At 65.1% G+C, this 55,288-nt stretch carries 53 protein-coding genes, 1 other RNA gene and 3 pseudogenes (2 of these 57 running past the window's edge); 38 read left to right on the forward strand and 19 right to left on the reverse strand.

Annotation, left to right across the window (positions count from 1 at the left end):
* Nucleotides 1-13: pseudogene (locus GGD65_RS09835) on the reverse strand (helix-turn-helix transcriptional regulator) (its annotated part extends 329 nt beyond the left edge of the window); the annotation flags it as partial.
* Between the two features lie 15 nt (nucleotides 14-28).
* Nucleotides 29-967 carry an AraC family transcriptional regulator gene (locus tag GGD65_RS09840; RefSeq protein ID WP_246783243.1) on the reverse strand — a complete coding sequence of 313 codons (939 nt, stop codon included), beginning with the start codon at nucleotides 965-967 and terminating at the stop codon, nucleotides 29-31.
* A gap of 410 nt (nucleotides 968-1,377) precedes the next feature.
* On the opposite strand from GGD65_RS09840, the gene GGD65_RS09845 reads away from it, so the two are divergent.
* Entirely contained in the window at nucleotides 1,378-2,310 is a 933-nt protein-coding gene (locus tag GGD65_RS09845) for an AraC family transcriptional regulator (RefSeq protein ID WP_183235152.1), read from the forward strand.
* Between the two features lie 23 nt (nucleotides 2,311-2,333).
* On the opposite strand, the gene GGD65_RS09850 is transcribed toward GGD65_RS09845, so the two are convergent.
* Nucleotides 2,334-3,260, reverse strand: coding sequence for a catalase (locus tag GGD65_RS09850; RefSeq protein ID WP_183235491.1), 927 nt, complete (start codon nucleotides 3,258-3,260; stop codon nucleotides 2,334-2,336).
* Between the two features lie 132 nt (nucleotides 3,261-3,392).
* The gene (locus GGD65_RS09855; protein WP_183235153.1) at nucleotides 3,393-4,019 is read right to left on the reverse strand and encodes a TetR/AcrR family transcriptional regulator; all 627 of its coding nucleotides are present in this window, start codon (nucleotides 4,017-4,019) and stop codon (nucleotides 3,393-3,395) included.
* Between the two features lie 129 nt (nucleotides 4,020-4,148).
* Between GGD65_RS09855 and GGD65_RS09860 the strand changes: the two genes are divergently transcribed.
* The 4 genes from GGD65_RS09860 to GGD65_RS09875 all read left to right on the forward strand — a co-directional run bounded on the left by GGD65_RS09860 (nucleotide 4,149) and on the right by GGD65_RS09875 (nucleotide 10,888).
* Nucleotides 4,149-5,378: a cytochrome P450 gene (locus GGD65_RS09860; RefSeq protein ID WP_183233189.1), complete on the forward strand. Its 1,230-nt coding sequence runs from the start codon at nucleotides 4,149-4,151 to the stop codon at nucleotides 5,376-5,378.
* Between the two features lie 143 nt (nucleotides 5,379-5,521).
* Nucleotides 5,522-9,133 (forward strand): AsmA-like C-terminal region-containing protein, encoded by a 3,612-nt coding sequence (locus tag GGD65_RS09865; RefSeq protein WP_183235154.1) that lies wholly within the window; start codon nucleotides 5,522-5,524, stop codon nucleotides 9,131-9,133.
* A gap of 359 nt (nucleotides 9,134-9,492) precedes the next feature.
* On the forward strand, nucleotides 9,493-10,611 hold the full coding sequence (locus tag GGD65_RS09870; RefSeq protein ID WP_018319694.1) for a DUF2336 domain-containing protein: 1,119 nt from the start codon (nucleotides 9,493-9,495) through the stop codon (nucleotides 10,609-10,611).
* A gap of 34 nt (nucleotides 10,612-10,645) precedes the next feature.
* Complete coding sequence (locus GGD65_RS09875) at nucleotides 10,646-10,888, forward strand: hypothetical protein (protein ID WP_183235155.1); 243 nt, start codon at nucleotides 10,646-10,648, stop codon at nucleotides 10,886-10,888.
* 154 nt (nucleotides 10,889-11,042) lie between these two features.
* Here the strand turns inward: GGD65_RS09875 and GGD65_RS09880 are convergent, their stop codons facing one another.
* Both GGD65_RS09880 and cax read right to left on the reverse strand, forming a co-directional pair.
* Nucleotides 11,043-11,540 (reverse strand): GNAT family N-acetyltransferase, encoded by a 498-nt coding sequence (locus GGD65_RS09880; protein ID WP_183235156.1) that lies wholly within the window; start codon nucleotides 11,538-11,540, stop codon nucleotides 11,043-11,045.
* 167 nt (nucleotides 11,541-11,707) lie between these two features.
* Nucleotides 11,708-12,811, reverse strand: a complete 1,104-nt coding sequence (gene cax / locus GGD65_RS09885) for a calcium/proton exchanger (RefSeq protein ID WP_018319697.1) — start codon at nucleotides 12,809-12,811, stop codon at nucleotides 11,708-11,710.
* Nucleotides 12,812-13,107: 296 nt separating this feature from the next.
* Here cax and GGD65_RS09890 point away from each other — a divergent pair, with 296 nt between their 5' ends.
* Both GGD65_RS09890 and GGD65_RS09895 read left to right on the forward strand, forming a co-directional pair.
* The gene (locus tag GGD65_RS09890; RefSeq protein WP_092253962.1) at nucleotides 13,108-13,371 is read left to right on the forward strand and encodes a hypothetical protein; all 264 of its coding nucleotides are present in this window, start codon (nucleotides 13,108-13,110) and stop codon (nucleotides 13,369-13,371) included.
* A 159-nt stretch (nucleotides 13,372-13,530) separates the two neighbouring features.
* Nucleotides 13,531-14,292 (forward strand): outer membrane protein, encoded by a 762-nt coding sequence (locus tag GGD65_RS09895; RefSeq protein WP_091961499.1) that lies wholly within the window; start codon nucleotides 13,531-13,533, stop codon nucleotides 14,290-14,292.
* A 107-nt stretch (nucleotides 14,293-14,399) separates the two neighbouring features.
* Here GGD65_RS09895 and GGD65_RS09900 read toward each other — a convergent pair whose 3' ends face one another.
* From GGD65_RS09900 to ssrA, 8 genes are all read right to left on the reverse strand, one after another.
* Nucleotides 14,400-14,849, reverse strand: a complete 450-nt coding sequence (locus GGD65_RS09900) for a hypothetical protein (protein ID WP_183235157.1) — start codon at nucleotides 14,847-14,849, stop codon at nucleotides 14,400-14,402.
* 419 nt (nucleotides 14,850-15,268) lie between these two features.
* Nucleotides 15,269-17,140, reverse strand: coding sequence for a ferrous iron transporter B (locus GGD65_RS09905; protein ID WP_183235158.1), 1,872 nt, complete (start codon nucleotides 17,138-17,140; stop codon nucleotides 15,269-15,271).
* 37 nt (nucleotides 17,141-17,177) lie between these two features.
* Entirely contained in the window at nucleotides 17,178-17,453 is a 276-nt protein-coding gene (locus GGD65_RS09910) for a FeoA family protein (RefSeq protein WP_018319701.1), read from the reverse strand.
* 114 nt (nucleotides 17,454-17,567) lie between these two features.
* Nucleotides 17,568-17,819 carry a ribbon-helix-helix domain-containing protein gene (locus GGD65_RS09915; RefSeq protein WP_018319702.1) on the reverse strand — a complete coding sequence of 84 codons (252 nt, stop codon included), beginning with the start codon at nucleotides 17,817-17,819 and terminating at the stop codon, nucleotides 17,568-17,570.
* Nucleotides 17,816-18,019, reverse strand: coding sequence for a DUF4169 family protein (locus GGD65_RS09920; RefSeq protein WP_018319703.1), 204 nt, complete (start codon nucleotides 18,017-18,019; stop codon nucleotides 17,816-17,818). The genes GGD65_RS09915 and GGD65_RS09920 overlap by 4 nt, the downstream gene beginning before the upstream one ends.
* Before the next feature lie 281 nt (nucleotides 18,020-18,300).
* Nucleotides 18,301-19,749 (reverse strand): class II fumarate hydratase, encoded by a 1,449-nt coding sequence (gene fumC / locus GGD65_RS09925; protein ID WP_183235492.1) that lies wholly within the window; start codon nucleotides 19,747-19,749, stop codon nucleotides 18,301-18,303.
* Between the two features lie 89 nt (nucleotides 19,750-19,838).
* On the reverse strand, nucleotides 19,839-20,357 hold the full coding sequence (locus GGD65_RS09930; protein ID WP_018319705.1) for an SspB family protein: 519 nt from the start codon (nucleotides 20,355-20,357) through the stop codon (nucleotides 19,839-19,841).
* 115 nt (nucleotides 20,358-20,472) lie between these two features.
* Nucleotides 20,473-20,838: a transfer-messenger RNA gene (gene ssrA, locus GGD65_RS09935) on the reverse strand.
* A 133-nt stretch (nucleotides 20,839-20,971) separates the two neighbouring features.
* Here ssrA and GGD65_RS09940 point away from each other — a divergent pair.
* From GGD65_RS09940 to GGD65_RS09995, 12 genes and pseudogenes are all read left to right on the forward strand, one after another.
* Nucleotides 20,972-21,281, forward strand: a pseudogene (locus GGD65_RS09940) (chromate transporter); the annotation flags it as partial.
* A pseudogene (locus tag GGD65_RS09945) lies at nucleotides 21,278-21,809 on the forward strand (chromate transporter). The pseudogenes GGD65_RS09940 and GGD65_RS09945, both read left to right, overlap by 4 nt.
* A gap of 95 nt (nucleotides 21,810-21,904) precedes the next feature.
* Nucleotides 21,905-22,666, forward strand: coding sequence for a tripartite tricarboxylate transporter TctB family protein (locus GGD65_RS09950; protein ID WP_092253349.1), 762 nt, complete (start codon nucleotides 21,905-21,907; stop codon nucleotides 22,664-22,666).
* Between the two features lie 7 nt (nucleotides 22,667-22,673).
* Nucleotides 22,674-24,188, forward strand: coding sequence for a tripartite tricarboxylate transporter permease (locus GGD65_RS09955; protein WP_026202241.1), 1,515 nt, complete (start codon nucleotides 22,674-22,676; stop codon nucleotides 24,186-24,188).
* Between the two features lie 179 nt (nucleotides 24,189-24,367).
* On the forward strand, nucleotides 24,368-25,348 hold the full coding sequence (locus GGD65_RS09960; protein ID WP_183235159.1) for a tripartite tricarboxylate transporter substrate binding protein BugD: 981 nt from the start codon (nucleotides 24,368-24,370) through the stop codon (nucleotides 25,346-25,348).
* A 171-nt stretch (nucleotides 25,349-25,519) separates the two neighbouring features.
* Nucleotides 25,520-26,314, forward strand: coding sequence for a thymidylate synthase (locus tag GGD65_RS09965; RefSeq protein WP_018319711.1), 795 nt, complete (start codon nucleotides 25,520-25,522; stop codon nucleotides 26,312-26,314).
* A gap of 5 nt (nucleotides 26,315-26,319) precedes the next feature.
* Complete coding sequence (locus GGD65_RS09970) at nucleotides 26,320-26,805, forward strand: GNAT family N-acetyltransferase (protein WP_183235160.1); 486 nt, start codon at nucleotides 26,320-26,322, stop codon at nucleotides 26,803-26,805.
* Nucleotides 26,805-27,317 (forward strand): dihydrofolate reductase, encoded by a 513-nt coding sequence (locus GGD65_RS09975; RefSeq protein WP_183235493.1) that lies wholly within the window; start codon nucleotides 26,805-26,807, stop codon nucleotides 27,315-27,317. The genes GGD65_RS09970 and GGD65_RS09975 overlap by 1 nt, the downstream gene beginning before the upstream one ends.
* A 153-nt stretch (nucleotides 27,318-27,470) precedes the next feature.
* Entirely contained in the window at nucleotides 27,471-28,607 is a 1,137-nt protein-coding gene (gene hflK / locus GGD65_RS09980; RefSeq protein WP_018319714.1) for an FtsH protease activity modulator HflK, read from the forward strand.
* Nucleotides 28,604-29,500, forward strand: a complete 897-nt coding sequence (gene hflC / locus GGD65_RS09985; RefSeq protein WP_018319715.1) for a protease modulator HflC — start codon at nucleotides 28,604-28,606, stop codon at nucleotides 29,498-29,500. The genes hflK and hflC overlap by 4 nt, the downstream gene beginning before the upstream one ends.
* Before the next feature lie 72 nt (nucleotides 29,501-29,572).
* Nucleotides 29,573-29,779, forward strand: coding sequence for a DUF2065 domain-containing protein (locus GGD65_RS09990; protein WP_018319716.1), 207 nt, complete (start codon nucleotides 29,573-29,575; stop codon nucleotides 29,777-29,779).
* Nucleotides 29,780-29,920: 141 nt separating this feature from the next.
* On the forward strand, nucleotides 29,921-31,438 hold the full coding sequence (locus tag GGD65_RS09995; RefSeq protein ID WP_179736097.1) for a Do family serine endopeptidase: 1,518 nt from the start codon (nucleotides 29,921-29,923) through the stop codon (nucleotides 31,436-31,438).
* Between the two features lie 161 nt (nucleotides 31,439-31,599).
* Here GGD65_RS09995 and serB read toward each other — a convergent pair whose 3' ends face one another.
* On the reverse strand, nucleotides 31,600-32,505 hold the full coding sequence (gene serB, locus GGD65_RS10000; RefSeq protein WP_183235161.1) for a phosphoserine phosphatase SerB: 906 nt from the start codon (nucleotides 32,503-32,505) through the stop codon (nucleotides 31,600-31,602).
* A gap of 11 nt (nucleotides 32,506-32,516) precedes the next feature.
* On the opposite strand from serB, the gene miaA reads away from it, so the two are divergent.
* The 9 genes from miaA to GGD65_RS10045 all read left to right on the forward strand — a co-directional run bounded on the left by miaA (nucleotide 32,517) and on the right by GGD65_RS10045 (nucleotide 41,542).
* The gene (miaA, locus tag GGD65_RS10005) at nucleotides 32,517-33,473 is read left to right on the forward strand and encodes a tRNA (adenosine(37)-N6)-dimethylallyltransferase MiaA (protein WP_183235162.1); all 957 of its coding nucleotides are present in this window, start codon (nucleotides 32,517-32,519) and stop codon (nucleotides 33,471-33,473) included.
* A gap of 329 nt (nucleotides 33,474-33,802) precedes the next feature.
* Nucleotides 33,803-35,578, forward strand: a complete 1,776-nt coding sequence (locus GGD65_RS10010) for an acetolactate synthase 3 large subunit (RefSeq protein ID WP_183235163.1) — start codon at nucleotides 33,803-33,805, stop codon at nucleotides 35,576-35,578.
* Nucleotides 35,579-35,582: 4 nt separating this feature from the next.
* Nucleotides 35,583-36,554 carry a threonine dehydratase gene (locus GGD65_RS10015; RefSeq protein ID WP_183235164.1) on the forward strand — a complete coding sequence of 324 codons (972 nt, stop codon included), beginning with the start codon at nucleotides 35,583-35,585 and terminating at the stop codon, nucleotides 36,552-36,554.
* 23 nt (nucleotides 36,555-36,577) lie between these two features.
* Entirely contained in the window at nucleotides 36,578-37,120 is a 543-nt protein-coding gene (gene ilvN / locus GGD65_RS10020; protein WP_011089241.1) for an acetolactate synthase small subunit, read from the forward strand.
* Between the two features lie 3 nt (nucleotides 37,121-37,123).
* Nucleotides 37,124-37,819, forward strand: a complete 696-nt coding sequence (locus tag GGD65_RS10025; protein ID WP_091961418.1) for a class I SAM-dependent methyltransferase — start codon at nucleotides 37,124-37,126, stop codon at nucleotides 37,817-37,819.
* 45 nt (nucleotides 37,820-37,864) lie between these two features.
* Complete coding sequence (locus tag GGD65_RS10030) at nucleotides 37,865-38,755, forward strand: EamA family transporter (RefSeq protein WP_183235165.1); 891 nt, start codon at nucleotides 37,865-37,867, stop codon at nucleotides 38,753-38,755.
* Nucleotides 38,756-38,762: 7 nt separating this feature from the next.
* Nucleotides 38,763-39,365: a LysE family translocator gene (locus tag GGD65_RS10035; RefSeq protein ID WP_183235166.1), complete on the forward strand. Its 603-nt coding sequence runs from the start codon at nucleotides 38,763-38,765 to the stop codon at nucleotides 39,363-39,365.
* 147 nt (nucleotides 39,366-39,512) lie between these two features.
* Nucleotides 39,513-40,532: a ketol-acid reductoisomerase gene (gene ilvC, locus GGD65_RS10040; protein WP_018319725.1), complete on the forward strand. Its 1,020-nt coding sequence runs from the start codon at nucleotides 39,513-39,515 to the stop codon at nucleotides 40,530-40,532.
* Between the two features lie 161 nt (nucleotides 40,533-40,693).
* The gene (locus GGD65_RS10045; RefSeq protein ID WP_183235167.1) at nucleotides 40,694-41,542 is read left to right on the forward strand and encodes an SDR family oxidoreductase; all 849 of its coding nucleotides are present in this window, start codon (nucleotides 40,694-40,696) and stop codon (nucleotides 41,540-41,542) included.
* A gap of 11 nt (nucleotides 41,543-41,553) precedes the next feature.
* Here the strand turns inward: GGD65_RS10045 and GGD65_RS10050 are convergent, their stop codons facing one another.
* Complete coding sequence (locus tag GGD65_RS10050) at nucleotides 41,554-42,174, reverse strand: hypothetical protein (protein ID WP_183235168.1); 621 nt, start codon at nucleotides 42,172-42,174, stop codon at nucleotides 41,554-41,556.
* Nucleotides 42,175-42,281: 107 nt separating this feature from the next.
* On the opposite strand from GGD65_RS10050, the gene GGD65_RS10055 reads away from it, so the two are divergent.
* Nucleotides 42,282-42,935 carry a TetR/AcrR family transcriptional regulator gene (locus tag GGD65_RS10055; protein ID WP_246783244.1) on the forward strand — a complete coding sequence of 218 codons (654 nt, stop codon included), beginning with the start codon at nucleotides 42,282-42,284 and terminating at the stop codon, nucleotides 42,933-42,935.
* A 215-nt stretch (nucleotides 42,936-43,150) separates the two neighbouring features.
* Complete coding sequence (locus GGD65_RS10060) at nucleotides 43,151-44,863, forward strand: sulfatase-like hydrolase/transferase (RefSeq protein ID WP_018319730.1); 1,713 nt, start codon at nucleotides 43,151-43,153, stop codon at nucleotides 44,861-44,863.
* A 147-nt stretch (nucleotides 44,864-45,010) separates the two neighbouring features.
* Here GGD65_RS10060 and GGD65_RS10065 read toward each other — a convergent pair whose 3' ends face one another.
* Together GGD65_RS10065 and GGD65_RS10070 are read right to left on the reverse strand one after the other, a co-directional pair.
* The gene (locus tag GGD65_RS10065; protein WP_183235170.1) at nucleotides 45,011-46,570 is read right to left on the reverse strand and encodes a glycine betaine ABC transporter substrate-binding protein; all 1,560 of its coding nucleotides are present in this window, start codon (nucleotides 46,568-46,570) and stop codon (nucleotides 45,011-45,013) included.
* Entirely contained in the window at nucleotides 46,567-47,349 is a 783-nt protein-coding gene (locus GGD65_RS10070; RefSeq protein ID WP_183235171.1) for an ABC transporter ATP-binding protein, read from the reverse strand. Before GGD65_RS10070 ends, GGD65_RS10065 begins: the two co-directional genes overlap by 4 nt.
* A 277-nt stretch (nucleotides 47,350-47,626) precedes the next feature.
* On the opposite strand from GGD65_RS10070, the gene GGD65_RS10075 reads away from it, so the two are divergent.
* Nucleotides 47,627-48,445, forward strand: coding sequence for an ABC transporter ATP-binding protein (locus tag GGD65_RS10075; RefSeq protein WP_018319733.1), 819 nt, complete (start codon nucleotides 47,627-47,629; stop codon nucleotides 48,443-48,445).
* A complete protein-coding gene (locus GGD65_RS10080) occupies nucleotides 48,445-49,233 on the forward strand; it encodes an ABC transporter permease (RefSeq protein WP_018319734.1) in 789 nt (262 codons plus the stop codon). Before GGD65_RS10075 ends, GGD65_RS10080 begins: the two co-directional genes overlap by 1 nt.
* A gap of 47 nt (nucleotides 49,234-49,280) precedes the next feature.
* Here GGD65_RS10080 and GGD65_RS10085 read toward each other — a convergent pair whose 3' ends face one another.
* Nucleotides 49,281-49,730 carry a cupin domain-containing protein gene (locus GGD65_RS10085; protein WP_028145436.1) on the reverse strand — a complete coding sequence of 150 codons (450 nt, stop codon included), beginning with the start codon at nucleotides 49,728-49,730 and terminating at the stop codon, nucleotides 49,281-49,283.
* 138 nt (nucleotides 49,731-49,868) lie between these two features.
* Here GGD65_RS10085 and GGD65_RS10090 point away from each other — a divergent pair, with 138 nt between their 5' ends.
* The 6 genes from GGD65_RS10090 to GGD65_RS10115 all read left to right on the forward strand — a co-directional run.
* Nucleotides 49,869-50,894 carry an ABC transporter substrate-binding protein gene (locus GGD65_RS10090; RefSeq protein ID WP_183235172.1) on the forward strand — a complete coding sequence of 342 codons (1,026 nt, stop codon included), beginning with the start codon at nucleotides 49,869-49,871 and terminating at the stop codon, nucleotides 50,892-50,894.
* A 30-nt stretch (nucleotides 50,895-50,924) separates the two neighbouring features.
* Nucleotides 50,925-51,629 carry an NUDIX hydrolase gene (locus GGD65_RS10095; protein WP_183235173.1) on the forward strand — a complete coding sequence of 235 codons (705 nt, stop codon included), beginning with the start codon at nucleotides 50,925-50,927 and terminating at the stop codon, nucleotides 51,627-51,629.
* A 93-nt stretch (nucleotides 51,630-51,722) separates the two neighbouring features.
* Nucleotides 51,723-53,033: an ABC transporter substrate-binding protein gene (locus GGD65_RS10100; protein ID WP_183235174.1), complete on the forward strand. Its 1,311-nt coding sequence runs from the start codon at nucleotides 51,723-51,725 to the stop codon at nucleotides 53,031-53,033.
* Between the two features lie 14 nt (nucleotides 53,034-53,047).
* Nucleotides 53,048-53,815: an ABC transporter ATP-binding protein gene (locus GGD65_RS10105; protein ID WP_018319739.1), complete on the forward strand. Its 768-nt coding sequence runs from the start codon at nucleotides 53,048-53,050 to the stop codon at nucleotides 53,813-53,815.
* A gap of 2 nt (nucleotides 53,816-53,817) precedes the next feature.
* Nucleotides 53,818-54,522: an ABC transporter ATP-binding protein gene (locus GGD65_RS10110; RefSeq protein WP_183235175.1), complete on the forward strand. Its 705-nt coding sequence runs from the start codon at nucleotides 53,818-53,820 to the stop codon at nucleotides 54,520-54,522.
* Nucleotides 54,523-54,527: 5 nt separating this feature from the next.
* Nucleotides 54,528-55,288 carry the 5' portion of a branched-chain amino acid ABC transporter permease gene (locus GGD65_RS10115; RefSeq protein WP_092253303.1) on the forward strand. It continues 121 nt past the right edge of the window, so only the first 761 of its 882 coding nucleotides appear in the window; the start codon lies at nucleotides 54,528-54,530; its stop codon lies beyond the right edge, outside the window.

A 55,288-nucleotide genomic window follows, 5' to 3' on the forward strand; every position in this document is an offset into this window, starting at 1 on the left:
CGAAGACGGACCGGATCGGCGGGGCTCGTTAGCGCGCGTGCCGCCTGCGCCAGTCGCTCGGCGTCTCGCCGGTCAGCTTCCTGAAGGCTGCTGCGAACGCCGTCTGCGACGAATAACCCAGCGCCGCGGCGATCGAGACGACCGCTTCGTCGCTGTCGCGCAGCATCTTCATGGCCTGCTCGAGCCGGTGTTGGCGCAGCCAGGAGTGCGGGGAAAGGCCGGTGCTCTCCTTGAAGGCACGGCAGAAGTGAAAGCGCGATAATCCGGCATCGGAAGCCAGAGCATCAAGCGAGACGTCCGCATCGCTGTCCGAGCGCAATCGTTCGATCGCACGGAGCAGGATCTTCGGCGACAGCCCGCCCATGGTCGGCTGCAGCGTGGCTGGCGAACCTGTGTGCGCAACCAGCAGGCGCGTGGCCAGAAGATCCGTCAGCTGATGCCGAAACAGCGTATCCAGGGCTTCGTTGCCTCCCAGCGTATCAGCCGCGCTCAGGAGCAGCCGAGACGTAATGGGATCAGGATGCGCCGTCCGCTCCAGCAGGTCGTCCGTTCCGGTGATCTCGGCTTCGCGGGCAACGCGCTTCAACGTTGCATCAGGAAGATACAGTTGAACCACATCGACGGGCTTCGGAATGTCCCATCGGGAGCTTGATCCTTCCGGAATGATGATCACGACCCCGCGACGAAACGTACCGATCGCAACCGATTTTCCCGTCCGCCGCTCCATGCGTTGCATCACGCCGTTGTAGGCCATGATCACGTGGTGGCTCATGGGCTCGACGACGTCGTGCAACGGATCATGTTGCCAATGGGCGATCCCGGCACCGGAGGACTCCAATGCCATGCGAAGTGGCTCGGTCCCGAGCACGCGCGCCATTTCCGCATCGGCGCGTCGCTCGGAGCTCGAGCGATCGTGCGGCTGTGAGCCCGGCGGGGGTGGCAAGCCCTGGTGCGAGGGATTGCGCATGGGTGCAGTGCTCCCGGTCATTGGGTGGCTCCTCCTGATCAGCTCAAGCTTTCGATCAGTGTCCGTACTTGTACGGGTCGGCGCGTGTTCTATGCGCTGCGAAGGTTCCGCGTATTTCCTGAAGCGGTGATGCTTTGTCCGATCCTGCTCCAAGCCGGCGCGCGCTTTCACAAACGCACGATGGGCCGGCGACGCGCTTGCCGAGGCATTGAGCCGGGATTGCGCGAGAGGTAACAAAACCCGTTGAAATTGCTCGTGAAAGGCGATCTGAGGCAATAATGCGGCGGGCCGTCATACGGCTGTCGCTCCGACGCGCTGGTCTGGACCGTCGCCTGGCGATGTCGGATAATTAGGGGTGATTTGGCGATGGCGCCGCGCTCCCAAGTCCCCTCTCATACGAGATCACGGCCATGACACAGGCAGCTGCCTTCGCGCAGAAGGTCGAACGGTTTCTGCATCTGAAAGATGCGCCGCCAACGCTGGCCACGCGTTCGCTGCGCAGCGCGGAGCTCGCCGTCACCGAAACCCGGGATGACCATCCCATGCCGCGTCTTTCCGATTCGATGCCCTCGGAGGACGCCTATCTCGTTGGCCTGAAATTTCGCGATTTCGCCGATTGCGAGTGCTGGGAGCGCGGCCGCTGCGTAATCAAGAGCGATATCCGCGCCGGCGGCACCTATCTGTACGACCTGAAACGCGATCCGCGCTACGTGATCGACAAGCCTTTCCATTCCCTGTTGTTCTATCTGCCCCGTTCAGTGCTGGACGACATGGCGAGGCAAGGCGGCGCGCCAAGGATTGGCGAACTCGCCTATCAGCCCGGCGTCGGCCATGACGATATGACGATCCGCCATCTCGGCGCATCGTTCCTGGCGGCATTGCGCCAGCCTGATGAGGCCAACCAGCTCTTCATCGACCACATGATGCTCGCGCTCGCCGCACATGTTGCGACGACCTACGGCGGATTGCGGTGCGCCGCCGAGCCGGCGCGCGGCGGCCTTGCTCCTTGGCAGGTCAAGCGGGCCTGCGAAAGGTTGGAATCCGATCTCCGCGGAAAGCTTTCACTGGACAAGATCGCAGCCGAGTTCGATCTGTCCGTCAGTCATTTTTCGCGTGCATTTCGCGTCTCCACCGGCCTGCCGCCGCACCAATGGCTGCTGCGTCAGCGCGTGGACACGGCCAAGCAATTGATGACGGTGCGCGACCTGTCGCTGGCGGAGATTGCGATATCGGCCGGGTTCGCCAATCAAAGCCACTTCACCCGGGTATTTTCCTCGGTGGTCGGGATGAGCCCGGGAATATGGCGCCGCGAGGCGCAGGGCGTGCCGGAAAGCGAAACGTGATCCGGGCTCAAGACGCCTTCCGCTCAACGGCGCCGTGCCTGAGAGATGGTATAGGCGGCGCTGCGCGCTGCAAACATCTCGTCCGGCGGGTGGCCGATGCCGTCGGCAAGATTGGCCGGATTGAACGCGGACCCGTCGCACGCCTCGTCTGATTCTGTGCCCGTGATCACGATTGTTCCGAGGCGTACCGCTTCGCGCGCATCCTCATCGGGCCAACGCTCGGTCACGTCCATGACGGGGTCGCCGGGCCGGTCCAGCAGCGCCATCACGCTGAACCTGACATCGCGTGCCCCGATCCGGGCTTCGAGCTCGCCGCGCAGAAAGCCGGGGGACTCGGCCGCGGCGGCGTCCTCGGGCGGCCTGCCTTCCTCGCCGACCGGCGCGACCTTGAATTTGATGAACCGTGTCTCGCCCTTTGCATTCGTCGCGGGAAAGGCGTGCACGCCCCAATAGGTCGTGCACGCAAGGCTTGCGGGTGGCGGGTGCACGGCAAGGTAGCTTGCCTGATGCAGCGTTTCGGGATTGGCGGCGGAGAATGCCTCGACCTGCGCCATGTCCTGCTTGCCGTCCGGTCCCGGCATGCGCGCCTGGAGGAACGCCAGCATTTGGTCGAGCGTTCTGGCGAAATGAACCGGGGCGTTCTGGGTGAAGATCTCGGAGCGCTGATCCCCGCTGCCGAGCCGGAAGCTGAAGCCGCGCAGCGAGCACCTGTCAGTGACCACCGCATCCGGGGTGCAGCCGTCCGCCGAGAACCGCGCCAGCACCCGGGACGGCTTGGTGAAGCTGCGGGATCTGGTGATCTCCTCGGCCTGATGCGACGGGGTGTAGGTGCCGCGAACGCATTGGCTCCAGGCAAAGCTCACCCGTGCCTTTGGCGGAAGCCCGGCAACCGCCTTCAGGGCATCGACAACAGACGTCGGCGTGGCAGCGCCGCTGGGGAACTGAGGCAGGACGAAACCCTGGGTTCGAACGATGGCGCTCGTTTGTGACGCAGGGCGGATCGAGCTTCTTTCCCAAAGCGGGCGCGCCTTGTCCGATCCTGCGACAAATCTCGCGGCTCGCTTGCTCGGGGCCACCGCGCGCTATGAAGACGCCCCCGTGTCCGACGCCAGCCCCGTCCTCCGCCGCAAATCCGTGATCGCACGCAAGAAGCTATCCGCAGGCGTCGTCTCGGGATCGATCAGCCGGTGCAGGCGAAAGCCGTCTTCGAGCGCCAGCACGACGGAGGCCATCCAGGGCGGATTCAGATTGTCGTTGCGTCCGTTGCTCTTCAACGTCGCCTCGACGATGTCGGCCACCAGCTTGCGCCGCGCGCGCAGGCGTTTGGCAAGCTCGGGACGGCGCTTCTCGGCGCGGGCGACGAACAGGATCATCTCCATGTGCAGCAGCGGCGAGCGGGCGAGGGGATCCTGCCGCGAGCGGTCCATCGCCTTCAGCGCCGCGATGAAATCGTCGAGATTGTCGTGCTGGGCGAGGATGTCGAGGTTGCGCCGGATCGACTGCTCGACATGGTCTTCGAGCATGGCGATGATCAGCTCGTCCTTGCTCTTGAAGTTGGAATAGAACGCGCCGCGGGTGAAGCCTGCCGCCGCCGCGATCGCCTCGATGCTGGCGCCGCCGATGCCGTCCTGCTCGAACACGCGCGCGGCCGCCTCGAACAATTTGTCGCGCGTATCGTCCCTGGTCGGTCTGGTTCTCACCCTTGACATCGGACGAGGTTAGGGCAGAATGCAACTCGATACAACAATGTATCGAGTTGATAATTCAGGGATGGGTTACGCCGGGCAGTGGGGCTGCGATCGGCGTATTCGTGTCATCGGCAACCGATTGAGGTCACCATGAACGAGCACGTGCAAGGCGCAGGCGGACCGCTGTTCAATCCGCTGTCGCCGGACTTCATCCGCGATCCCTATCCGCACTATGAACGGCTGCGCACGAACGATCCGATCCACGTGACGCCGTTCGGCCAGTTCGTCACCAGTCGCCACGCCGACGTCAGCCTCGTGATGCGCGACAAGCGCTTCGGCAAGGATTTCGTCGAGCGCTCCAAGCGCCGATATAGCGCCGCCATCATGGACGAGCCGGTGTTCCGCAGCATGAGCCACTGGATGCTGCAGGCCGATCCGCCCGACCACACCCGTCTGCGCGGCCTCGTCGTGAAGGCTTTCACCGCCCGCCGCGTCGAGGACATGCGGCCGCGCATCCAGGAGATCGTCGACCAGGCCATCGATGCCGTGATCGAGCGCGGCCACATGGACCTGATCGAGGATTTCGCCTTCCGCCTGCCCGTGACCATCATCTGCGAGATGCTCGGCATCCCCGAGGACCACCGCGAGGTCTTCTACAAGAGCTCGCGTGACGGCGGGCGGCTGCTCGACCCCGTGCCGCTCACTGCCGAGGAGATCAGGAAGGGCAACGAGGGCAACCTGATGGCGCAGATGTATTTCCAGCAGCTGTTCGAGCTGCGCCGCAAGAATCCCGGGGACGATCTCACCACCCAGCTGGTGCAGGCCGAGGAGGACGGCAACAAGCTCACCAACGAGGAGCTGACCGCCAACATCATCCTCTTGTTCGGCGCCGGCCACGAGACCACCGTCAATCTCATCGGCAACGGCCTGCTCGCGCTCCACCGCAATCCGGACCAGCTTGCGCTGCTCAAGGCGCGCCCCGAGCTGATGGCAGGCGCGATCGAGGAATTCTTGCGCTACGATTCCTCGGTGCAGATGACCGGACGCGTCGCGCTGGAGGAGATCGAGGATCTCGGCGGCAAGAGGATCCCCAAGGGCGAGACCGTGCTGTGCCTGCTCGGCTCGGCCAACCGCGATCCCGCGGTCTATCCCGATCGGCCCGACCAACTCGATGTCACCCGCCAGAATGTGAAACCGCTGTCGTTCGGTGGCGGTATCCATTTCTGCCTGGGTGCCCAGCTGGCGCGCATCGAGGCCGAGATCGCCATTGCCACGCTGCTGCGGCGGCTGCCCGATTTGCGCATCGACAACGTCGAAAACCCGGAATGGCGGCCGACCTTCGTGCTGCGCGGCCTGAAGCGGCTGCCGGCGAGCTGGTGAGGGCGGTCTGGCATTAACCTCCGCGCGCAACAGTCGCTGTGACTTCGCCACACTTCCCCCTATATAAGGGGCTGTTCCGGCGCGCCTGAAGTCCACTAAGGCCAGGGTTTGGTCCGGATGCCGGTTTGGCCGAGGGGAGACCCGTGCAGACGACGCTGCTCGGATTGGCGATTGCCTTCATTATTGCGCTGCTGGCAGCGCTGATCGGGCCTTACTACGTCGACTGGAACCAGTTCAGGCCCCAGTTCGAGGCGGAGGCTGGCAAGATCATCGGCGTGCCGGTGCGGGTCGCGGGCGAGCTCGAGGCGCGTCTGTTGCCGGCGCCGACGCTGCGGCTGCGCCAGGTCACCTTCGGCGGCAACAACGATCTCGGCCGCCTGCGCGCCGACAAGCTCGATGTCGAGTTCAGCCTGGGCTCATTGATGCGCGGCGAATGGCGCGCCACCGAGCTTTCGGTGGGCGGCATGGCGGTCGATCTTGGTCTCGATGCCCGGGGGCGGGTCGATTTGCCCTCCACCGCGAGCGGCACCTTCAATCTGGCCTCGCTTGCCATCGAGCGGGTCAATCTCACCGGCCGCATTGCGCTCCACGATGCCGCCAGCCGCTCGACGCTGGAGCTGAACGACATCGCCTTCTCCGGCGACGTCCGCTCACTCGCGGGCTCGGTGCGCGGCGACGGCAGGTTCACCGCCGCCGGGGTGCGCTATCCGTTCCGCGTCTCCTCCGGCCCGAGTGCCGACGGCAGCGCCACCCGTCTCCATCTCAACATCGATCCCGGCGAGCGCGCCATCCTCGCCGATCTCGAGGGCGTGCTCGTCTTCGACAACCGCCTGCCGAAATTCGACGGTGCGCTGACGCTGGCCGTGCCGGCGGTCAAGAAGGGGGGGGAGGCGGGTCCAACGCCGTGGAAGCTCACGACCAAGCTTAGGGCGGATCCAGCCGGCGCGAAGTTCGAGCAGATCGACGCGAGCTTCGGCGCTGAAGACAATGCGCTGAAGCTCGGCGGCGTCGGCGACCTCAAATTCGGCGCCTCGCCGCTGCTGCGCGCGGTGCTGTCGGCGCGCCAGGTCGATGCCGACAGGCTCGCGGGCAAGGATGATGCCGAGCCGCTCCGCATCCTGCCGGCGCTGCGCGCGGGGCTGGCTGCCATTCCGCAGGCTCCGATCCCGGCGCAGATCGAGTTCAATTCCGACCAGATCATGCTCGGCGGCCGCCCGCTGCAGAACATCGCGGCCGAGCTTCAGACCGATGGACGATCCTGGACCTTCCAGCGGCTCGAGCTGCGCGCGCCCGGCATGACGCAGCTCTCGCTCAACGGCGCAGCTCCCGGCGCCGACAGTTTCAGCGGTCGTCTCAGTGTCGAATCCTCCGATCCTGACGCGCTGGTGGCCTGGTTGCAGGGCCGCAGCGAGGTCAACCGCCGCAGCACGCGGCCGCTGCGCCTTGCCGGCGACGTGACCATCGCCGCCAACCATCTCGCCATCGACAGGCTGAAGGCCGATATCGAAGGCGGCGCCGTCACGGGCCGCATCGCCTTCGTGCAAACAGGCGCGAGCAAGGGCTCGCGGATCGACGCCGAGCTCAAGGCCGACCGGCTCGATCTCGACGCCGCCGCGAGCTTTGTGCGCGCGCTTGCGGGGCCGCAGGGCGAATGGCCGGAAGAGGCAAAGCTCTCGCTCGATATCGGCCGCGCCATCTCCGCCGGCCAGGAGCTGCGGCCGTTCGCGGCAAAGCTCGGTTACGGCCCGGCATCGCTGTCGCTGGAGCAGCTGCGCTTCGGCCAGGCCAGCGGCGTGACCACCGAGGCGAGCGGCAGCTTCGACCGCACCAAGGCCACCGGCAAGCTCGCGCTGAAGTCCTCGGCCAATGCGCTGCGCGAGCTCACCGCGTTGATCGAGCCGTTTGCGCCTGCGGTCCGCGCCCGTTTCGATGCCATCCCCTCATTACCAGGCGCGACCCGCCTCAAGCTCGATCTCAGCCTCGACAGGAATGCCGAGCATGCCGATCGCAGCAATGCCCGCGCCGTGCTCGACCTCGACGCGCCGCAGCTCAAGGCCAGTGCGACGCTGACTGCGCAGACGCCGGTGGCGGCGGTCAACGGCATCGATATCGACAAATTGCGCAACAGCGACTTCACGCTGGACTCGAAGATATCGACGCCGCAGGCCGGCGCGCTGCTGGCGCTGCTCGGGCTCGATCGCGTGGTGGCCGCAGGCGAGGGCGCGTCGCAATTCGAAGGCAAGCTGACCGGTGCATGGCGGCGGCCGTTGCAATTGAACGCCAAGCTCAGCGGCGGCGGGCTCGACGCCGATGCGCAGGGCAGCGTCGAATTGTCGGAGCCGAAAGCCAGCGTGAACCTGCGCGTGCGCAACGCCAATCTGGCGCCAATGTTCGGGACCAGCCCGGCCGGCAAATCGATGCAGGCCGTCAGCCTGTCCTCCCGCCTCACGCTCTCCGGCAACCGCCTGACCTTCGACGATCTCGATGGCAATGCAGCGGGCTCGCATTTGCGCGGTCATCTGGCGGTGACGCTCGATCAGGAAAGGAGCGTCGACGGCGAAGTCGGCCTCGATACGCTCGATCTGGCGCCCGCGCTGGCGATGGCCATCGGCGCCGCCGGGCATGAGTCCGGCGAGCCGCTGAGCGCGGGGTTGTTGGGCGGCTGGCGCGGCCGCATCGCTTTCCAGGCGTTGCGCGGGATGTTGCCCGGCGGCATCGAGCTGCGCCCGTTCGGCGGCACGCTGCGAAGCGACGGCCAGTCGCTCGCACTCGATGCATTGAAGGGCGGTCTCAGTGGCGGCGAGATGTCGGCGAGCTTCGACGCACGCAACGGCGCGAATGGTCTTGCGCTGAACGCGCGCATCGATCTCAGCAATGTCGATGCGGCGACGCTGCGCTACCGCGATCTCGCGCTGCCGAAGGGGCGCGCCTCGGTGCAGATGGCGCTGACCAGTCAGGGCCGCAGCGTCGCGGCGCTCACCGGTGCGCTCGCCGGCAACGGCACGGTGACGCTGGACTCCGCGGAAATCGGCGGCCTCAATCCGCGCGCCTTCGAGATCGCGATCCGCGCCAGCGACGGCGGCCAGGTCGCCGACGACAACCGCCTGCGGCAGCTGGTCGAGCCCGCGCTTGCCGCCGCACCGATCGCGGTGGCCTCGGCGCAGATCCCGTTCACGATCCGCGACGGACGCTTGCGCGTCGGCGCCACCCCGCTGGAAGCGAAGAACGCCCGCGCCATCGTCTCCGGTGGCTACGACATTCCCGCCGACCAGGCCGACATCCGCGCCAGCCTGACGCCGATCATGACCGGCCTCTCCGGCGCCCCGCCGGAGATCCAGCTGTTTGCGGCGGGCCCTCCCGACAAGCTCAATCGCACGATCGACCTTGCGCCGCTGTCGTCCTGGCTTGCGGTGCGCACGATCGATCGCGAGACGCGCCGGTTAGACGCCATCGAGCGCGGCGAGCCGCCGCCGGCGACCGCGGCGCTGCCGACGCTGGTGTCTCCGGATCCAGCGCCCGAGCAGGCGCCGGTTAACGTGCCGCTGCCGGGCCAGGATCCGCGCCGCGCGCCGTCAAAGCCGAAAGCCGCGCCGCTGCCGAAGGCTCCGCAGGCCGCTCCCGCAGCGCCAAGCCCGCCGCTTGCCCAACAGCTTGCGCCGCTGCCGCCGGCCATCGACGTGAAGCCCGCTCCGGGTCCGCCGCCCGCCAAGCCCAAGCCGAAGCCGCCGCTGGTGCTGACGCCGCAGAATCCGTAAGGGTGCCCTTGTTTAGGGAGATGAATCCGCGGGCTCGGTGCGACCTCTCCCGCTTGCGGGGGAGGTCGGCACTAAGCCCCGGGTGGGGGCTCTCTCCACATTGGGAGTCTCTCCGTTGAGACAACCTCTCCCCAACCCTCTCCCGCAAGCGGGAGAGGGAGCGCACCTTCCGAGCCGCCTTGTCCGCCGGTAAACCCATTCCCTCGCATTTGAATGAATTTTGCCCGGCAAAACTGATTTGCCGATTTTACCGAATTCTCGCGTTTGATCTCTAGCGTCAGTTCCCAGGGAATCCGGTGTCCCGCCACGAGCGGCGGGGCGGCGCGCCAAAAGAACTGCCAAGAATTGGGGTTATCGAGATGAACGGGGCGAAAACGCTTCTACAGGATCTGGACGACGCGATCGCGCGCGGCACTGACGAGAGCCGGGCCAAGGCGTTGTGGCATGCGACCGACATTCTGATCACCGGCCGCTACAGCGACGACGAGATCAGCATGTTCGGCGAGGTCATCGGGCGGCTCGCCGACGAGATCGAGGTCGCCGCGCGGGCGCAGCTCTCGGAGCTGATGTCGGCGTGCGATCACGCGCCGCTCAACGTCATCGAAAAGCTGGCGCTCGACGACGAGATCGAGGTCGCAGGTCCCGTGCTGCGCGACTCCACTCGTCTCGACGAGAAGATGCTGGTCGAGAGTGCCATGACCAAGGGCCAGTCGCATCTGCTCGCAATCGCCCAGCGCAAATCGATCGGCGAGGCCGTCACCGACGTGCTGGTCAAGCGCGGCGATCAGGAGGTCGTGACGTCGGTGGCCAGGAACGAGGGCGCGCGCTTCTCCGGTTCGGGCCTGTTGCACATGGTCCGGCGCGCCGAAGGCGATTCGATCCTCGCCGAGCAGCTTGGCCTGCGCAAGGACGTGCCGCGCCACATCTTCCAGCAGCTGATCTCGAAGGCGTCGGAAGACGTTCGCCGCCGCCTCGAGACCGAGCGGCCGGAAATGATGGCGCAGATCCAGAGCTCGGTGACCGAGGTCACCGGCGATCTCCAGTCCAAGTTCGGCCCGTCCTCGCGCAGCTATTTCGTCGCCAAGCGCGTGGTGACGACGCAGCATCGCCAGGGCAACCTCAACCAGGATTCGATCTCGAACTATGCGCGCCAGCACCGCTTCGACGAGGTGCAGATCGGCCTGTCGCTGCTGTCGGCGCTGCCGGTCGACGTGATCGAGCGCGCGATGATGGACCGTAACCGTGAGATGATTCTGGTGCTGTGCAAGGCGCTCGACTTCTCCTGGGACACGACCATGTCGCTGCTGTTCCTCGGCGCCAAGGATCATCTGATCACGGCGCGCGAGCTGCACGAAAACGAGCGCGATTTCGGCCGGCTCAAGATCGAGACCTCGCGTAGCGTCTTGAAGTTCTACCAGTCGCGCAAGACCGCGGATTCCACCGCGGGCGGCCGTCAGCCCGAGCTTCAGGTCCACTGAGCATCGTCCCGGAATTCGAAGGGGAGTATTTGCAATGTTGCCTCAATTCGGCACCGCGGTTCGCAAGAAGAGCCTCAACAGCGCCGTCACCGCCGATCTCGGCGGCGGAGCACCCGACAAGGCGTCGGTGGACGCGGCTTGGCTCGTGCTGGAAGCCGCCAATGACCTCGGCGATCACGCCGCGATCGACGCCTGCCGCCGCGTCATCGACGCCGAGCTGAACGGCACGGTGGCCGGAAGCTCCGACATCGATCTCGTGCTGGGGTATTTCAGGTAGGATCCGCGAGGCCTCGCGGCGACGTCATCATGCATAAACAACAAGCTAAAGCGCGATGACGCTCCATCCGGATCGCATCGCGCCTTAAGGGGCTGGGCGGCTCAACCTCTTGCGTGGTGGTTACGTCGTCACCGCGCAGGAGGACCCGCGGCTCTCATCGACGGATGCGGTAGATCACCACGTCCTCACCGTGACGGTTCGTACTCCGCTCGAGCAGGTAATTCGATTTCTCCAGCACACGGCGCGATGCGCCGTTTGCGACATAGACGATGCCGATGAGAGACGGCAGCTCGAGCTGTGACAGCCCGATCCGAGTGAGCACAGCCGCGATCTCGCTGGCAAATCCCCGGCCCCAGACGCCGCGCACGAACGCATAGGCGATCTCGATCTCGTCGACGTCATCCACCAGGATGTGCCGGATGCCCGCCCGTCCGGCAAAGGCGCCGTCTTTCGTGCGCAGGGTCCACAGGCCGAAGCCGTATTGATCCCAATGCGCCACGTTGGCGACGAGATATTTCTCCGTTGCCTCCGCCGAGCGCACGCCGCCGAGATAGCGCGACGCTTCAGGATCCAGATGGAGCGCGACGAGGTCGGCGAGGTGACTTTCGTTCAGCCGCTCGGCGTTCAGGTTGTCGGTACTGAAGCGATTCATGGAAGCAGAGTGTCGCCCGGAGCTGGTCGCGATCTGGATGTTATCGAGGCCGATGATGCCATCGTGCCGCTGTTTTGCCCGACAGGTCAACCGGCGCGCGGCGCTTTAGGTCGTTGTTCAAGCATGATCTTTTCGGAAAACCGCTGCGCACTTTTCCGGATCATGCTTTAGACCGGGCCGTGCGAGCCGGGCGGGACCATGTAGAGCGTCATCGCGAAGATCGCGTAGATGCAGAGCAGGAGCGCGCCGACGAACCAGGCGGAGCGTCCGCCATTGGTGACGAAGCTCGTCACCACGGCGGCGATCATGACCATGGTTACCGCGCCCGGCCAGAATTGAAGATCCATGGGCTGCGGCCCGACAACGTAGCTCAGCAGCACGAGAACGGGTGCGACGAACAAGGCGATCTGGCTGGCGCTTCCGAGCGCGATGCTCACGCTCATGTCGAGCCGGTTGCGGCGTGCCGCGGAAAACGCCACGGCCATCTCGGCCGCGGCCCCGACCAGGGCAACGACGATGAACCCGACGAATGCCGGGGTCATGCCGAGCGTTTCGGCGGCCTTCTGCACCGACGCGACGAAGATTTCGCTCACGAGCGCAACCAGCACGGTGACGATCCCCAGTGTCGGAACGGCGATTGCAATCGGCAGTATCGGGCCGCCAGCCTCGCCATGGTCGCTGCTTGCAAACAGCTCCTTGTGCGTTTTCAGCGAGAACAGCAGGCCGAGACCATAGGCCGCGATCAGCAGGACCGCCAGGGCGGTGCTCAAGCGCTGCACCGTCGCCTCGTGTCCGGGAAAGTCGAGATCGGCCACGGCCGAGGGTGACAACAGGGCAATCGTGGCCATCAGCAGCAGCGCGGAATGGAGCCTGCCACCCGCCCGGTTGTATTCCTGCACGCGATGCCTCAATCCGCCCAGAAACAGCGATGCGCCCAGCATGAACAGCGAGTTGGTCACGATCGCACCCGCGATCGAGGCTTTGACCAGCATGTATTGACCGGCCTGCAACGCTGTGACCGCGATGATGAGCTCCGTGAGATTGCCAAGCGTGGCGTTCAACAGCCCGCCGACCGCATCGCCTGTCTTCTCGGCCACGGCCTCCGTCGCGTGGCTGAGCAGGCTCGCGAGCGGCACGATGGCGATCACGGCCAGCACGAACAGCAGCGTATGCGCGTCCGGCATGAGATGCTCGAGCACGATCACGACAGGCACGACAATCAGCAGCCACAGCAGCGGGCTGTGCCGGATTTCCCTGAGGAGCGCATTCATGGTCCGTCCTTCGCGGTCAGACCTCGACGCTGCCGCCGGAGAGGGGCCCGGTGTTGATCTAGCTCAACGGCTTGCGCGCCCTCGAACCGGCGCCTCAATAGCAGGGCGGCTGATATCCGCACGCCCGGCGATAGCCATAGGCGCCAAAGGCGGCGGCTCCCGCCGCTGCTGCGCTGCATCTGGCCTTCCTCGCTGGCGAATTCGACAAGCCATTCGAGTTGATCTGCATCAAGCGCTGCGATCACGGCCAAACCACAACAACAACCGGGCTGGTTGGCGAGGTGTTGGTGTGAGCGATGATTCCGACTTGGTACGTCACCTTTGAAGTTCGAAAACGGGGGCTACTTTTGAGACAGCGGAGTCCGCGTGAGACGAAGACTTTCGCGACCGAGCATGAAGCCAAGCTGTTCGCGCGTGCCAGGCTCGACGAGGGGCTTGCAGTCTTTGCAGGCACGATCAACCCCCACCTTCCCAGGCGACTTATCCCATCCTCCGGCATCCACGCCTGGCTTGCCGACGAACAAGACAGCACCTCCCGCTCCGAGATGGATGGCGAGTAAGCACGTTGTCGTGCACAGACGTGGCGCTTGGGTGTTGCCATTTTGGTACGGGCCAAAGCCTCCCTCGCGCGTAACCTTCGAGACGTTCGCAATATGCACGCCAGCCTGCATAAGGCTCAATTTTTGAACGGCAGAGGTCTAGGAAAAGGGGATTCGACGATGAAGAAGCTCTCGATAGCTGCGATCGGCTTCGCGGCGCTGAGCATGGTGGCTCCGGCCATGGCTGCCGATATGGCTGTCAAGGCAGCGCCGCCGCCGGTACCTGTGATGGCAGTCTATAACTGGACGGGATTCTACATCGGCGCCAACGGCGGCTGGGGGCAGAGCCGTGGCTGCGTGGACTTCGTGACGGCCGCAGGGACGCTCGCAAGTGGTTGCGCCGATCGCTCCGGCGGCTTGATCGGCGGACAGCTCGGGTATCGCTGGCAGACCAATCAGTTTGTGCTCGGCCTGGAAGCGCAGGGCGATTGGGCCGAGATCAAGAACACGCGTGTCAGCCTGATTGATCCGCTGGTCTCGACCACGGGCAAGACAGATGGCATCGGGCTCTTCACGGCCCAGGTAGGTTGGGCATGGAACGCCTCGCTGTTCTACCTGAAGGGCGGTGCGGCGGTGACCCGTAATCGCTTCGACATTTTCAACAACGTCACGGGCGTTGGCCTCGCCTCCGCAGGTCACACGCGCTGGGGCGGTGCTCTCGGTGTCGGCTGGGAATACGGCTTCACGCCGAACTGGTCGGTCGGTGTCGAGTACGACCATCTCTGGATGGGGCGCGACAACACCGCCTTCGCAGCCGGCGTGGTCACGCCCGGCGGGCTCGCGCTCACGGGCAGCGGCGTCACCCAGGATATCGACATGGTCACACTTCGGCTGAACTATCGCTTCGGCGGTTACGGCGCGCCGGTCACGGCTCGCTACTGATCTCAGGTCTTCCCGGTGAACTCAGGCCCCGGCATCGACCGGGGCCTTTTTCGTGGGAGATGAACAGACACGCGGCGCGTTCGAGTGCCGCACGAGCGCCATTGCGATCACCAGTCCCGGTAGCCAAACCACCCGAACTGTGGTTGCCGCGCCGCCAGAACCATCTGCGGCGTCGGGTGTCGTTTCGATCGCGTCGCAATGTGTTGCGGCCTTCGCGGCAGCTTGTGCTCGACGGATTCGCGCTGCGGCGAGTCCGCGCGCGCCATCGCGAGTGCATTGGCAACCGCGGATGTCTCCGCCCGAATGACCGGCGGCTCTGTGCGGGCGAGGGAAGGAGGCTCCGTAGTCGAAGGTGCAGATGCGACCGCCACGATCACTGGCGCGGTCATATCGAGGACCACACGCTCGGGCCATTTGCGGTCCGAGTGAATGCGTATGGTTGCCCGATCCGCGGTCGTCCTCTCGGCGACTTGCGCGCCGGGCAGACAAAAGTCGGCAACGAACAGGAGCGCGAGCAACGCCGCTCCGACCTTCCAGAAATAGGCCAATAACGGCATCCCGGTCGCTCCGTGCCCCCCACAATGGCCCAGCTTGCGACGACGTTCCGCCAGTTTCCGACTCGTTGCGCGAGGCAGCTTGATCCAGATCAAGCGCGCGAAATATCTCAACCTGGTCCTGGCGACTCTTTGAGGATGTCACTGGATCAATGCTTTGCCCGACGATGCCGCGCCTCGGTAGCAGCATGCAGCTCGACCGCTGCCGCAGCTTCGCAGCAGTCTGGTCGCGCGTCGGCAAAGCTCGTGACTTGCGAGCCAGACCTGTGCGGCATCGATGATCTTCGGGAGAATGGCATCGTGCCAGTTTTTCGCCCGACCAGGCAGCCGAGACGACTCTCGCCCGCGCGTAAGCCATTGATTTCACAACCCCTGTCTACTGTGCATGGGGTTGTTTTCGCGAATTTTGTTTGGAGGGGCTGCTAGCCCGCTCCCAGCGCCACCGCGACGTTGTAGGTCAGGAGGCTCGCGGCATAGGCCAACACCAGCATGTAGGTGAAGGTCACGGCCATCCAGGTCCAGCTTCCGGTCTCGCGCCGGATCACGGCCAGCGTCGAGGCGCATTGCGGGGCGAAGATGTACCAGGCCAGCATCGACAGCGCGGTGGCGAGCGACCATTTCGTCGCCAGCACCTGGCCGATCTGCTCGGCCGCTTCCTTGCCGCCCTCGATCGCATAGACGGTGCCGAGCGCCGCGACCGCGACCTCGCGGGCCGCCATGCCCGGGATCAGCGCCACCGCGATCTGCCAGTTGAAGCCGACCGGCGCGAGCAGCGGTTCGAGCGCCTTGCCGATCATCGCGGCCAGGCTGAAGTCGATGGCGGGCTCGGTGGCGCCCGCCGGAGGCTGCGGGAACGAGGCCAGGAACCAGATCAGCACCATCATCGAGAAGATCGTGGTGCCGGCGCGGTACAGGAACATCTTGGCGCGGGTGAAGATGCCGATCACGATCGATTTCAGCCGGGGCATCTTGTAGTCCGGCAGCTCGAGCATGAACGGCGCCGGCGCATAGTCGCGCAGCATGAAGAACTTGATCAGGAACGAGACGAGAAGCGCGCTGATGATGCCGCAGGCATAGAGGCCGAACATCACGAGGCCCTGCAGGTTGATGAAGCCCCAGACGTCCTTCGCAGGGATGAAAGCCGAGATGATCAGCGTGTAGACCGGAATACGCGCCGAGCAGGTCATCAGCGGCGCGATCAGGATCGTGGTCAGCCGGTCGCGCTTGTTGTCGATCACGCGCGTCGCCATGATGCCGGGAATGGCGCAGGCAAAGCTCGACAGCAGCGGAATGAAGGCGCGGCCGTGCAGGCCAGCGCCGCCCATGATGCGGTCCATCAGGAACGCGGCGCGCGCCATGTAGCCGAAATCTTCCAGCAGCAGGATGAACAGGAAGATGAGGATGATCTGCGGCAGGAACACGATGACGCTGCCGACGCCGGAGATCACGCCATTCTGCAGGAAGCTCTGCAACAGGCCGTCGGGCAGGGTGGCCTGCACGAGCTCCCCGAGCGCGTCGAAGCCGGACTTGAGCACGTCCATTGCCGGTTGCGCCCAGGCGAACACGGCCTGGAACATCACGAACAGGATCAGCGCGAGCACGATGAGGCCGCCGACCGGATGCAGCACGATCGCGTCGATCCGCGCGGTCCATGTGTCGGGCCTGGCAGGCAGGCTGACGCAGTCGGCGATGATGCGGTCGGCCTCGCGCTGGGTCGCGCGCAATTCGGAGACGCTGAGCGCGCGCCAGCTGTTCGCCTCGGCCTCGGCGGCGAGCTTTGCCGAGATCTCGTCGGTCAGCTTCAAGAGGTCGGCGGTGCCGCCCTTGCGCACCGCGATCGAGGTGACCACGGGCAGGCCGAGCTCCTTGGCGAGCCGCTCCGTGTCGACGGTGATGCCGCGGCGGGCCGCGATGTCGAACATGTTGAGCACGAGCAGCATCGGCCGTCCGGTGCGCTTGAGCTCGAGCAGCAGGCGGATGGTCAGCCGCAAATTGGTCGAATCGGCCACGCACAGCACGAGGTCGGGCACGGTCTCGCCGGAGGCCTTGCCGAGCACGAAGTCGCGGGTGATCTCCTCGTCCGGGCTGCGGCCGCGCAGCGAATAGGTGCCGGGCAGGTCGACCACCGAGACCTGGCGTCCCAGCGGAGTGACGAAGAAGCCTTCCTTGCGCTCGACGGTGACGCCCGGATAGTTCGCGACCTTCTGCCGGCTGCCGGTCAGGGCATTGAACAGCGAGGTCTTGCCGCTGTTCGGCGTGCCCACCAGGGCGAGATGCAGCAGGGGTAATTCCATGGAATCACTGGTCCGGGATCAGAGGTCCGGTCGCTGTCTAGGCGACGATGATGGCCATGGCCTCGCGGCGTCGGACCGCAATCGTGATGCTGTCGACCCGCACGGCGATCGGGTCGCGCCCGACCAGCCCCTCGTGCAGGACCTCGACCCGGGCGCCCTCGACGAAGCCGAGCTCGATCAGGCGGCTCTCGAGCTCGATGTCGGAGAGCGCCGAGCCCGCCTCGCGAGCGGAAAGATGCTGGATGACGCCGGTATAGCCGCGCTGGGCCAGACCCAGCGGCATGTGCGGGCGCGTGTCATTGGTGTCGGTCATGCCCTGTATTTTCAACGCAAGGCATTGAGGTCAAGCGCGCGCGCTCGCTGAAACCGCACCTTAGAGTGATTTTAAAGTGCAGATCGCGGAGCGCCGTCCAAGGCGCCCCGGCGGTTACTGGGCCGCGACCTTGTCCGGCTGGGGGGCCATGGCCCGGCTCTTGAAGTAGTCCAGGACGAACAGGCGGATCGCCGACGACAAATTGCCCTGCTGGCGGTTGTTGTCGATCTCACCGACCAGCTCGGACAACGTCATGTTGCGCAAGCCGGAGATCTCCTTCATGCCGTTCCAGAACGCCTCTTCCAGGCTGACGCTGGTCTTGTGCCCGGCGACGACGATCGACCGTTTCACGACGGGCGACTTCATGGCTGCTCCTCGCGATCGATCTGATGCTGGTCCAACTGATGCTGGTCCAGATGCGCCTTCGCCTTGTCCGCGCGCGTCTCCTGCGCCGACCGTTCCGCCTTCGTGCGGCCGAACTTCGTCCGGTTGGCGTCCGCCTGCTTCGCCGAGGCTTCCCGTTCGGCGCGCTTCCTGAAACGATTCAGGTTGATGACGTTCCCCATGCCGCGTCTCCATCATCCGATCCTTTCCAGGCAGGATGAAACACTCAGAAACAGGGTGCCGCACTGCGCCCCACAAGACTTGATCGCCATTCGCTTGTCCTCGTCAATCGGCCTCTCGGGCCATCAAACGATGAATTTCGCCCCCGTCGAGGGGCGGAAGGGCTGCGTAGCACGCCGTCCTGCCGGAACATTGACGGTAATCAAATCCCGCCCCCAAAGCCGCACATTTCTAGGGCGCCGAGCGTCCGTATCATTACGGATGGCTATCGGAATTCGGAGTTCTATCCCGGGCTGGTCATCTTCTCGGGGCGTACCAGGCGATCGAACTCGTCGGCCGAGACGAAGCCGAGCCGCAGCGCTTCCTCCTTCAGCGTGGTGCCGTTGGCATGGGCCGTCTTGGCCACCTTGGCGGCGTTGTCGTAGCCGATCTTCGGGGCGAGCGCCGTCACCAGCATCAGCGAACGCTGCATCAGCTCACTTATGCGCTTTTCGTCGGCACGGATGCCGCTCACGCAATGCTCGGTAAAGGATCGCGCGGCATCCGCCATCAGGCGGATCGAGTGCAGCATGTTGTAGGCGAGCACGGGCTTGTAGACGTTGAGCTCGAAATGGCCCTGGCTGCCGGCCACCGTGATCGCGGTGTGATTGCCGAACACCTGGCAGCACACCATGGTCATCGCCTCGCACTGGGTCGGATTGACCTTGCCCGGCATGATCGAGGAGCCCGGCTCGTTCTCCGGCAGGATCAGCTCGCCGAGCCCCGAGCGCGGGCCTGATCCCAGGAGGCGGATGTCGTTGGCGATCTTGAACAGCCCTGTCGCGACCGAGTTGATGGCGCCGTGCGCCAGCACGTAGGCGTCGTTGGAGGCCAGTGCCTCGAATTTGTTGGCGGCGCTGGTGAAGGGCAGCTTCGTGATCCCGACCACGTGCTTGGCGAAAAGCTTCGCGAAGCGCGGCTTCGAGTTGAGGCCGGTGCCGACGGCGGTGCCGCCCTGCGCCAGCGGATAGAGGTCCTTCACCGCGCTTCTGAGCCGGGCGATGCCGCTTTCGACCTGCGCGGCATAGCCGGAAAACTCCTGGCCGAGCGTCAGGGGCGTGGCATCCTGCGTATGAGTCCGGCCGATCTTGACGATTTTTGCGAACGCTTTCTCCTTCTTGCGCAGCGCGCGGAGCAGCTCATCGAGCGCAGGAATGAGGTCGGCATTGATGCGGCTTGCGGCCGCGATATGCATCGCGGTCGGGAACGAATCGTTCGACGACTGGCTCATGTTGACGTGATCGTTGGGATGCACCGGCTTCTTGGCGCCGAGCTCGCCGCCGAGCAGCTCATTGGCGCGGTTTGCGATCACCTCGTTGAGGTTCATGTTGCTCTGCGTGCCCGAGCCGGTCTGCCACACGACAAGCGGGAAATGGTCATCGAGCTTGCCCTCGATCACTTCGCGCGCGGCGCGGATGATGGCGCCCGCGCGGCGCCGGTCGAGCAGGCCGAGCTCGAGGTTGGACTGCGCGGCCGCGAGCTTGACGATGCCGAGCGCGTGCACGAGCGCGATCGGCATGCGGTCGGTGCCGATGCGGAAGTTCTGGCGCGAGCGCTCGGTCTGCGCCCCCCAATAACGATCGGAGGGGACCTCGATGGGGCCGAAACTGTCGGTCTCGATGCGGGTGGCGGGGCGGGCAGTCTTCGAGCGGTCAGTCTTCGAGCGGGCAGTTTTGGCCATGAGCACATCCATCCTGCCGCCCGAAATGCCGCGCGGCCGTTTCATGTGCTCTTCTATACAGACAGTTTGGCCGGGCGCGATGGCTCCGGCCCCAACCTAGATCATTTCTTGCGGAAACGATCGAGCCGCACGACTTCGGCGCCGCCCTGGTTCGGAGCCGCCGGCTCCTCCGTGCCTTCCGCCGTTTCAGGGGCAGGCGTCTGCACGGCGACGGCCGACGGCGCGGGAGCTGTCGGCAGCGTTTCGGGCGCGACCTCGGCGACGTCGGACGTGTCGAACTGCAGGCCGAATTTCACGGACGGATCGAGGAAGCTCTTGATGGCGCTGAACGGCACGATCAGCCGCTCCGGAATGCCGCCGAAGGACAGGCCGACCTCGAAGCGGTCCTCGAGCACGGTCAGGTCCCAGAACTGATGCTGCAGGATGATCGTCATCTCTTCCGGATATTGCGCCAGCAGCCGCGGCGACAGCTTCACGCCCTCGGCCTTCGACACGAAGGTGATGAAGAAATGGTGCTCGCCCGGCAGGCCCTGGGCCGCGGCATCGGTCAGCACCTTCCGCAGCACGCCGCGCAGCGCGTCGCGGGCCAGCACATCGTATCGGATATGATCGGTCGCCATGGTGGTCCTGTTGCATCCCCGAAGCCGGACCGTGCCGACCCGACTCGCCAAGCCGCAATAGTACCGCGCCTGACGGGTCAGCAGGAGTCCCCGCCGGGGAAGAAATCAAGAGTAAAGTGGAGGCTTCTGTTGCCAGGTGCCTCCGAACCCCGCCTAACGGAGCTTAACCCGTTAGGACTTTAAGATGGTCTTTCAAACTGCGTTACGCAGCCTGAGCAACCGGAGCAAAGTTGTCGTTGGCAACTATTGCAGTAGCCCGATAACGGCGGAACAATACCGGGAAAAAGTACGCCCTTTACGCCCTCGTCGATCCTATTTCGCCCCCGCCAAAGCCCGCTTCGGAATGACCCGTTGGTGGGCTTTGGTGGAGGCGCCGGGTACCGCCCCCGGGTCCGAATGGTTTATTGCGACGACCGTTTATTTCCATAGCCGGCGAACCGGCAGCCCCAATATAGGGCGCAAAGGGTTTGAAAAACAGGGGGTTTTGAACGTTCCCGCGCAGTTCCCTTGGGATAGGTTCCGGACGGAGGCGCGCCTGGCCTTTAGCGACGCCGCGGCCGGCGTTCTAAGCTTCTGAGATGTCCGAGGATTCCGCACCGGCCGGCCGAGCGCCAGGCCTGTTGCTGCCGCCGACGCTGATCATGACGGTGCTTGCGATCATCTACGCCCGTTATGGCGACCGCGACGTGCTGCGCCGCAGCCTCGCCGGCATCTCCTGCGCGGCGGTAGGCCTCGTGATCGCAGTAGTGGTCCGCATGATGACGCCGCTGCTGAAGCCGGACGGATCCCCTCGCATTGATCCTGATGGCCGGCGTGTTTCTCGCCATCGGCGTGCTTCGCCTGCCGCTTCCGGCGGTGCTGCTGGTCGCGATCCCCGTCAGTGTCGGCGCCACTTTTTTCCTGCGGCGGAAAGTAGCAGCATGAAGCCCGAGAATCCGATCTGGGCGCTGATCTCCACCTTTGGACTGATATCGCTGTTCGCGGTCGGCGGCGCCGCGGCGGCGGTGGCCGAGATGCACCGCATCGCGGTCGAGGTGCATCACTGGATGACCGACAAGCAGTTCACCGACGCCTATGCGATCGCGCAGCTCTCGCCAGGTCCGAACGTGCTTATCGTGACCTTAATCGGCTATGCCGTCGCCGGCATCCCCGGCGCACTGGCGGCGACGGCTGGCGATGTGCCTGCCGACGGCGCTGCTTGCCTATTATGTCAGCCGCCTCCTGAATCGGCCCAGCAAATCGCGCTGGCCCGGCTTGATCCAGGCTGCACTGGTTCCGCGTTCGATCGGATTGATGGCGGCAAGTGCCTTGATCCTGGCCCAGTCGACCGATCGCACAATTGCTGCAGTGCTTCTGACCGCAATGGTTGCGGTGATCGCCGCGGTCTCGCGCATCAATCCACTCTGGCTTCTGCTCGCCGGGGGACTGTTGGGTTTTGCTGGCATTGTGTAATGAAAATCGCTAGGCAGTGATCCGGGCGGGGGACCCAGTTCCAGCCGATTTAGAACAACAGTGCTCGTGACTTACCGGTCGCGGAGGAGACATGCATGGCCGATACGATGGGCCACACGGCGACAGCCACCCGAAATACCCAGGTGGCGCTCGGCTTCTGTCTGCTGGCGATTGCGCCGCAGATTTTCGAATTCATCTGGTCGATAGGGACGATTTTCGGTTGGGGCGCGGGACGCGGCCCGGCCACGGTCGTGATCAGCCACGCCACCGCGTTGCTCGCCGGCGCGCCCAGTACGTTGATGGGAGCGGCCACCGGTGACACCAAGAAGGCGTCGTCCGAGGTGCTGCTGGCGCTGATCTATTCCTATCCGATCTTCGTGGTCGCGATCGTCACGCTGTTCATGACCATCAGGTCGGCGCAGGACTATGTCGGCGGGGTCATCCTGATGGCGCTGGCCCTGTTTGCGCTGTGGGCCTCGAGCGATCTGCAGGGGATGCGCGGCTTCTCCTTCGGCGCCGGCACCGCGCCGCGGATGTTCGGCGGACTGCTGGTCGCCTTGTCCGCCGGCATCGCCCTGACCGGACTTCTGACCGATGGGCCGACGATGGCCCATTACTCGTGGCGCGGGCCGCTGTTCGTGATGGCCGCGATCCTGTTCTTCGCGCTGGCGATCCGGCCGCTCGGCCTCGTGGTCACGGCCTTTGCGAGCTTCATGATCGCCGCGACGGGGTCGCATGAGACGCGCTGGCTGGAGGCCGCCATCGTCGGCGCCTGCCTGACGATCGGCTGCGCGATTCTTTTTCCCTACGTGCTCGGGCTGCCGATGCCGATGTACCCGCGTTTCATGATCCAGTGAGGGTGTGATGGATATCTTTGCCAACCTCGCTCACGGTTTTGCCGTCGCGCTGACCCCGATCAACCTGCTCATGTGCCTGATTGGCGCGCTGGTCGGCACCCTGGTCGGCGTGCTCCCGGGCATCGGCACCATCGCCACCGTCGCGATGCTGCTACCGATCACCTTCGGATTGCCGCCGGTCGGCGCGCTGATCATGCTCGCCGGCATCTATTACGGCGCCCAGTATGGTGGCTCGACCACGTCGATCCTGGTCAATATTCCAGGTGAGGCGACATCGGTCGTCACCGCTATCGACGGTCACCAGATGGCCAAGCAGGGCCGTGCCGGCCCGGCGCTGGCGATCGCGGCGATCGGCTCGTTCTTCGCCGGCTGCGTTGCGACCGTGCTGATTGCCCTGCTCGGCGCGCCGCTGACCAAGCTCGCGCTGGCGTTCGGCCCGGCCGAGTATTTCTCGCTGATGGTGCTCGGCCTGATCTTCGCGGTCGTGCTGGCCAAGGGTTCAGTGCTGAAGGCGATCGCGATGATCGTGTTCGGCCTGCTGTTGTCGATGGTCGGCTCGGACATCGAGACCGGCGCCTCGCGCATGGCCTTCAACATTCCAGAGCTCGCCGACGGCCTCGGCTTTGCGACGGTGGCGATGGGCGTGTTCGGCTTCGCCGAGATCATCCGCAATCTCGACCATGGCGCCGAGATGAACCGCGATCTCGTGCAGCAGAAGATCACCGGCCTGATGCCGACCAAGAAGGATTTGCTCGACTCGACGCCGCCGATCCTGCGCGGCACCGTGCTCGGCTCGATCCTCGGCATCCTCCCCGGCGGCGGCGCGGTCATCGCCTCCTTCGCGGCCTATACGCTCGAGAAGAAGCTCGCCAAGAACCCGTCGCGGTTCGGCCGCGGCGCGATCGAGGGCGTGGCGGCGCCGGAAAGCGCCAACAACGCTGCGGCGCAGACCTCCTTCATCCCGCTGCTCACGCTCGGCATCCCGCCGAACGCGGTGATGGCGCTGATGGTGGGCGCGATGACCATCCACGGCATCGTGCCGGGTCCGCAGGTGATGCAGAAGCAGCCCGACCTCGTCTGGGGCATGATCGCCTCGATGTGGATCGGCAATCTGATGCTGATCATCATCAACCTGCCGCTGGTCGGAATCTGGGTCCGGTTGCTTCGCGTGCCGTACCGGCTGATGTTCCCCTCGATCGTGATCTTCTGCGCGATCGGCATCTACTCGGTGAACAACGCGCCGGTCGACGTCATCCTTGCCGGCGTGTTCGGTCTCGTCGGCTACTGGCTGATCAAGCACGATTTCGAGCCGGCACCGCTGCTGCTCGGAATGGTGCTCGGACCGCTGATGGAAGAGAACCTGCGCCGTGCGCTGCTGATCTCGCGCGGCGACTGGAGCGTGTTCCTGACGCGTCCGCTGTCGGCGGTGCTGCTCGCGATCGCGGCGAGCCTGCTGCTGCTCACGGTGCTGCCTGTGTTGCGGTCGAAGCGGGACCAGGTGTTCACCGAGTCTGAGAACTAGGGCATGATCCGGAAAAGTGTCAGGCGGTTTTCCGGAAAGACCATGCTCACGTGAAAAGCCGCCTGCGTCGGCGCGCCGCATTCGGAAGTCGAATCGACTTGTGTTACGGCTTCGTGAAATGAAAATGCCGGCCTTTGGGCCGGCATTTTGCTGTGTCCAAGGGAACGACGGGGATCGACATGACCTTCATTCGCGCGCTCACGAGCGCATGCGCCGCAGCGCTCGCCTCGCTGTGCGCTTTTGTTGCGCCGGCTGAGGCGCAGACTTATCCTACGCGCAGCATCACCATGATCGTGCCGTTTGCGGCCGGCGGCCCGACCGACGTCGTCGCGCGCATCGTCACCGCGCATATCGCGCAGACACTGGGACAGAGCATCATCATCGAGAACGTGGTCGGCGCCGGCGGCACCACCGCAACCACCCGCGCCGCGCGCGCGGCCAATGACGGCTATACGCTCATCACCGGGCATATGGGCACGCATGCCGCCTCGGTGCCGCTCTATCCGAAGCTCGCCTATCATCCCGAGAAGGACTTCGAGCCGATCGCGCTGCTCGCGGGCACCCCGATCCTGATCCTCGCGCGCAAGGACTTTCCGCCGAAGGATTTGAAGGAGTTCGTGGCCTATGTGAAGGCCAACGCCGAGAAGGTGAATGCTGCCCATGCCGGCGTCGGCTCGGTCTCGCACGTTTCCTGCGAGCTCCTGCACTCGATCCTCGACATCAAGCCGGTCGGCGTGCCCTTCAACGGCACGGGACCTGCGATGAACGCGCTGGTGGCGGGGCAGGTCGACTACATGTGCGACCAGATCGTCAACGCCGTGCCGCAGATCAATGCCGGGGCCATCAAGGCCTATGCGATCGCAACGCCGGAGCGCAATCCGTCGCTGCCGAACGTGCCGACCACGGCAGAAGCGGGCCTGCCGAAATTCCAGGCCCAGGCCTGGAATGCGATGTTCGCGCCCAAGGGAACTTCGCCGGCGATTCTGGCCAGCCTGAACGCTGCGGCCAGCAAGGCGCTCGACGACGAGACCGTGAAGAAGCGCCTGCTCGAGCTCGGCAGCGTCATCCCGGGCCCTGCGGAGCGGACGCCGGAGGCGCTGGCCACCCTCGTCAAGAACGAGATCGCGAAATGGACCCCGGTGCTCAAGCCGGCAACTTAGGCAGTGCGATCAAGCCGATAGGGCAAGGGGCGGGACCTGGGTTCCGCCCCTTGTCGTTTGCGCCGGGACCACTCACTTTTCCGGGTATAATCGGAGCGGACAGCGAATCGCCGCTGTTGCAGCGCGGGGGCGGCCGCTAAGTTCGCCGCCTCCCCAAAGGCTCAGTCGCACATGCACCAGTATCAGGACCTGCTTGAGCGGATTCTTTCAGACGGCGCCGAGAAGACCGACCGGACCGGTACCGGCACGCTCTCGGTGTTCGGTCATCAGATGCGCTTCAATCTGTCGGCCGGCTTCCCGATGCTGACCACCAAGCGGCTGCCGCTGAAGGCGATCATCCACGAGCTGCTGTGGTTCCTGAAGGGCGACACCAACATCAAATATCTGCGCGACAACGGTGTCACCATCTGGGACGAATGGGCGGATGCCAATGGCGATCTCGGCCCGGTCTATGGCCATCAATGGCGCTCCTGGCCGGCGCCTGACGGCCGCAGCATCGACCAGATTGCGAACGTGGTCGACATGATCAAGCGCAATCCGGACTCGCGCCGCCTGATCGTCTCGGCGTGGAATCCAGCCGAAGTCGACAAGATGGCGCTGCCGCCGTGCCATTGCCTGTTCCAGTTCTACGTCGCAGGCGGCAAGCTGTCCTGCCAGCTCTATCAGCGCTCGGCCGACGTCTTCCTCGGCGTGCCCTTCAACATCGCCTCCTATGCGTTGCTGACCATGATGGTGGCGCAGGTCACCGGCCTGAAGCCCGGCGACTTCGTACATTCGTTCGGCGATACCCATCTCTATTCCAACCATCTGGAGCAGGCCCGGCTTCAGCTCACGCGCGCGCCGCGCGCGCTGCCGGTGATGCGGATCAATCCCGATGTGAAGGACATCTTCTCCTTCCGCTTTGAGGATTTCGAGCTCGTCGGCTACGACCCGCATCCGCACATCAAGGCGGAAGTCGCGGTTTAGCGCCGATGTCGCTCAACATTCGCCGTGTGCGCCCGGGCGAAGCCGGGCTCGTTCTCGCTTTAATCCGAGAGCTCGCCGAATACGAAAAACTCTCGCACGAGGTCGAAGCGACCGAGGCCGACATCGCCGATGCGCTGTTCGGCGAGCGACCGCAACTCTATTGCGCGATCGCCGAGTGGGACGGCGAGCCGGTCGGCTTCGCGGTCTGGTTTACAAATTTCTCCACCTTCAGTGGCCGTCATGGCATCTATCTCGAGGATCTCTACGTGCGGCCGTCGCATCGCGGCAGGGGGCTCGGCAAGGCGCTGCTGGTTTATCTGGCCAAGGAATGCGCCGATAACGGCTGGTCCCGCCTGCAATGGGCGGTGCTCGACTGGAACGCGCCGTCGATCGCGTTCTACAAATCGCTCGGCGCGGTGATGATGGACGATTGGACGCTGTGCCGCGTCACCGGGCCGGCGCTGACGCGGCTTGCCGGGAGTGCGCCGTGATGGAGATCGTCTTCGTCGTTGCGATCGCGGAGAACGGCGTCATCGGCGCGGGCAACGCGATCCCGTGGCGATTGAAATCCGACATGGCGCGCTTCAAGGCACTCACGATCGGCAAGCCCGTGATCATGGGCCGCAAGACCTTTGAATCATTGCCCCGCCGTCCGCTGCCGGGCCGCACGAACATCCTTATCACGCGCGATGCGGATTATCGCGCCAATGGTGCCATCGTCACGACGTCGGCCGCGGACGCCGACGCGGTCGCGCGCGGCGATGCCCTGCGGCGTTCGGTCACTGAGATCGCGGTGATCGGCGGCGCCGAGATCTTTCGGCAATGGCTCGATCGCGCCGATCGCCTCGAAATCACCGAAGTGCATGCGAGACCCGAAGGCGACACGTATTTCGACATCGACAAGGCGGAATGGGACGAGGTGGGACGTGTCCGCCATCCTGCCGCAGGCGAGGACAGCGCCGACTTCTCCTATGTGACATATCGTCGGCGGCCGCGCCATTAACCGCATTCGTCAATGTTTACATTGACTTTTTCGAGCCCGAGCATAGCTCGGAAGACGGGCACCGCTGCGTTGTAAGGGACTTGCCTGTCCCCTATAAAGCCGGACCGGACAAAGCGGGCGGGGGCAATTCCACCCTGCCGAGGAGAGCGTCGAATGCCGTGGAAGAATCAGGGCGGTGGCCCATGGGGCTCGGGTCCGAAGGGACCATGGGGCTCAGGCCCGCAACCGGTCGGGCCGAGGCCGCCGGATCTGGAAGACCTTCTGCGGCGCGGCCAGGACCGCCTCCAGCAGATCATGCCGGGAGGCTATTTCTCCGGCATCGGCATCACGCTGATCGTGCTGCTGATCGTCGCGTTCTGGCTGCTGTCGGGCTTCTTCCGCGTGCAGTCCGAAGAGCTCGGCGTCGTGCTCCGTTTCGGCAAGCATGTTCGCACCGTGCAGCCGGGCCTGAACTATCATCTGCCCTATCCGATCGAGACAGTGCTGCTGCCCAAAGCGCTGCGCGTCAACACCATTTCGATCGGCATGACGCTGATCGACGATCCGGCACGGCGCGGCCGCTCCATTCGTGACGTGCCGGAAGAGAGCCTGATGTTGACCGGCGACGAGAACATCGTCGACGTCGACTTCACCGTGCTCTGGCGCATCAAGCCGGACGGCGTCGGCGACTTCCTCTTCAACATCCAGAATCCCGAAGGCACCGTGAAGGCGGTCTCCGAGAGCGCGATGCGCGAGGTGATCGGCCGCTCGCAGATCCAGCCGATCCTGACCGGCGCACGCAACGTCACCGAGCAGGGCGTGCAGGAGCTGATCCAGAGGACGCTGGACAGCTATGGCGCCGGCATTCAGGTCACCCAGGTGCAGATGCAGAAGGTCGATCCGCCGGCGCAGGTGATCGACGCGTTCCGCGACGTCCAGGCGGCGCGCGCCAATCTCGAGCAGTTGCAGAACGAGGCGCAGACCTACGCCAACCAGGTGGTGCCGCAGGCGCGGGGCCGCTCGGCCAAGATCCTGCAAGACGCCGAAGGCTACAAGGAGCAGGCGGTCGCCGAGGCCAAGGGCCAGAGCGCGCGCTTCCTGAAGGTGTACGAGGAATACAAGAAGGCGCCCGACGTGACGCGTGAACGGATCTATCTGGAGACGATGGAGCGCGTGCTCGGCGGCGCCGACAAGCTGGTCTATGACGGCGGGCCCTCGGGCCAGGGCATCGTGCCCTATCTGCCGCTCGGCGAACTGACGACCAAGCGGCCGCCTACCACCGGTCCGCAGTCGAGCGGAGGCAACCGATGAGGTCCCCGGTCACAGGTTTCGTCACGCTGGTTGGGCTCCTGCTGGTCGTGATCGTCGGCTACATGTCGCTGTTCACGGTGCAGCAGACCGAGCAGACCATCGTGCTCCAGTTCGGCCGGCCCGTCGACGTCGTCACCGCACCCGGCCTGCACTTCAAGGCGCCGTGGAATTCGGTGATCAACATCGACAAGCGGATCCTCGATCTGGAGAACCCGTCGCAGGAAGCGATCGCCTCCGATCAGAAGCGGCTCGTGGTCGACGCCTTCGCGCGCTACCGCATCAAGGATGCGCTGCGCTTCTATCAGAGCGTCGGCTCGATCCAGGCTGCCAACATCCAGCTCACCACGCTGCTGAACGCGGCGCTGCGCCGCGTGCTGGGCGAGGTCTCCTTCATCAACGTGGTGCGCGACGACCGCGAGAAGCTGATGCAGCGCATCCGCGACCAGCTCGATCGCGAGGCCGATGGCTACGGCATCCAGGTCGTCGACGTCCGGATCCGCCGCGCCGATCTGCCGGAGCAGAACAGCCAGGCGGTCTATCTGCGCATGAAGACCGAGCGCGAGCGCGAGGCGGCCGAGTTCCGCGCGCAGGGCGGCCAGAAGGCCCAGGAGATCAGGTCCAAGGCCGATCGTGAGGCGACCGTCATCGTCGCCGAGGCGAATTCGCAGGCCGAGCAGACCCGGGGCGCCGGCGATGCCGAGCGCAACCGCCTGTTCGCCGAAGCTTACAGCAAGGATGCCGACTTCTTCGCCTTCTACCGGTCAATGACGGCTTACGAGAACGGGCTGCGTTCGAACGACACCCGCTTTCTGCTGCGGCCGGACTCGGATTTCTTCCGGTACTTCAGTAACCCGTCCGGCAAGACGGCGACCGAGACGCCGGCGAAGCCGTAAGCTAGACAAAGGGCGGCGGATCTCGCCGCCCTTCGTCCAGACAAGAACAGCATAACGGGAGGTTCCAATCCGATGAGGTCCATTGCGTTCGCCGACTTCCTCATCGGCTTGGGCATCCTGTTCGTGCTGGAAGGCTTGATGTTCGCGGCAAGTCCCAACTGGATGCGCAAGGCCATGAAGAGCGCCATCGCCACGCCGGACAACATCCTGCGGGCGGTCGGGATCGGTTCGGCCATCGTCGGCCTGGTCCTGATCTGGGTCATGCGGCGCCCCATTTAGGCGGCGCGCCAACGCCAAAGTGAAGGCGAGAGACCGGTTTTCGCCGTATTATCGGGGTGTTGAGGCCCATTAACCTGCGCGCTTGCGCCGTCCCCCCGTCAAGCGCAGTCTGGCGCCGAATCCCTCTCTCTGGAGATCACAATGACCGCTGCCACCATTGCCCCGTCCCGCTCGCGACTTGGTGTGCGAATTGGGCTGGCCGCGCTCGCCGTCGCTGCTGTCAGCGCGTTCGGCTCGCCGGCTTATGCGCGCGGACCGGAGGGCATCGCCGACGTCGCCGAGAAGGTGATCGACGCGGTCGTCAACATCTCGACCTCGCAGACCGTCGAGGCCAAGGGCGGCGGCAGCAACGCCATGCCGCAATTGCCGCCCGGCTCGCCCTTCGAGGAGTTCTTCGACGACTTCTTCAAGAACCGCAAAGGTCCGGGCGGCAGCAGCAAGGGTGGCGAGCGCGGCGACGGCGGCCCGCCGCCGCGCAAGACCAATTCGCTCGGAAGCGGCTTCATCATCGACACATCGGGCGTCGTCGTCACCAACAACCATGTCATCGCGGATGCCGACGAGATCAACGTCATCCTCAACGACGGTACCAAGATCAAGGCCGAGCTGGTCGGCGTCGACAAGAAGACCGACCTTGCAGTCTTGAAGTTCAAGCCGACCAAGCCGCTGGTCGCGGTGAAGTTCGGCGATAGCGACAAGCTGCGTCTCGGCGACTGGGTGGTCGCGATCGGCAACCCGTTCAGCCTGGGCGGCACGGTGACGGCCGGCATCGTCTCGGCCAAGAACCGCGACATCTCCTCGGGTCCCTATGACAGCTACATCCAGACCGACGCCTCCATCAACCGCGGCAATTCCGGCGGTCCGCTGTTCAACCTCGATGGCGACGTCATCGGCGTCAACACGCTGATCATCTCGCCCTCGGGCGGCTCGATCGGCATCGGCTTCGCGGTGCCGTCGAAGACGGTTGCGGGCGTCGTCGACCAGCTCCGTCAGTTCGGCGAGTTGCGCCGCGGCTGGCTCGGCGTGCGGATCCAGAGCGTCACCGACGAGATCGCCGAGAGCCTCAGCATCAAGCCGGCGCGCGGCGCGCTGGTTGCGGGCGTCGACGACAAGGGCCCGGCCAAGCCGGCCGGCATCGAGCCGGGCGACGTCGTCGTCAAGTTCGACGGCAAGGACGTCAAGGATCCGAAGGACCTGTCCCGCGTCGTCGCCGACACGGCGGTCGGCAAGGAAGTCGACGTCATCATCATCCGCAAGGGCAAGGAAGAAACCAAGAAGGTCACCCTCGGCCGCCTCCAGGATCCAGAGAAGGTGCAGGCCGCGGTGAAGACCGACGAGCCCGCGCCCGAGAAGCCGGTGACGCAGAAGGCGCTCGGCCTTGATCTTGCGGCGCTGAACAAGGATCTGCGCAGCCGCTACAAGATCAAGGAGAGCGTCAAGGGCGTGGTCGTCACCAATGTCGACGCGAATTCCGACGCCGCCGAGAAGCGCCTCTCCGCCGGCGACGTCATCGTCGAGGTCGCGCAGGAGGCCGTCTCCAGCGGCGCCGACATCCAGAAGCGGGTCGACCAGCTCAAGAAGGACGGCAAGAAGTCGGTGCTGCTGCTGGTGTCCAACGCCGACGGCGAGCTGCGGTTTGTGGCGCTGAGCGTGCAGTAGTCGCTGGCCGGTGCCGTAGGGTGGGCAAAGCGACTTGTCCGCCGTAGCTCGAAGAGCGAAGGCGGAAGCGTGCCCACCACCTGTCGCCGTCGGAGAAAGATCGTGGGCACGGCGCTTTGCGCCTTTGCCCACCCTACGGCCGCTGAGCATGCGGCAAGAGGCTACCCCTCCACGAACTCGTCCCGCCGATACCCCTGCGTATACAGCAGCGCGGTGAGGTCGCCGTGATCGATCCGCGCCGCCGCAGCCGCCGCTACGGCCGGCTTGGCGTGATAGGCGACGCCCAGCCCCGCGGCCTGGATCATTGCGAGATCATTGGCGCCGTCGCCGACCACGACCGAATCGATGTCGTCGAGATCGAACGACTCCATCAGATCCACCAGCGTCGCGAGCTTCGCCGCGCGCCCCAAAATCGGCTCCTTCACCTCGCCGGTGAACTTGCCGTCGCGCACGACCAGCTCGTTGGCACGGTTCTCCTGGAAGCCGATCTTGGCGGCGACCGCGGTCGTGAACAGCGTGAAGCCGCCGGAGACGAGGCAGGTATAGGCGCCGTGCTTGCGCATGGTCGCGACCAGTTCGCGGCCGCCCGGGGTCAGCGTGATGCGCTTGGCCAGCACCTCATCGACCACGCCGGCGGGCAGGTCCTTCAGCAGCGCGACGCGCTCGCGCAGTGCCGGCTCGAACTCGATCTCGCCGCGCATGGCGCGTTCGGTGATGGCGGCCACGTGGGCCTTCATCCCGACGAGATCGGCAAGCTCGTCGATGCATTCCTGGCCGATCATGGTGGAATCCATGTCGGCGAGAAAAAGCTTCTTGCGCCGGGCGCCGACTGGCTGCACGACGATGTCGACGGGCAGGTCGCCGCGAAGCTCGCGGAGCCGCTGCTCGATGGCGTGACGGTCGGCTTCGAGGTTACTGTCGGCGCCGAAGGGAATGTCGACCGCAACCCCGTCGAACAGCCAGTGCGCGGGAGCTGCCTGGGGCAGCACGGCGCGGGCGCCATCGACGATGGTGGAGTCGAGCGCGGGATTGTCGGGGTTGCAGATCAGCGTGGCGACGAGGGACATTTGAGGTTTTCGTGAGCGAGGGGCAAGTCAGCAGAAGCCATGTTGGCAAGGCCGTGCTTATCGCAGGCCCGACCGCCAGCGGCAAGTCGGCGCTGGCGCTGGAGCTTGCCCTCAGCACGGGCGGGGTCGTCATCAATGCCGATTCCATGCAGGTCTATCGTGACCTGCGGATCATCACGGCGCGCCCCACACAAAGCGAGGAAGCGCGCGCGCCGCATCGCCTGTACGGTCATGTCGATGCAGCCGTGAATTTTTCGGCCGGTGCCTGGGTGAGTGATGCAGCCAAGGCGCTCGACGAGGCAGAAGCGGAAGGCCGTCTGCCGATCTTCATCGGCGGCACCGGGCTCTATTTCAAGGCACTGACGGCGGGGCTCTCCGTGGTGCCGCCAATCCCTGCCGAGGTGCGCGAGGACGTGCGCGCGCGGTTGGAACGCAACGGCGTCGAGGCGCTGCACGCGGAACTGGCGCGTCGCGACCCCAGTGCGGCCGAGCGATTGAACCTGCGTGACCGCACCCGGATCGCGCGCGCGCTCGAAGTGGTCGAGGCGACCGGCCGCTCGCTGCTCGACTGGCACCGGGAGGGTCAGCCGCCGCTGCTGCCGAAGGACAGTTTTCGCGCGGTATTTCTCGCACCCGAACGGGACGAGCTCTACGCCCGCATCGATGCCCGCTTCGATGCCATGCTGGGCGCCGGTGCGTTGAAGGAGGTCGAGCAGCTCGCCGCCAGAAACCTCGATCCGCTGCTGCCGGCGATGAAGGCTCATGGCGTGCCGGCCCTGATCCGGCACTTACGCGGTGAGCTCAGCCTGGAGCAGGCCGCCACCACTGGCCGCGCCGACACCCGCCACTACGCCAAGCGGCAATTCACTTGGTTCCGGCACCAATTGCCGGAGTTCGAATGGGTGAAGCCCGGGGAGGCGAGGGGATGGCTCGCCGCCCTTGTGAACGCGGCCCGCGACCCCGCCTGAGGCGCTTTTCCGTCCGGGTTCCCGAATTTACCTCTCGCCGAACCCAGGGAACACCGCTACACTGCCAAAATCGCGCGGGAACGGCCGCATCGCCTTGACATCCAGGCTTTGGCCGCTATGTTTCGCGCAACCTTTGGGAAGCCGGGCGCCCGCCATGCGTAACATTATTACCAAGCTCCTTATCGCCGTCGTACCCAGGCACACCGCCGGGGGTGGCTAGCTGCCATCCACATGACAGGCGGTGTGCATGGGCCCTCTTCGGGGCCTTTTTTATTTCCCGAACCAGACACGAACGAAGCCGCTGACAACAGCGCATCCGGAGCAAGCCAATGAGCGACAAGAGCCACGATCCGAACCAGATGACCGGCGCTGCGATGATCGTTCGCGCGCTCATCGATCATGGCGTGACCGACATTTTCGGCTATCCCGGCGGCGCGGTGCTTCCGATCTATGACGAGATCTTTCAGCAGAGCGAGGTCCAGCACATCCTGGTCCGCCACGAGCAGGGCGCCGGCCACGCCGCAGAAGGTTATGCGCGCTCGACCGGCAAGCCGGGCGTTGCGCTGGTGACCTCCGGCCCCGGTGCCACCAATATGGTGACGCCGCTCACCGACGCGCTGATGGATTCGATCCCGCTGGTCTGCATCTCCGGCCAGGTGCCGACGCATCTGATCGGCAACGACGCGTTCCAGGAATGCGACACCGTCGGCATCACGCGTCCCTGCACCAAGCACAATTGGCTGGTGCGCGACGTCAACGATCTCGCCAAAGTGCTGCACGAAGCTTTCTACGTCGCGACCTCCGGCCGTCCCGGCCCGGTGCTGGTCGACGTCCCCAAGGACGTGCAGTTCGCGACCGGCACCTATCATCCGCCGCGCAAATCCGACGTGCACCGCTCCTACGCGCCACGCGTGAAGGGAGATGCGACGCAGATCCGCAAAGCCGTCGCACTGCTGGCCCATGCCAAGCGTCCCGTGATCTACAGCGGCGGCGGCGTCATCAATTCCGGCTCCGAGGCGACCAAGCTGCTGCGCGAGCTGGTCGAGGTCACCGGATTCCCGATCACCTCGACGCTGATGGGCCTCGGCGCGTATCCGGCGTCGGGCAAGAATTGGCTCGGCATGCTCGGCATGCACGGCACCTATGAAGCCAACATGACGATGCATGATTGCGACGTCATGCTGTGCGTCGGCGCGCGCTTCGACGACCGCATCACCGGCCGCGTCGATGCGTTCTCGCCGGGCTCGAAGAAGATCCACATCGACATCGACCCGTCCTCGATCAACAAGAACATTCGCGTCGACGTGCCGATCATCGGCGATTGCGGCAACATCCTCGGCGACATCCTCCAGGTGTTCAAGGCCGAGGCGAAGAAGCCCGACATCAAGGCGTGGTGGCAGCAGATCGCGCAGTGGCGCGCCCGTAACTCGCTCTACTACCGGAAGAGCAACGAGGTGATCCTGCCGCAGCACGCGATCCAGAGCCTGTTCGAGGCGACGCGCGGCAGGGATACCTACATCACGACGGAAGTCGGCCAGCACCAGATGTGGGCGGCGCAGTTCTTCGGCTTCGAGGAGCCGCATCGCTGGATGACCTCGGGCGGTCTCGGCACCATGGGCTACGGCCTGCCGGCGGCGGTCGGCGTGCAGGTTGCCCATCCCGACAGCCTCGTCATCGACATTGCGGGGGATGCCTCGGTGCAGATGACGATGCAGGAGATGTCGACGGCGGTTCAGTACGAGCTGCCGATCAAGATCTTCATCCTGAACAACCAGTACATGGGCATGGTGCGGCAGTGGCAGCAGCTGCTGCACGGCAACCGCCTGTCGCATTCCTACTCGGAGGCGCTGCCGGACTTCGTCAAGCTCGCGGAAGCCTATGGCGGCGTCGGTATCCAGGTCCACAAGCCCGGCGATCTCGACGGCGCCATCCAGGAGATGATTTCGGTCAAGCGCCCGGTGCTGTTCGACTGTCGCGTCGCCGCGCTCGAAAACTGCTTCCCGATGATCCCCTCGGGCAAGGCGCACAACGAGATGCTGTTGCCGGAGCAGGCCAACGACGAGGCCACCGCCAAGGCGTTCGCCGGCGGCAAGGCGCTGGTGTGAGACCATGTTCGACCTGACCGAGCTCGAGCGCGCACATGCGATCGTGGGGCAGGCGGTGCCGGCAACGCCGGCACACGCCTGGCCTTTGCTCGCCGAGCGGCTCGGCGCGCAGGTCGTGGTCAAGCACGAGAACCACACGCCGATCGGGGCTTTCAAGGTGCGCGGCGGGCTGGTCTATCTCGAGCGGCTGAAGCGCGAGCAGTCGAATATTCCCGGCATCATCTCGGCGACGCGCGGCAATCACGGCCAGAGCCTGGCGTTCGCGGCGAGCCGCCACGGCGTGCCCGCAGTGATCTACGTGCCGCGCGGCAATTCGGCCGAGAAGAATCGCGCGATGAAGGCCTTTGGCGCCGAGCTCGTCGAGCATGGCGAGGATTTCCAGGCCGCGCGTGAGGAAGCCGAGCGCCGCGCGCAGTTTGCCGGGCTCCATATGGTGCCGTCGTTCCACCCCGACCTTGTGCTCGGCGTCGCCACTTATGCGCTTGAGCTGTTCAAGGCCGCGGCGGACCTCGACATGCTCTATGTGCCGATCGGGCAGGGCTCCGGCATCTGCGGCTGCATCATGGCGCGCGACCTGCTCGGCCTGAAGACCGAGATCGTCGGCGTGCAGTCGACCGAAGCTCCGTCCTACGCGCTGTCGTTTGCGGCCGGCAAGATCGTGACGACCGAAACCAGCAACACGCTCGCCGACGGCATGGCGACGCGCATTCCGGACGCCGAGGCATTCACGCTGATCCGCAAGGGTGCCTCACGCATCGTAGAGGTCACCGACGCGGAGGTCGCGGCCGCGATCCGTGCGCTCTGGACCGACACGCACAATCTCGCCGAAGGCGCGGGAGCAGCCGCGCTCGCCGCGGCGCTGCAGGAAAAGAGCAAGTTGAAGGGCAAGCGCGTCGGTCTCGTGCTGTCCGGCGGCAATATCGATTTCGATCTGTTCCGCCGTTGGGTCGGGACAGACGCGTCAGCGATGGCGTGAGGAAGAGACAAGAGGGGACGACAATGAACCAGCCCGCATCCGCCTACTTCATCGAGGATCGCCACGATCCCAACGAGACGCATACGCTCTCGGTGCTCGTGCAGAACGAGCCGGGCGTGCTCGCGCGCGTCATCGGCCTGTTCTCGGGCCGCGGCTACAACATCGAGAGCCTCACGGTCTCGGAGACCGAGGCCCAGAAGCACCTGTCGCGCATCACCATCGTCACGACGGGTACGCCGATGGTGATCGAGCAGATCAAGCACCAGCTAGACCGCATGATCCCGGTCTACCGGGTCGTCGACATGACCCAGACCAAGCGCTCGATCGAGCGCGAGCTGGCGATGGTGAAGGTGCGCGGGCAGGGCGAGCATCGGGTCGAGGCGCTCAGGCTCGCGGATGCGTTCCGCGCCCGGGTGATCGACGCCACGACCGAGAGCTTTGTGTTCGAGATCACAGGCAATACGGACAAGATCAATCAATATATCGACCTGATGCGCCCGCTCGGCCTCGTCGAGGTGTCGCGCACCGGCGTTGCCGCGATCGGCCGCGGGCCTGAAGGGATGTGAACCATGCTGGCGCGCGACTGGTACTATAACGAGCGGAACCGGATGGGGATCGAGCCCGCTGTGGCCTCGATCTACGACGCCCACGACGATGCCGATCTGCGGGCGCGCGCCGCGCTGAAAATGCTGGGAGTCCAGCGCGGCTGGCGCATCGCCGACATCGGCTGCGGCAACGGCGTGCTGGCGACCGAAGCCGCACTGCTGGGCGCGGAGGTGGACGCCATCGATATCTCGCCGGCAATGCTGGCGCTTGCCGAGATCTACGCGCGTGATCGCAAGGCGCCCGTGCGCACACAGTCCGCCGGCCTGCTCAGCTTCGCCTATCGGCCGGAATCCTACGACCTGATCGTCAGCGAATTCACGCTGCACCACCTGCCGGATTTCTGGAAGGCGGTGGCGATGTCGCGGATCTATCGTGCGCTGAAGCCGGGCGCGAGCTTCTATCTGCGCGACATCGTCTATGCCTCCATGCCCGACGCGATCGAGCGCGACGTCGAGCAATGGGCCGACTACCAGATCAAGAACCACGATTTTTCGCGCGAAGGCGTCGTCACGCATATGCGCGACGAATACTCCACCTTCGGCTGGGTGATGGAGCGGATGCTGACCGACGTCGGCTTCGCGCTGGTCTCGGCCGATTACCACGCACCGATGCACGGCACCTATCTGCTGCGCAAACCAAGAGCCGGCGAGCAAGGCTAGACGACAACAACAGGGCTGCACGACAGGGCAGAACCGAGAACAACAATGAAGCCGGCCGATATCCTCATCGCCATCCTGGTGGCGATCATCTGGGGACTTGCCTTCGTGGCGAGCCGGATCGCGCTCGACGAGCTTTCGCCGGAGCTGATGACGGCGCTGCGTTTTTCCATCGCCGCGTTGCCGTGCCTGTTCATCCGAAAGCCCAAAATCGCCTGGTCGCTGCTGATCGCGATCAGCTTTACGTTGTTCCTCGGTCAATTCCTGAGCCAGGCCTATGGCATCGCCCATGGCGTGCCGGTGGGGCTGACCAGCGTCGTCGTGCAGAGCCAGGCGCTGTTCACGATCGGCTTTGCCGCGATCGCTTTTGGCGAGCGGCCGACGCCGATGCAGGCGCTCGGCGTTGGTATCGCTGCGATCGGCCTTCTGATGATCTGCGGTACGGTCGGCTATGATTTCAGCGTCGCCGCGTTTGCGGTGCTGATGATCTCGCCGATCAGCTTTGCCGTCGGCAATCTGCTGCTGCGCGGCGCCCGCGGCGTGCCGATGTTCGACCTGTTCGCATGGCTGTGCCTCGCCGCGGCCGTGCCGCTGTTCGTGCTGGCGCTGATCGCCAATGGCCCTGCGCCGACATGGACATCGCTGAGCCACATAACGCCGACAGCGGCTCTCTGCATGCTGGCGCTTGGCGGCATCTCAACGAGTATCGCCTATTGGCTCTGGGGCCGGCTGCTGCGCGACTATCCCGCCGCGCAAGTGGTGCCGTTTGCGCTGCTGGTGCCGTTCGTCGGCTCGGCCGCCTCCAGCATCGCGTTCGGCGAGCGGTTCGGACCCTTGCGGCTCGCTGGCATGCTGACCGTGATCGGCGGTATCGCCGTGATGGTGCTGGCGAAGCGGCCCAAGGCGTTACCCGAAGAACCGTTGCCGAAAACGGCGTGAGGTGAGCATGTCCCAGTCGCTGCTCTATGCCTTCCTGATCTTCATGGTCGTGATGTACTTCACGCCCGGGCCGAACAACATCATGCTGCTGTCCTCGGGCCTGACCTACGGCTTCCGGCGCACCGTCCCTCACATCGTCGGCATCGTCCTCGGCTTCGCCTTCATGGTCGCCGCCGTCGGCCTCGGGCTCGGCTCCGTGTTCCTGGCCTATCCGATCCTCCAGACCATCCTGAAATATGCCGGTGCCGCCTACCTGATCTATCTTGCCGTCGCGATCGCCATGTCCGGCCCGACCAAGCCGGGCGAGGGGGATGGCCGCGGCCCGATGACCTTCTGGGGCGCGGCGATGTTCCAATGGATCAATGCCAAGGGCTGGGTGATCGTCATCGGCACCATCACCGCCTATGCGGCGATCGCCCAATTCCCGCTCAACATCGCGATCCAGACCCTGATCAGCCTGCTCGTCGGCACCGTCTCGACCGTGGTCTGGGCCCTGTTCGGCTCGGCATTGCGGCCGGTCCTGACCTCGGAGCGGCTGGTCCGCGCCTTCAATATCCTGATGGCGATCCTGCTGCTGGCCTCCCTCTACCCCGTTTTCATGGATGCATGATGTCGCGGATTTCCATGCAGAAACGGGTTTCCCAGCCGGCTGAAAATGCTCTAGACAGCCCCCGAAATCCGCAAATTTCACCGTCCAAGACTTGAGCAGTCGGACCTGACCAACGGCCGATTCTGGCCCCTAACGAGGAAACGACCCATGCGTGTTTATTACGATCGCGACGCCGACCTGAACCTGATCAAGGGCAAGAAGGTCGCCATCGTGGGCTATGGCAGCCAGGGCCACGCCCATGCGCTCAACCTGAAGGATTCCGGCGTCAAGGACGTTGCCATTGCGCTGCGCAAGGACTCGGGCTCGGTCAAGAAGGCGGAAGCCGCCGGCTTCAAGGTGATGGAAGTCGCCGAAGCCGCCAAATGGGCCGACCTCGTCATGATGCTGACCCCGGACGAGCTCCAGGGCGACATCTATCGCGATCACCTGCACGACAACATGAAGAAGGGCGCCGCCCTCGTGTTCGCGCACGGCCTCAACGTCCACTTCAACCTGCTCGACCCGCGCGCCGATCTCGACGTGCTTATGATCGCGCCGAAGGGCCCCGGTCACACCGTGCGCTCGGAATATCAGCGCGGCGGCGGCGTGCCCTGCCTGATCGCAATCGCCAAGGACGTCTCGGGCAACGCCCATGACCTCGGCCTGTCCTACGCCTCGGCTGTCGGCGGCGGCCGCGCCGGCATCATCGAGACCACCTTCAAGGAAGAGTGCGAGACCGACCTGTTCGGCGAGCAGGTGGTGCTCTGCGGCGGCCTGGTCGAGCTGATCAAGGGCGGCTACGAGACCCTGGTCGAAGCCGGCTACGCCCCGGAGATGGCCTATTTCGAGTGCCTGCACGAAGTGAAGCTGATCGTCGACCTGATTTATGAAGGCGGCATCGCCAACATGAACTACTCGATCTCCAACACCGCGGAGTATGGCGAGTACGTCACCGGCCCGCGCATCGTCACCGCCGAGACCAAGGCGGAGATGAAGCGCGTTCTCGCCGACATCCAGGGCGGCAAGTTCGCCCGCGACTGGATGCTCGAGAACAAGGTCAACCAGACCTCGTTCAAGGCGACCCGCGCCAAGCTCGCTCAGCACCCGATCGAGGAAGTCGGCGCCAAGCTGCGCGATATGATGCCCTGGATCAAGAAGGGCGCGCTGGTCGACAAGTCGAAGAACTAAGTCGTCTCCCGGACGCAGCGCATCACGCAGGTGGTGCGCTGCTGATCCGGGGGCCATTGCGGCTCCTGGGTCTCGGCTTCTGCGCTCCGTTTCGCTGCGCTTGTCCGGGACATGGGCAAAAATCCAAGGCATGATCGCAGGAACTCCAGGGGAGGAAGACCATGCGATCTGTCGTCGTCACCGGTGCGTCCACAGGCATCGGCTGGGCTACTGCCAAATTCCTGATCGGGCGCGGCTATCGCGTGTTCGGCAGCGTCCGCAAGCAGGCCGATGCCGACCGGCTTCAGGGTGAGTTTGGCGCCAATTTCACGCCGCTGCTGTTCGACGTCACCGACGAGGCCGCGGTCCTCGCTGCTGCGCGAAAAGTTCGCGAAGCGCTGAACGGTGAGACGCTGGCCGGCCTCGTCAACAATGCGGGCATCGCCGTCGCCGGTCCCGTGCTCGAATTGTCGGCGGATGATTTCCGCCGCCAGATGGACATCAACGTCATCGGCCCTGTCATCGCGACGCAGGCGTTCGGGCCGCTGCTCGGGGCCGACCCGTCGCTGAAGGGGCCGAAGGGGCGGATCGTGATGATCAGCTCGGTCGCAGGAAAGAACGGCAATCCGCTGTCGGCGCCCTACTGCACCTCCAAGCACGCCGTCGAGGGACTGTCGGAAAGCCTGCGCCGCGAATTGATGCTGTTCGGCATCGACGTCATCATCGTCGCCCCCGGCGCGGTGAAGACGCCGATCTGGAGCAAGGCCGAGCAGATCGATCTCTCCGTCTACCAGAGCTCGCCCTATCTCCCGGCGCTCAACAAGGTCATGGCCTTCATGATGGACCTCGGCGCGAAGGGCCTGCCGGCCGAGCGGATCGCCGAGATCGTGTTCGAGGCGCTGACCGCGCCGAGCCCCAAGGTGCGCTATCAGATCACGCCCGACCCGCTCCGCCATCTGATCGGTGCCGTACTGCCGAAACGGACGGTCGACCGGATCATCGCCAAGCGGCTCGGACTGCTGCCGCAGTAAAGGCGGGCGCTTCAGCCCGCCGCAACGGTCTGCCCGCGTGGGTGGCGGGCCATCGCGATCATGCGCAGCGTCATCACGATCAGCAGCGGAATGAGGAAAGCGGCATAGAGCGGCATCGCCGGCACGCGCTTGCCGAACGACACCATGAACTGAAACCAGAGATAATAGCCGCCGACCAGGTGCAGCGTACGCCAGGCGCGGCGCCCGATCAGCGCGGCGGCGCGGTCGAACGAGGTGGCGCTCATCGCGACGATGAAGCCATAGCCGATGCCGCCGAAAATGTAGGAAACGGCCGAGGTCGCCTCGGCAAAGCCGGCAGGATCCATCCAGGCGAAAACAACGATCGCAACCGCGTGGATGGCGTGGGAGGCCGCAAAACTGAGGCCGAGATACCGGCGGTTGCGGCGCTGCCAGCGGGTCCATGCGTTGGGCCAAAGCCGCGCCATCGCTGCGGCGCTGAAGGCGAGGCAGAACAGCAGCAGCGAGCTGCGTGCGGTGAAGCGGATCACCATCCGCACGCCCTCGACCTCCAATTGCCGCATCGAGGCGATCCACATGCTGAGAAGGATCAGGCTGAGGGTGAGGGCGGCGAGCAGCCGCCAGCCTTCGAACCAGCTTTGACGTCGCGGCATGGTGATCTTCCTCCGTTATGTAATCATCGATTACATTTCGGCGCCGCGCGGCGGTCAATGGTGTAATCACCGCTTACATTCACGTTCGGGTGATGCTAGGAAGCACCATGTCCGCCCGCCAGCCGTCCAAGCCGCGCGCCCGCCGCCCTGCAGCCCAGGCCAGGCCGTATCACCACGGCGACCTCCGCCGTGTCCTGATCGATGCTGCGCTGCAATTGGCGGCGGAGGGAGCGGAGGTCTCCGTCCGTGAGGCCGCGCGCCGGGCCGCGGTGTCGCCGGGCGCGCCGTTCCGGCACTTTCCAAACCGCGATGCACTGATGGCGGCGGCGGCCGAGGAGGCGCAGCGGCGTTTCCGTGCCGAGATCGAGGCCGCGCTGAGCGAGGCTCCGGCGGCCGGCCCGCTTGCCCGTTTTCGTGCCTTTGGCCTTGCTTACCTGCGCTGGGCGATGCGCAATCCCGCCCATTTCGAGATCATCTCCACCGGGCGCTATTTCGCCCATGGCAGCTCCGCGGAATTGACGCGCGACAATGCCGAGTTGATCGCGCTGACCGAGGGAATCCTGGCCGAGGCGGCGGAGCAGGGCCTGCTGCGGTCGGCGGACCTCAAGCGCATCCAGATCGCCGGCCGCGCCCTGGTCTACGGCTTCGCCCGGATGAATCTCGATGGCCACTTTCCGCGCTGGGGCGTCGAGGAGAGGGCGATCGAGCGGATGGCGGAAGGCGTGCTCGACCTCTTCATCGCCGGCATCGCAAAGCCTTAACCGAGCGAGCGGCTCGGCCCGCCGCCGTGCGGGCTTCGCCGGTCACTAACAATAAGCGAAGGTCGGGTCACCGCATGCGTTGCCTGTCCTTGACCGTTCCGTTACAGTTTTATGACACGGTGCAGGCTTCCGGCTGCTCCGGACGCCCCGTCACCGTCTCGAGGACCAGACGGCCTGGCATCACCGCGCCGGACTTGAAGTATAGCGTGTCGTCGATGGCGTCCGCGCCCAATCCAGGTCCTTCTGCCACGACCGCCGTGCTGGCGAGCGTCGCCGCGCTCGGCATCTGGCGGCTGCTCGCGGTTGCCGCGCCGCATCTGGCCGCGCTCGCGCTGATGTACCAGACCGAGACCGATTTCGGCTCGCGGCTCTCCTTCGCGCTGGCCTGGGGCATCCTCAATTTTTTCTGGATCACCCTGCTGCGGCGGCCGGCGCTATCAGGCGCGCTGTCGCTGACCATGGTCGTCGTGCTGGTGCTGCTGTCGCGGCTCAAGCACGACGTCGTCCAGATGACGGTCAACTTCATCGACCTGATGATGATCGACCGCGACACCGTCGCGTTCCTGTTCACGATCTTCCCGAATTTGCGCTGGTCGGTGATCCTGGCCGGCTTCGTCACGCTGCCGCTGATGTATGCGCTGTGGTGGCTCGATCCGTTCCGCATCCGCCGTCTGCCGGCGTTCGCCTGCAAGCTGGCCTGCCTTGCCGCGCTGGTCGGCTATTCGCTCTATCATCCGGACGAAGCCTGGCGCGGCTATTACGACGACGGCTATCTGTCGAAGTTCTTCCGCTCCGGCGTCAGCTCGGTCTCCGATTTCGTGCAGTACGGCTTCATGGAATCGGCCGCCGCGACCAACGAGCGCCTCAACATGCCGCTGGTCGATTCCTGCCATCCTGCCGGACGCCGGCCGAACATCATCATGATCCATGATGAATCGAGCTTCGACATCCGCGCCGCCCAGGGCATCAAGGTGCCGCAGGGCTATGGCAGCCACTTCAAATCCTGGGACGGCAAGCAACGCACGTTCCTGGCCGAGAGCAATGGCGGGCCGAGCTGGTTCACCGAATACAACGTGCTTGCAGGCCTCTCCTCGCGCTCGTTCGGCCGCTTTGCCTATTTCGTGACGCGCATCGCCTCGAACCGCGTCGAGCGCGGGCTGCCGCTGGCGCTGCGCCGTTGCGGCTACGACACGATGTCGCTCTATCCCGCCCATGGCGGCTTCATGGCCGCGCGCAGCTTCCAGCTGACGACAGGCATCGAACGCTTCCTCGACGCCAAGGATCTCGGCGCCAAGGACGTCGAGCCCGACGGCTTCTTCTACGACAAGGCGCTCCAGCTGATGGGCCAGCAGCCGCCCAACAAGCCGCTGTTCACCTTCATCTATCTCGGTGCCAATCATTTCCCCTGGGAGACGCGCTTCCGTCCCGACCTGCTGCCGAACTGGCGCGCGCCGGGCAATGTGCCGTCCATCGATGAATATCTGCGTCGGCAGGCGATCAGCGCCGAGCAATACAAGGCGTTCGTCGCGGGCCTGAAGAAGACGTTCCCGGGCGAGCCCTTCCTGATCGTGCGCTATGGCGATCATCAACCCGAGTTCGCGCCTGCTATCCTCGAGCCCGGGCTCGACGAGGGCGCTCTCGGCAAGAAGCTGGACGCCTACGATCCGCGCCTCTACGCGACCTATTACGCGATTGACGCCGTCAATTTCGAGCCGGTGAAGAGTGCTGCCGTGATGGACACGATCGACGGCCCCTATCTGCCGCTGGTGATCCAGGAGGCCGCCGGCATCCCGCTCGATCCGTCCTTCGCCGAGCAGAAGGAGATCATGCTCCGCTGCAAGGGCGTGTTCTACAGCTGCAAGGACGGCGTCGAAGCGCGGCGGCTGAACCGCCTGCTGATCAACGCGGGGATCATCAGGGGACTGTAGGCTCTACCGCCATCCTGAGTGGGCAAAGCGACTTGTCCGCCGTAGCTCGAAGAGCGAAGGCGGAAGCGTGCCCACCACCTCTCACACGAATCCAGCGACCGTGGGCACGGCGCTTGCGCGCCTTTGCCCACCCTACGAAATCTCAACCTACCGCCCGCCCACCTTCTCCCACAGCCACTTCGCGACCGCATCCGGCGAGGAATTCGCGTCATTGCCGCTGGCGCGCAGGTTCGCCTCGCGCATGGTGGCGATGTCGATCTTGCCGAGCAGCGGTTGCAGTGCTGCCTTGAGCCGCTCGTCCCCGGCGCGCTTCGGTGCGAGCAGGAGGATCGCGTCGTAGGGCGGAATCGCGTGCTTGGGATCGTCGAGCGCGACAAGATCGTATTTCGCGATCAACCCGTCGCTGGTGTAGCCGGCGATCACGTCGACTTCGCCGCTCGCAACCGCTGCATACATGAAATCCGGCTGCATCTGGCGCTGGGCGCGGAACGAAAGGCCGTAGGCCTTTTGCAGCGCCGCCCATTCCGGCCGCGAGAAGAACTCGTAGTCGCCGGCAATCGATAGCGTCGATGCGTGCGCCGCGAGATCGGCAATGGTCCGGATGCCAAGCGCTTCGGCGCGCTTCTTCGGAAGCACCAACGCATAGGCGTTCTCGAAGCCGAGCTCGCCGAGCAGGGTGATGTTGTCCTTTGCCAGGCTTGCCTTCAAATCCGTCAACAGTTCTGCGCGCGGCTTGATGTCGGAGCGATGCAGCTGATTGGCCCAGAGCGTGCCGGAATAATCGACATAGAGATCGATGTCGCCGGCCTTCAACGCCCCGAAGATCACGCTGGAGCCGAGACCCGAGCGCGTCGTCGCGGGCAGACCGGCGGCCTGGAGGCGGTCCCTGAGCAGGGCCGACAGCACATATTGCTCGGCGAAGGTCTTGGCGCCGACGACATAGCCCTGCGACGAGCGTCCCATCGTCGGCACCAGCGTTGCAGCGACCAGCGCCGCGATACCGGCTGCGCCGAGCGCGGTGCGGGCGCGGCTGCGTTGGCGCAGGCCGCCCTCGATCAGGCCGAGCAGCTGATCGACGGCGAGCGCCAGCAGCGCCGAGGCAAAGCAGCCGAACAGCACGAACACCCAGTTCTGGGTTTGAAGCCCGGCAAAGATGTAATTGCCGAGGCTGGTCTGCCCGATCGGCGTCGACAGCGTCGCGGTGCCGATCACCCACACCGCGGCGGTGCGGATGCCCGCCATCATCACCGGCAGCGCCAGCGGCAGCTCGACCATGACGAGCGATTGCCGCGCGGTCATGCCGACGCCCTTGGCGGCCTCGATCAGCGCGGGATCGATGCCGTTGAGCCCGGTGATGCCGTTGCGCAGCACCGGCAGCATCGAATAGAGCGCCAGCGCCAGCATCGCCGGCAGGAAGCCGAACGCCGAGAAGGCAACGCCGAACCAGGCCAGCGTCACCGAGGCGGCCAGCAGCAGCAGCGGATAGAACAGCGCGAGCAGCGCCAGGCCCGGCACTGTCTGCACGATGCTGGCGATTGCGAGCAGGATAGCTCGCGGCGCCGGGCGATTGCGTGTCAGGATCGCCAGCGGCAGGCTGACGGCAAGGCCAAGCGCGAGCGCGGCGAGACTGACCCGCACATGATTGCCGAGATAATCGGGCAGATGCGCCAGCGCCTCGCCCCAGCGTGGATCGGCGAGGAAGCTCATGCCGCACCGCTTTGTGGCAGCAGCGCGTTCAGCCGCTCGACCTGGCGCCGCGGCGTACGCAGCAGCTCCAGCACGTAAGCGTCGCTGCTGTTCGAGAGCTCGGTGGGGGTGCCCTGCGCGAGCAGCTGTCCGCTGCGCATCACCGCGATGCGGTCGGCGAGCAGGATCGCCTCCGTCATGTCATGCGTGATCATCACGGTGGTCAGGCCGAGCTTGCGATGCAGCGAACGATAGTCGTCGCCGAGCGCATCGCGGGTAATGGGATCGAGCGCGCCGAACGGCTCGTCCATCAGCACGATGCGGGGCCTTGCCGCCAGCGCCCGCGCCACGCCGACGCGCTGGCGCTGGCCGCCGGAGAGCGCCTCCGGCAGACGGCTGCGATGCGCGTCACGGTCGAGCTGCACGAGCTCCAGCAGCTCGTCGACGCGCGCTGCAATATCGGCCGCCGGCTGGCCCAGCAGTTTCGGCGTGATCCCGATATTGTCGGCAACGCTCAGATGCGGAAACAGCCCGCCGCTCTGGAACACGTAGCCGATCCGCCGCCGCAGCGCGACCGGATCGACGCTTTGCACGTCCTCGCCTTCGACCGTGATGGTGCCGCCCTCGGCCTCGATCAGCCGGTTGGCGAGCCGCAGCAGCGTGGTCTTGCCGGAGCCCGATCCGCCGACGATCGCCACAAATTCGCCCTCGGCGATGTCGAGCGACAAATCGTCCACGGCCTTGAGCGAGCCGAAGCTCTTGGTGACCTGGGCATAGCTGATGGCTGGCTTGGAAGGCATCGCAGGTGAGCTCGCTTTTCTCTTACCTCCCCTGGAGGGGGAGGGTCGATCGCGCGCTGCGCGAGCGGGGTGGTGGTCTCTCAACCCGGGCAGTGTTGGACGTGGAGAGACCGTCACCCCACCCCGTCTCACATTTCGCTGGCGCTCATGTGAGCCGACCCTCCCCCTCCAGGGGAGGGTAAGAGCGCGGCGACGCCCATGCGTAGCACGCTTGGCGGCTTGATTGAACTTGGCCGCGCGAGCGGCTAAGGCATCGGGCCAAGTTCGGAGGGAATATATGTCAACGCCAACGGCAGTGGCGCTGGAAGATGCCAAGGTTGCGTTCCGGCTCGGGGACGGGCGGGTCTATACAGCGGTGGAAAAGGCCCACCTCACAGTGGCGCAAGGCGAGTTCGTCGCCATCGTCGGGCCCACGGGCTGCGGGAAATCGACGCTGCTCAACGTTGCGGCCGGGCTGCTGAAGCCGGCCGCCGGCAGCGTCAGGATTTTCGACCGGCCGCTCGCGGGGCTGAACCGGGATGCCGGCTACCTGTTCCAGGCCGACGCGCTGTTCCCGTGGAAGACCGCGCTCGACAATGTCGCGATCGGGCTGGAGATCAAGGGCACGCCGCGCGCCGAGGCACTGCCGCGCGCGCAGAAATGGCTGACCTCGGTCGGCCTTGGCGCGTTCGCGGGTCGCTATCCGCATATGCTCTCGGGCGGCCAGCGCAAGCGCGTGGCGCTGGCGCAGGTGCTGATCCGCGATCCGAAAATCCTCTTGATGGACGAGCCGTTCGGGCCGCTCGATGCGCAGACCCGCCAGGTGATGGGCAACCTGCTGCTGGACCTCTGGAACGCCGACCGCAAGGCCGTGCTGTTCGTCACCCATGATCTCGAAGAGGCGATCGCGCTCGCCGACCGCGTCGTGATCATGTCGGCGGGGCCGTCCTCGCGTATCATCGGCGACTGGCAGGTGAGCCTGCCGCGGCCGCGCGACATCTTCGAGGTGCGACTGGACAAGGAGTTCCATGCGCTCCACCGCGAGATCTGGAGCGTGCTCAAGGACGAGGTGATGAAGGGCTACGCGCAATCCACCCAAGCGGCGGAGGCAGTCTGATGTCGCGCCCGACGCTGTTCGCGCTGCAAGTCCTGGTCGCGGTCGTCTGCATCGTGCTGTGGCAGGTGCTGTCGACCGTTCCCGTGTTCGGCAAGATCCTGCTGCCGCCGTTCTTCTTCTCCAACCCGTTCGACGTCTTCAGCCAGATCGTGAAGTGGTTCTCTTCCGGCGTGATCTGGAAGCACCTCGGCATCACGTTGGCGGAATCGATCCTCGCCTTCGTGATCGGTTCGCTCGGCGGCGTGCTGGTCGGCTTCTGGTTCGCGCGCCAGCCGATTGTAGCGGCAGTGTTCGACCCCTACGTCAAGATGGTCAACGCGCTGCCGCGCGTGGTGCTGGCGCCGATCTTCGCGCTGTGGCTGGGCCTCGGCATCTGGTCCAAGGTCGCGCTCGGCGTGACCTTGGTGTTCTTCATCGTGTTCTTCAACGTCTATCAGGGCGTCAAGGAGGTCAGCCGCACCGTGCTCGACAATGGCCGCATGCTCGGCATGAGCGAGCGGCAGCTGATGCGGCACGTCTATTGGCCCTCGGCGCTGTCCTGGATGTTCTCCTCGCTGCACACCTCGGTCGGCTTTGCCGTGGTCGGCGCGGTCGTCGGCGAATATCTGGGATCGGCAGCGGGCCTCGGCTATCTCATCCAGCAGGCGGAGGGCGTGTTCGACGTCGCCGGCGTGTTCGCCGGCATGTTCGTGCTGTCGGCGTTCGTGATCCTGATCGACTATGGGGTCACGCTGGTGGAGCGGCGCCTGTTGGTGTGGCGGCCGACGGCGTCGGATGGGCGCGGCTAGGCGCGAGGCGGGACCCGCGTATCGGCGCGGGCCCCAATCGCGAAGCCTCAATCCAGCAGCTTGGTGTCGTCGGGTGCCTGCGGCGGCGTCTTGATCGCGATCGCCTTGACCTGTCCGCTGATCGGCTTGGTGCCGCCATGCGGCGTGCCCTTCGGGATGATGACGAGGTCGCCCGGCTTGACCGTGACTTCCTTGTCGCCGAGCCAGATCGTGCCGGTGCCGTCCAGGATGTACTGAATCTCGTTGGTGTTGGGATGCATGTGCTTGGGCACATTGCCGACCTGGATCGAGATCGTGGCGCCGTCGGCGCTCGCGAACATTTTTGAGCGGTAGCCGACATTGTTGGCGGCGCCGAGCGCATCGCCTTCCATCTCGCCGGTGTGGATGATCTGCGCGGTGATGTTCTCGGCGGCCAGCGCCGGCCGGAGCAGCTGGTTCGCGCCGCATCCGGCGGCAAAGGCGGCGGCGATCGACAGCCCGATTGCAAGGCGATTCATGGATGATCCTCCCCATCACGAGTTTGTTGTTGTACCCGCATGCTATTGCGCCAAAAGGCCGATGGCCAGTGCCTTAGGCCACGCTTCTCAAGCCCGTCGCGCTGCTCTATGGTGCCGCCGGCCGAACGGAGGAAACCAATGAAGAACACGATTGCCAGGCTCGCCGCGGCGCTGCTCGCACTGACGCTCACCACCGGATTTGCCGCGGCGCAAAGCAAGGTCACCATCGCGGTCGGCGGCGGCTCCTGCCTGTGCTATTTGCCGACGGTGCTGGCCAAGCAGCTCGGCGAATACGAGAAGGCCGGCCTCAGTGTCGAGCTGGTTGACCTCAAGGGCGGCTCGGACGCGCTCAAGGCCGTGCTCGGCGGCAGCGCCGACGTGGTCTCCGGCTATTTCGACCATTGCGTCAATCTGGCGGCGAAGAAGCAGGAGCTCCAGGCTTTCGTGGTCTATGACCGCTATCCCGGCCTCGTGCTCGTGGTCGCGCCCTCGCGCACCAACGACATCAAGTCGGTCAAGGATCTCGCCGGCAAGAAGGTCGGCGTCAGCGCGCCCGGTTCCTCGACCGACTTCTTCCTGAAGTACATGCTCAAGAAGAACGGCATCGATCCGACCAGCGCCGCCGTGATTGGCGTTGGCCTCGGCGCCACCGCGGTCGCCGCGATGGAGCAGGGCCAGATCGACGCGGCCGTGATGCTCGATCCCTCCGTCACCGTGCTGCAGGGCAGCCACAAGGATTTGCGCATCCTCTCCGACACGCGGACGCAGAAGGACACGCTCGAGACCTTCGGCGGCGAATATCCCGGCGGCGCGCTGTACTCGACCGCGGCCTGGGTTGCCAAGCACGAGAAGGAGACGCAGGCGCTCACCAACGCGATCCTCGCCACGCTCGCCTGGATCCATTCGCACAGCCCTGAGGAGATCATGGCGAAGATGCCGGAGGAGACGGTCGGCAAGAACAAGGACCTCTATCTCGCCGCGCTGAAGAACACGATGCCGATGTACTCGGAGACCGGCAAGATGGACCCGAAGGGCGCGGATGCCGTGCTCGCGGTGTTCAGCGTCGGCTCGCCCGAGGTGGCGAACGCCAAGATCGACGTCAGCAAGACCTTCACCAACAAGTTCGTCGAGCAGGCCAAGAAGACCACGGGGAACGCCAAATAGCTGACGCGAAGGCGTGATAGTCGCCCCCTCATGACGTCTCCGATCATTCATCGCGTCACGACGCTTGCTCTTGCCGTGCGGCCGATCGTCTGGCCGTTCGCGGAGGAGCGTCGGGCCGAGATCGCGGCGCACTTCGCCGAAAAGCAGCGTGAGCGGCCGAAGATCTGGAACGGCCGCGTCCTGATGGGACGCGATCCCGTATTCGCGGACGGTCATTTCACTGCGACCTATTTCGAGACCGACTTCGCAAGCTTCCTTGCCTGGCGCGACTGGGGCTTTCCCGGCGCGCCCGTGTTCAATGGGTTTGGCATGGGCGCGTTGCGCACGTCCGACGGCGCCTTCCTGATGGGCGAGATGGCGGAGCACACCGCGAACGCAGGCCGCATCTATTTCCCGTCGGGCACGCCCGATCTCGACGATGTCAGGGATGGGATGCTGGACATTCCCGGCAGCGTCGTCCGCGAAATTCAGGAAGAGACCGGCTTGACGGCGGCGGACTATCGGGCCGAGCCGGACTGGTATTGCGTCGTCAGCGGCCCCACGATTGCGATGATGCAGGTGCTCAACCTCGATATGCCCGGCGACGAGGCTCGCGCCCGGATCGAAGCCAATCTTGCCCGTGAGCACGAGCCGGAATTGTCGGCGATTCATCTCGTGCGCGGGACGGGTGATCTCACGCCGACCATGCCGCGATTTGTCACGGCCTTTATCGAGCGGCAGTTCGCCTCGCGCTGATGCGCGAGGCTTGACATCCCTGCGCTCTGCCCATGTGATGGGGGCAACCAAAAGCAAGACGAATGCAATGCACAATCGTCCAGGGAGGTTTTGATGCGCCTGCGCATGGCTGCCCGATTGGTACGTGGGCTGGTGATCGCGATATCCGCGACGAGCCTGGCGGTGGCCGCCCAGGCTCAGGACAAGAAGATCAAGATCGGCGTCGTTTTTGATTTGACCGGACCTCTGGCCGGCGGCGGTTCCGAACTCGGCTATATCGGCGCGAAGATCATCCTCGACCATTTCGCCAAGACCGGCGTCGAAGGCTACAAGATCGAGGCGGTCTATGCCGATGCGCAGAGCAAGCCCGACATCGCCATCAACGAATCCGTCCGCCTGCTCGAGCAGGAGAAGGTCGAGATGGTGCTCGGCTTCTTCTCCTCGGCGCAGTGCGTGCCGGTGGCCGCCCGCGTCGAGCAGCTCAAGAAGTTCATGTGGATGACGACCTGCATCTCGTCCGCCGTGTTCAACGAGAAGGGCTACAAATACGTCTTCCGCCCGCAGGCGAGCGGCGACCAGTTCGGCATGATGACGATGGATTTCATCGCGCAGAACGCCAAGGCGAAGTTCGACAAGGAGCCGAAGGACCTGCGCGTCGCCATCATCCACGAGGACGGCGCCTATGGCGTCGACGTCTCCAAGGGCAACGAGGCAGGCGCGAAGAAAGCCGGCTTCAACGTCGTGATGAAGGAGGGCTATTCGGCGACCGCGCCCGATCTATCGGCGCTGGTGACCAAGCTCAAGCGTGCCAAGCCCGACGTGATCTTCCACACCGGCTACAACCCCGACATCACGCTGCTGCTCCGCCAGGCCCGCGAGCAGGGCCTGAAGTTCGGCGCGCTGATGGGCCATGGTGCGGGCTACGGCGTCTATGAGAAGCTGAAGGAAGGCATGGGGGCCGACGCCACCTACATCTTCAACGCCGACCCGATCTCGATCTGGCTCGCCAACCAGAAGACCATGGATCCGAAGCTCCCGCCCGTGATCAAGATGGTCGGCGAGGAGTTTGACAAGATCAGGCCCGGGGTTGCCATCCGCTCCGCCCATGTCGGCATCGGCGCGTCCAACACTTACGTGTTCATGGCCGACGTGCTGCCGCGCGCGATCAAGAAATATGGTGGCGTCGATCCCGAGGCGCTGCGCAAGGCGGCGCTCGACACCGACATCCCCGAAGGCGGCACCATGCTCGGCTTCGGCGTGAAGTTCTACGGCGAGGGCAGCCCGATGGCCGGGCAGAACGAGCGCTCGTTCCCCGTCGTGATCCAGTACATCGACGACAAATCCTCCGTGGTGTGGCCGAAGAGCCAGGCGCAGCGCGAAGCCGTGCTGCCGCTGCCGAAAGGCACCACCTACAGCAACCAATAGCGGCGGAGTGTCTGGTGCTGGAGGTCAGTGGGCTGGTGAAGCGGTTCGGCGGCTTCACCGCCGTCAACAACGTGTCGTTTCGGGTTGATCAGGGCGAGATCCTCGGCCTGATCGGGCCGAACGGTTCGGGCAAGAGCACGATCTTCAACATGCTCTCCGGCACGCTGGCGCCGACATCGGGCTCGATCGTGTTCGGCGGCTCCGAGATCGCGGGCCTCGCACCGCACCGGATCATCAACAGCGGAATCGGCCGCACCTTCCAGATTCCGCGGCCGTTCCGCCGCCTGACCATCTTCGAGAACGTCGCGCTCGCCGGCTTTTACGGCCAGGGTCGCCACAGCCGCATCAAGGCCGAGGAAGCGGCCGAACGGTCACTTGCGATGGTCGGCCTGCCGACCGATCGCCATGCCAGCGTCGATGGCCTCGGCGCAGCGGGGTTGAAGAAGCTCGAGCTTGCGAAAGCGCTCGCCACGGCGCCAAAGCTGCTGCTGGCCGACGAGAGCCTCGGCGGTCTCGACGAAACCGAGATGGATCAGGCCGCCGACATGTTGCGCAACATCCGCGACGAGCTCGGCATCACCATCATCTGGGTCGAGCACATCATGGGCGTGCTGATGCGCGTCGTCGATCGCGTCATGGTGCTCGATCACGGCGAGAAGATCTCGGAAGGCCTGCCGAGCGCAGTCGCGGGCGACCCGCGCGTCATCGAGGTCTATCTCGGCACCGATGCCGAGACCACGCAGGCCGCGGCCGCCGAAGCGCGCCGCCGCGCGGGAGGCTAGGCATGCTGGAGCTCCGCGCGGTCAATGCCGGCTATGGCACGTTCCAGGCGCTGTTCGATGTCAATCTCGACGTGAAGGCCGGCGAAGCCGTCGGCGTCATCGGCCCCAATGGCGCCGGCAAGACCACCCTGATGCGCGTCATCTCCGGCCTGATCCGGCCCTCGCGCGGCTCGATCCGGATGGAGGTGACCGACGTCGTGGCGACTCCGCCGCACAAGATCGTCAGCCTCGGCATTGCGCATGTGCCGGAAAACCGGCGGCTGTTTCCGCAGCTCTCGGTCGACGACAATCTCAAGATGGGCGCCTTCATGAAGGAGGCCCGCAGTCAGTATGCCGAGCGGCTCGAAGTGGTGTTCGACCTGTTTCCGCGCCTGAAGGAACGGCGCCACCAGATGGCTGGCACCATGTCCGGCGGCGAGCAGCAGATGTGCGCGATCGGCCGTGCGCTGATGTCCAATCCAAAGCTGCTGCTGCTCGACGAGCCATCGGCCGGCCTCGCGCCGGTCGTGGTGCAGCAGGTGTTCGAGCTGGTGAAGCGGATCCGCGCCAGCGGGCTGACCGTGCTGATCGTGGAGCAGAACGTGCAGCAAGTGCTGAAAGTGGTCGATCGCGCCTATCTGATCGAGGCAGGTACCATCCGGGCATCCGGCACGTCCGCCGAGATGCTGGCGAGCGACACGGTCAAGGAAGCGTATCTCGGGGTGTGAGGGGCATGCAGGCATTCTTGGACGTCTTCGACATCTATCTGCTGGAGGCCGTGATCAACGGCATCCTGCTCGGCGGCGTGCTGGCGCTGCTCGCGCTCGGGCTGAACCTGATCTTCGGCGTGATCGACGTGACCTGGATCTGCTATGCCGAGCTGGTGATGATCGGCATGTACGCCATGTATTTCATGGTGCAGTATTACGGCGTCAGCTATTTCGTCGCCGCGCCCTTCACCATCCTGCTGGTCGCGATCCTCGGCGCGGCGCTGCATTACCTCGTGATCGCGCCGCTGTTGACTGCGCCGCCGATCAACCAGCTGCTTGCGACCGGCGGCGTGCTGTTCGTGCTGCAGAGCTTTGCCACCGTCGCCTTCGGCATCGATTTCCGCAATCTCGGCATTCGCCTGCCGGTGCTCGCCCTCGGCGACATGAATTTCAGCTACGCGCGGCTACTGTCGTTCCTGGCCGCGCTGGTCGGCATGGTCGCCGTCTATCTGTTCATGACGCGCACCTTTACCGGCACCGCGATCCGCGCCATCTCGCAGGACCGGCAGATCATGGCGTTGATGGGCGTCGACACCAAGCGGATCTATCTCATCACCTCCGCGCTCGGCGGCGCGCTCGCGGGGCTCGCCGCCTGCCTGCTGGTGCTGCAATATGACGTGCATCCCTTCGTCGGCCTGTCCTTCGGGCCGATCACCTTCCTGATCTGCGTGCTCGGCGGGCTCGGCAATTTCATCGGCGGCTTCATCGCCGCCTTCGTGTTCGC

The sequence above is a fragment of the Bradyrhizobium sp. CIR18 genome, from assembly GCF_014198295.1.
Classification (GTDB): Bacteria; Pseudomonadota; Alphaproteobacteria; order Rhizobiales; family Xanthobacteraceae; genus Bradyrhizobium.

Bases quoted from the DNA above. Each gene is read 5' to 3' on its own strand.
- GGD65_RS09840 (WP_246783243.1), bottom strand. From the start codon at position 967: ATGCGCAATCCCTCGCACCAGGGCTTGCCACCCCCGCCGGGCTCACAG.
- GGD65_RS09845 (WP_183235152.1), top strand. From the start codon at position 1,378: ATGACACAGGCAGCTGCCTTCGCGCAGAAGGTCGAACGGTTTCTGCAT.
- GGD65_RS09855 (WP_183235153.1), bottom strand. From the start codon at position 4,019: ATGTCAAGGGTGAGAACCAGACCGACCAGGGACGATACGCGCGACAAA.
- GGD65_RS09860 (WP_183233189.1), top strand. From the start codon at position 4,149: ATGAACGAGCACGTGCAAGGCGCAGGCGGACCGCTGTTCAATCCGCTG.
- GGD65_RS09870 (WP_018319694.1), top strand. From the start codon at position 9,493: ATGAACGGGGCGAAAACGCTTCTACAGGATCTGGACGACGCGATCGCG.
- GGD65_RS09875 (WP_183235155.1), top strand. From the start codon at position 10,646: ATGTTGCCTCAATTCGGCACCGCGGTTCGCAAGAAGAGCCTCAACAGC.
- GGD65_RS09880 (WP_183235156.1), bottom strand. From the start codon at position 11,540: ATGAATCGCTTCAGTACCGACAACCTGAACGCCGAGCGGCTGAACGAA.
- cax (WP_018319697.1), bottom strand. From the start codon at position 12,811: ATGAATGCGCTCCTCAGGGAAATCCGGCACAGCCCGCTGCTGTGGCTG.
- GGD65_RS09890 (WP_092253962.1), top strand. From the start codon at position 13,108: ATGATTCCGACTTGGTACGTCACCTTTGAAGTTCGAAAACGGGGGCTA.
- GGD65_RS09895 (WP_091961499.1), top strand. From the start codon at position 13,531: ATGAAGAAGCTCTCGATAGCTGCGATCGGCTTCGCGGCGCTGAGCATG.
- GGD65_RS09900 (WP_183235157.1), bottom strand. From the start codon at position 14,849: ATGCCGTTATTGGCCTATTTCTGGAAGGTCGGAGCGGCGTTGCTCGCG.
- GGD65_RS09905 (WP_183235158.1), bottom strand. From the start codon at position 17,140: ATGGAATTACCCCTGCTGCATCTCGCCCTGGTGGGCACGCCGAACAGC.
- GGD65_RS09910 (WP_018319701.1), bottom strand. From the start codon at position 17,453: ATGACCGACACCAATGACACGCGCCCGCACATGCCGCTGGGTCTGGCC.
- GGD65_RS09915 (WP_018319702.1), bottom strand. From the start codon at position 17,819: ATGAAGTCGCCCGTCGTGAAACGGTCGATCGTCGTCGCCGGGCACAAG.
- GGD65_RS09920 (WP_018319703.1), bottom strand. From the start codon at position 18,019: ATGGGGAACGTCATCAACCTGAATCGTTTCAGGAAGCGCGCCGAACGG.
- fumC (WP_183235492.1), bottom strand. From the start codon at position 19,749: ATGGATGTGCTCATGGCCAAAACTGCCCGCTCGAAGACTGACCGCTCG.
- GGD65_RS09930 (WP_018319705.1), bottom strand. From the start codon at position 20,357: ATGGCGACCGATCATATCCGATACGATGTGCTGGCCCGCGACGCGCTG.
- GGD65_RS09950 (WP_092253349.1), top strand. From the start codon at position 21,905: ATGGCCGATACGATGGGCCACACGGCGACAGCCACCCGAAATACCCAG.
- GGD65_RS09955 (WP_026202241.1), top strand. From the start codon at position 22,674: ATGGATATCTTTGCCAACCTCGCTCACGGTTTTGCCGTCGCGCTGACC.
- GGD65_RS09960 (WP_183235159.1), top strand. From the start codon at position 24,368: ATGACCTTCATTCGCGCGCTCACGAGCGCATGCGCCGCAGCGCTCGCC.
- GGD65_RS09965 (WP_018319711.1), top strand. From the start codon at position 25,520: ATGCACCAGTATCAGGACCTGCTTGAGCGGATTCTTTCAGACGGCGCC.
- GGD65_RS09970 (WP_183235160.1), top strand. From the start codon at position 26,320: ATGTCGCTCAACATTCGCCGTGTGCGCCCGGGCGAAGCCGGGCTCGTT.
- GGD65_RS09975 (WP_183235493.1), top strand. From the start codon at position 26,805: ATGGAGATCGTCTTCGTCGTTGCGATCGCGGAGAACGGCGTCATCGGC.
- hflK (WP_018319714.1), top strand. From the start codon at position 27,471: ATGCCGTGGAAGAATCAGGGCGGTGGCCCATGGGGCTCGGGTCCGAAG.
- hflC (WP_018319715.1), top strand. From the start codon at position 28,604: ATGAGGTCCCCGGTCACAGGTTTCGTCACGCTGGTTGGGCTCCTGCTG.
- GGD65_RS09990 (WP_018319716.1), top strand. From the start codon at position 29,573: ATGAGGTCCATTGCGTTCGCCGACTTCCTCATCGGCTTGGGCATCCTG.
- GGD65_RS09995 (WP_179736097.1), top strand. From the start codon at position 29,921: ATGACCGCTGCCACCATTGCCCCGTCCCGCTCGCGACTTGGTGTGCGA.
- serB (WP_183235161.1), bottom strand. From the start codon at position 32,505: ATGTCCCTCGTCGCCACGCTGATCTGCAACCCCGACAATCCCGCGCTC.
- GGD65_RS10010 (WP_183235163.1), top strand. From the start codon at position 33,803: ATGAGCGACAAGAGCCACGATCCGAACCAGATGACCGGCGCTGCGATG.
- GGD65_RS10015 (WP_183235164.1), top strand. From the start codon at position 35,583: ATGTTCGACCTGACCGAGCTCGAGCGCGCACATGCGATCGTGGGGCAG.
- ilvN (WP_011089241.1), top strand. From the start codon at position 36,578: ATGAACCAGCCCGCATCCGCCTACTTCATCGAGGATCGCCACGATCCC.
- GGD65_RS10025 (WP_091961418.1), top strand. From the start codon at position 37,124: ATGCTGGCGCGCGACTGGTACTATAACGAGCGGAACCGGATGGGGATC.
- GGD65_RS10030 (WP_183235165.1), top strand. From the start codon at position 37,865: ATGAAGCCGGCCGATATCCTCATCGCCATCCTGGTGGCGATCATCTGG.
- GGD65_RS10035 (WP_183235166.1), top strand. From the start codon at position 38,763: ATGTCCCAGTCGCTGCTCTATGCCTTCCTGATCTTCATGGTCGTGATG.
- ilvC (WP_018319725.1), top strand. From the start codon at position 39,513: ATGCGTGTTTATTACGATCGCGACGCCGACCTGAACCTGATCAAGGGC.
- GGD65_RS10045 (WP_183235167.1), top strand. From the start codon at position 40,694: ATGCGATCTGTCGTCGTCACCGGTGCGTCCACAGGCATCGGCTGGGCT.
- GGD65_RS10050 (WP_183235168.1), bottom strand. From the start codon at position 42,174: ATGCCGCGACGTCAAAGCTGGTTCGAAGGCTGGCGGCTGCTCGCCGCC.
- GGD65_RS10055 (WP_246783244.1), top strand. From the start codon at position 42,282: ATGTCCGCCCGCCAGCCGTCCAAGCCGCGCGCCCGCCGCCCTGCAGCC.
- GGD65_RS10060 (WP_018319730.1), top strand. From the start codon at position 43,151: ATGGCGTCCGCGCCCAATCCAGGTCCTTCTGCCACGACCGCCGTGCTG.
- GGD65_RS10065 (WP_183235170.1), bottom strand. From the start codon at position 46,570: ATGAGCTTCCTCGCCGATCCACGCTGGGGCGAGGCGCTGGCGCATCTG.
- GGD65_RS10070 (WP_183235171.1), bottom strand. From the start codon at position 47,349: ATGCCTTCCAAGCCAGCCATCAGCTATGCCCAGGTCACCAAGAGCTTC.
- GGD65_RS10075 (WP_018319733.1), top strand. From the start codon at position 47,627: ATGTCAACGCCAACGGCAGTGGCGCTGGAAGATGCCAAGGTTGCGTTC.
- GGD65_RS10080 (WP_018319734.1), top strand. From the start codon at position 48,445: ATGTCGCGCCCGACGCTGTTCGCGCTGCAAGTCCTGGTCGCGGTCGTC.
- GGD65_RS10085 (WP_028145436.1), bottom strand. From the start codon at position 49,730: ATGAATCGCCTTGCAATCGGGCTGTCGATCGCCGCCGCCTTTGCCGCC.
- GGD65_RS10090 (WP_183235172.1), top strand. From the start codon at position 49,869: ATGAAGAACACGATTGCCAGGCTCGCCGCGGCGCTGCTCGCACTGACG.
- GGD65_RS10095 (WP_183235173.1), top strand. From the start codon at position 50,925: ATGACGTCTCCGATCATTCATCGCGTCACGACGCTTGCTCTTGCCGTG.
- GGD65_RS10100 (WP_183235174.1), top strand. From the start codon at position 51,723: ATGCGCCTGCGCATGGCTGCCCGATTGGTACGTGGGCTGGTGATCGCG.
- GGD65_RS10110 (WP_183235175.1), top strand. From the start codon at position 53,818: ATGCTGGAGCTCCGCGCGGTCAATGCCGGCTATGGCACGTTCCAGGCG.